32 protein-coding genes (1 of these 32 running past the window's edge) are annotated in these 57,671 nt (G+C 74.7%); 26 read left to right on the top strand and 6 right to left on the bottom strand.

What is annotated here, in order from left to right; translation table 11 throughout:
• Nucleotides 1–313, bottom strand: the 5' portion of a protein-coding gene (locus GT755_RS35635) for an SRPBCC family protein (RefSeq protein ID WP_161483978.1). It extends 116 nt beyond the left edge of the window; the window shows 313 of its 429 coding nt (coding positions 1–313); it begins with the start codon at nucleotides 311–313; the stop codon falls past the left edge of the window.
• Between the two features lie 245 nt (nucleotides 314–558).
• Between GT755_RS35635 and GT755_RS35630 the strand changes: the two genes are divergently transcribed.
• The gene (locus tag GT755_RS35630; RefSeq protein WP_161483977.1) at nucleotides 559–963 is read left to right on the top strand and encodes a hypothetical protein; all 405 of its coding nucleotides are present in this window, start codon (nucleotides 559–561) and stop codon (nucleotides 961–963) included.
• Here the strand turns inward: GT755_RS35630 and GT755_RS35625 are convergent, their stop codons facing one another.
• Complete coding sequence (locus GT755_RS35625) at nucleotides 964–5,007, bottom strand: nSTAND1 domain-containing NTPase (protein WP_161483976.1); 4,044 nt, start codon at nucleotides 5,005–5,007, stop codon at nucleotides 964–966. It abuts the gene before it with no gap.
• A gap of 138 nt (nucleotides 5,008–5,145) precedes the next feature.
• Here GT755_RS35625 and GT755_RS35620 point away from each other — a divergent pair, with 138 nt between their 5' ends.
• Complete coding sequence (locus GT755_RS35620; protein WP_161483975.1) at nucleotides 5,146–5,565, top strand: SRPBCC family protein; 420 nt, start codon at nucleotides 5,146–5,148, stop codon at nucleotides 5,563–5,565.
• Nucleotides 5,566–5,610: 45 nt separating this feature from the next.
• On the opposite strand, the gene GT755_RS35615 is transcribed toward GT755_RS35620, so the two are convergent.
• Nucleotides 5,611–5,967, bottom strand: coding sequence for a YciI family protein (locus tag GT755_RS35615; RefSeq protein WP_161483974.1), 357 nt, complete (start codon nucleotides 5,965–5,967; stop codon nucleotides 5,611–5,613).
• Between the two features lie 55 nt (nucleotides 5,968–6,022).
• Nucleotides 6,023–8,800, bottom strand: a complete 2,778-nt coding sequence (locus tag GT755_RS35610) for an AbfB domain-containing protein (RefSeq protein WP_161483973.1) — start codon at nucleotides 8,798–8,800, stop codon at nucleotides 6,023–6,025.
• A 108-nt stretch (nucleotides 8,801–8,908) separates the two neighbouring features.
• On the opposite strand from GT755_RS35610, the gene GT755_RS35605 reads away from it, so the two are divergent.
• The 5 genes from GT755_RS35605 to GT755_RS35585 all read left to right on the top strand — a co-directional run bounded on the left by GT755_RS35605 (nucleotide 8,909) and on the right by GT755_RS35585 (nucleotide 12,764).
• A complete protein-coding gene (locus GT755_RS35605) occupies nucleotides 8,909–9,736 on the top strand; it encodes a universal stress protein (protein WP_202610927.1) in 828 nt (275 codons plus the stop codon).
• Nucleotides 9,669–10,220 carry a TrmH family RNA methyltransferase gene (locus tag GT755_RS35600; RefSeq protein ID WP_161483972.1) on the top strand — a complete coding sequence of 184 codons (552 nt, stop codon included), beginning with the start codon at nucleotides 9,669–9,671 and terminating at the stop codon, nucleotides 10,218–10,220. Before GT755_RS35605 ends, GT755_RS35600 begins: the two co-directional genes overlap by 68 nt.
• 48 nt (nucleotides 10,221–10,268) lie before the next feature.
• Entirely contained in the window at nucleotides 10,269–11,126 is an 858-nt protein-coding gene (locus GT755_RS35595) for an LLM class F420-dependent oxidoreductase (protein ID WP_161483971.1), read from the top strand.
• A gap of 112 nt (nucleotides 11,127–11,238) precedes the next feature.
• Nucleotides 11,239–12,012, top strand: a complete 774-nt coding sequence (locus GT755_RS35590) for an AfsR/SARP family transcriptional regulator (protein ID WP_161483970.1) — start codon at nucleotides 11,239–11,241, stop codon at nucleotides 12,010–12,012.
• Nucleotides 12,009–12,764: a thioesterase II family protein gene (locus tag GT755_RS35585; protein WP_161483969.1), complete on the top strand. Its 756-nt coding sequence runs from the start codon at nucleotides 12,009–12,011 to the stop codon at nucleotides 12,762–12,764. Before GT755_RS35590 ends, GT755_RS35585 begins: the two co-directional genes overlap by 4 nt.
• Here the strand turns inward: GT755_RS35585 and GT755_RS35580 are convergent.
• Complete coding sequence (locus GT755_RS35580) at nucleotides 12,727–15,429, bottom strand: ATP-binding protein (RefSeq protein ID WP_161483968.1); 2,703 nt, start codon at nucleotides 15,427–15,429, stop codon at nucleotides 12,727–12,729. The genes GT755_RS35585 and GT755_RS35580 overlap by 38 nt on opposite strands.
• A 276-nt stretch (nucleotides 15,430–15,705) precedes the next feature.
• Between GT755_RS35580 and GT755_RS40840 the strand changes: the two genes are divergently transcribed.
• Genes GT755_RS40840 through GT755_RS35545 form a run of 7 tightly spaced genes read left to right on the top strand, consistent with a single transcriptional unit; the run spans nucleotide 15,706 to nucleotide 23,507 of the window.
• Nucleotides 15,706–18,216 carry an RHS repeat protein gene (locus GT755_RS40840; RefSeq protein WP_161483967.1) on the top strand — a complete coding sequence of 837 codons (2,511 nt, stop codon included), beginning with the start codon at nucleotides 15,706–15,708 and terminating at the stop codon, nucleotides 18,214–18,216.
• Nucleotides 18,217–18,233: 17 nt separating this feature from the next.
• Entirely contained in the window at nucleotides 18,234–18,638 is a 405-nt protein-coding gene (locus GT755_RS35570) for an allene oxide cyclase barrel-like domain-containing protein (RefSeq protein WP_030454064.1), read from the top strand.
• Nucleotides 18,639–18,642: 4 nt separating this feature from the next.
• A complete protein-coding gene (locus GT755_RS35565; protein WP_161483966.1) occupies nucleotides 18,643–19,665 on the top strand; it encodes a 3-oxoacyl-ACP synthase III family protein in 1,023 nt (340 codons plus the stop codon).
• Entirely contained in the window at nucleotides 19,662–21,515 is a 1,854-nt protein-coding gene (locus GT755_RS35560) for an HAD-IIIC family phosphatase (RefSeq protein ID WP_161483965.1), read from the top strand. Before GT755_RS35565 ends, GT755_RS35560 begins: the two co-directional genes overlap by 4 nt.
• Complete coding sequence (locus GT755_RS35555; protein ID WP_161483964.1) at nucleotides 21,512–21,739, top strand: acyl carrier protein; 228 nt, start codon at nucleotides 21,512–21,514, stop codon at nucleotides 21,737–21,739. Before GT755_RS35560 ends, GT755_RS35555 begins: the two co-directional genes overlap by 4 nt.
• On the top strand, nucleotides 21,736–22,470 hold the full coding sequence (locus GT755_RS35550; protein ID WP_202610926.1) for a 2-oxo acid dehydrogenase subunit E2: 735 nt from the start codon (nucleotides 21,736–21,738) through the stop codon (nucleotides 22,468–22,470). The genes GT755_RS35555 and GT755_RS35550 overlap by 4 nt, the downstream gene beginning before the upstream one ends.
• On the top strand, nucleotides 22,467–23,507 hold the full coding sequence (locus tag GT755_RS35545) for an alpha/beta fold hydrolase (protein WP_161483963.1): 1,041 nt from the start codon (nucleotides 22,467–22,469) through the stop codon (nucleotides 23,505–23,507). Before GT755_RS35550 ends, GT755_RS35545 begins: the two co-directional genes overlap by 4 nt.
• Here the strand turns inward: GT755_RS35545 and GT755_RS35540 are convergent.
• On the bottom strand, nucleotides 23,502–24,155 hold the full coding sequence (locus GT755_RS35540; protein ID WP_161483962.1) for a TetR/AcrR family transcriptional regulator: 654 nt from the start codon (nucleotides 24,153–24,155) through the stop codon (nucleotides 23,502–23,504). The genes GT755_RS35545 and GT755_RS35540 overlap by 6 nt on opposite strands.
• Nucleotides 24,156–24,234: 79 nt before the next feature.
• Between GT755_RS35540 and GT755_RS35535 the strand changes: the two genes are divergently transcribed.
• The 12 genes from GT755_RS35535 to GT755_RS35480 form a co-directional block, all read left to right on the top strand.
• Complete coding sequence (locus tag GT755_RS35535) at nucleotides 24,235–25,668, top strand: DHA2 family efflux MFS transporter permease subunit (RefSeq protein WP_161483961.1); 1,434 nt, start codon at nucleotides 24,235–24,237, stop codon at nucleotides 25,666–25,668.
• Nucleotides 25,665–26,672, top strand: coding sequence for an LLM class flavin-dependent oxidoreductase (locus GT755_RS35530; RefSeq protein ID WP_161483960.1), 1,008 nt, complete (start codon nucleotides 25,665–25,667; stop codon nucleotides 26,670–26,672). Before GT755_RS35535 ends, GT755_RS35530 begins: the two co-directional genes overlap by 4 nt.
• Before the next feature lie 52 nt (nucleotides 26,673–26,724).
• Nucleotides 26,725–28,353 carry an ABC transporter substrate-binding protein gene (locus GT755_RS35525; RefSeq protein ID WP_161483959.1) on the top strand — a complete coding sequence of 543 codons (1,629 nt, stop codon included), beginning with the start codon at nucleotides 26,725–26,727 and terminating at the stop codon, nucleotides 28,351–28,353.
• A complete protein-coding gene (locus tag GT755_RS35520) occupies nucleotides 28,350–29,288 on the top strand; it encodes an ABC transporter permease (RefSeq protein WP_328794732.1) in 939 nt (312 codons plus the stop codon). The genes GT755_RS35525 and GT755_RS35520 overlap by 4 nt, the downstream gene beginning before the upstream one ends.
• Nucleotides 29,285–30,091 carry an ABC transporter permease gene (locus GT755_RS35515; protein WP_161483958.1) on the top strand — a complete coding sequence of 269 codons (807 nt, stop codon included), beginning with the start codon at nucleotides 29,285–29,287 and terminating at the stop codon, nucleotides 30,089–30,091. The genes GT755_RS35520 and GT755_RS35515 overlap by 4 nt, the downstream gene beginning before the upstream one ends.
• Nucleotides 30,088–31,677: a dipeptide ABC transporter ATP-binding protein gene (locus tag GT755_RS35510; protein WP_161483957.1), complete on the top strand. Its 1,590-nt coding sequence runs from the start codon at nucleotides 30,088–30,090 to the stop codon at nucleotides 31,675–31,677. The genes GT755_RS35515 and GT755_RS35510 overlap by 4 nt, the downstream gene beginning before the upstream one ends.
• A 34-nt stretch (nucleotides 31,678–31,711) precedes the next feature.
• The gene (locus GT755_RS35505) at nucleotides 31,712–32,860 is read left to right on the top strand and encodes an acyltransferase family protein (protein WP_161483956.1); all 1,149 of its coding nucleotides are present in this window, start codon (nucleotides 31,712–31,714) and stop codon (nucleotides 32,858–32,860) included.
• The gene (locus tag GT755_RS35500) at nucleotides 32,857–34,038 is read left to right on the top strand and encodes a cytochrome P450 (RefSeq protein ID WP_161483955.1); all 1,182 of its coding nucleotides are present in this window, start codon (nucleotides 32,857–32,859) and stop codon (nucleotides 34,036–34,038) included. Before GT755_RS35505 ends, GT755_RS35500 begins: the two co-directional genes overlap by 4 nt.
• Before the next feature lie 26 nt (nucleotides 34,039–34,064).
• A complete protein-coding gene (locus GT755_RS35495; RefSeq protein ID WP_062343000.1) occupies nucleotides 34,065–34,256 on the top strand; it encodes a ferredoxin in 192 nt (63 codons plus the stop codon).
• Nucleotides 34,257–34,258: 2 nt separating this feature from the next.
• Nucleotides 34,259–35,119, top strand: coding sequence for an alpha/beta hydrolase fold domain-containing protein (locus GT755_RS35490; protein WP_161483954.1), 861 nt, complete (start codon nucleotides 34,259–34,261; stop codon nucleotides 35,117–35,119).
• Between the two features lie 152 nt (nucleotides 35,120–35,271).
• A complete protein-coding gene (locus GT755_RS40260) occupies nucleotides 35,272–53,019 on the top strand; it encodes a type I polyketide synthase (RefSeq protein WP_161483953.1) in 17,748 nt (5,915 codons plus the stop codon).
• Nucleotides 53,020–53,026: 7 nt separating this feature from the next.
• Nucleotides 53,027–57,671: type I polyketide synthase (locus GT755_RS35480; RefSeq protein ID WP_161483952.1), on the top strand; the 4,645-nt coding region annotated here is incomplete at its 3' end.

The raw sequence follows: 57,671 nt of genomic DNA, 5'->3' as shown, positions 1-57,671 counted from the left end.
ACCACAACGCCTCGGCGGCGTCCTCGCGGCCGGGGATCGGGTAGACCCGCAGGGTGGCGACGTAGCCGATGGCGGGGAAGGGCGATTCGAGGATGGCGTAGCTGTAGTGGCGTTCGGCGTCGCTGAAGCTCAGCAGGCGCTCCACGATCACCCCGCCGTCCGGGGTCACCAGGCGGCGGACGAGGCCACCGTGGAGCATGGTGCTCTCGGGGATGTACGGGAGCCAGTCGGGCAGGGCGTGGAACCCGCCGATGAGGTCCCAGACCTGCTGCGGGGAGGCGGGCAGGACGCGGCTGACCGAGGTCGATGCCATGGTCGTTCTCCTGAGGTCGTCGGGGCGGTGCGGGTGGATCGGGTGCCGTCAGACGCCGCCGGGGAGCGGCGCGGCGGGGCTGACCAGGGCGAGAGCGCGTAGTTCATGCCCCGCCGGTGCGGGATCGGCACTCCGCTCCGGGCAAAGACCGGGGGCTCCACCCATCGACACCAGCCGATATAGCTCGCGTATAAGCCGATGGCCCAGCGTTCCGCCCGTCAGCTCAACCGACCTGAAGGAGCGGAATGCGCAAGATCCACAAGCTGGCCGTCGTCTCCGGGGCGATCTCGGCGCTTCTCCTCGGAGCGGCGCCTCCCGCGATGGCCGCCAGTTCGAGTTGTTCCATCCCGCTGTTCTGGACCACGTGCACGACGGGGACCGTGGCCGCCAACTCGGGCAGCCACGACCTCATGGTCATCGCCACGAACTGCCCGGGGCCGCTCGGCGGCACGACCCTGGGCATCAAGCTCCAGGACGTCGGCACCGGACAGTACTTCTGGCACTCCACCGTCCCCTACGGCTACGCGCGGTATGTCAGGGTGTCCGGCCTCTACGGCAGTTACAAGCTGCGCCTGGACGGGGAGCCGACGCGCTACGGCCAGCTCACCACCAACGTGGGCGGCTGGACGCCGGGGCTGCGCGCCTGCTGATCAACCGCAGGTCACCTGACGGGGGAGCCCGGCGGCGTAGGTGTCCCACTCGGCGGCGGTGAGGTCGCGTCCGGACTCCCGGCACAACCGGGCCGCCGCCTCGGCGGGGTCGAGGGACCAGCGGATGATGCGGCCGGAGTCGTCGCCGCTGATCAGTTCGCCCGACGGGGTGAAGGCGAGCGCCTTGACGGGCAGGGTGGGGCCGGTCAGCCGGGCGAAGGGGCGTCGGCCGGCCAGGTCCCACACGATGATCGTGCGGTCCTCCCCGGCCGAGGCGAGCAGCCGTCCGTCGGCGCTGAAGGCGACGGCGTGCACGGGGGCGGTGTGTCCGGTCAGGGTGTCGACGGTCCGGCCGGCCGGGTCGTGCAGTTTGACGGTCCGGTCGGCGCCCGACGTGGCGATCATCGTTCCGTCGGGGCTGAAGGCGACGTCCAGGATCGACCCGTGGCCGGGTCGTACCCGGGAGATCTCCTTGTCCGTGGCGGTGTTCCAGAGCAGCAGCATGTCCGACGGGCCGACGGAGACCAGGAGCGGGTCGCGGGGGCTGTAGGCGACCACGGTCGACAGGTAGGGCGGGGCGTCGAACGGCGCCTGCTTGGGTTCGGCGGGGTCGGTGACGTCCCAGCGGAACCGGCTGATCGCGGTCGTCACCAGTGTGCGGCCCGAGGGGTCGAAGGCCACGCTGGTGGTGGCGCCCGTGCCCGCGTAGTGCGTCTCGCTCAGCCGCCGCAGGGTGGGGACGTCCCACAGGGTGAGGCTGTGGTCGCGGCCGACGGCCGCCAGCACGCGGCCGTCGGGGCTGTAGGCGATCGACCTGACCTGGTCGGGATGTCCGTCGAGGAGGGCGAGGGGGCGCCCGGTCAGGTCCCAGAGGCGGACGGTCCGGTCGCTGCCGGCCGAGGCGACGGTCGTGCCGTCGGGGCTGATCTGGAGGTCGTTGACGGCCTGGTCGTGGCCGCCGAAGAGCGGGACCGCGTGCTCGCGGATCACGATCGACGGGCCCATGCCGCCCGAGGCGAGCCGGGAGCCGTCGGCGCTGAGGGCCAGGGCCCTGGTCTCGGCGCGGCTGCGGTCGAGGTAGGTCTCCACGGGTCGCCTGCGGGTCAGGTCCCAGACGGTGATCATCCCGTCCTCGTCGGCCACCGCCACCCGGTCGCCGGCCGGCGCGGACACCTCCCACGCGTAGGGGCCGCTCGTCGGCAGCGCGAACAGGGAGGTGACCTCGTCGCGGGTCAGCCGCCAGAACCTGGCCCCGCCGCTGTCGGAGGCGGTGACCAGCGTCTCGCCCGAGACGATCACCCGGTGCACCCGCCGGGTGGGCACCTCGGCGTGGCGGTGGCCGGTGCGGACGTCCAGCACGACCGGTTGCTCCGGTCCGGTGGCGACCAGCAGCGAGTTGCCCGCGCCGAAGGCCAGTGAGCCGATCGACGGCCCGCCCGTGTCGATCGAACGGCGGGTGCGGGCGGGCAGCGTCCACATCTCGACGGTGCCGTCGTCGTGGCCGACCGCGACCGTGCGGCCGTCGGTGGCGAAGGCCATGGCGGGGGTGAGTTCGGTGAGCCGTTCGGTGAAGACGGCCTTCATCGTGGTGGTGTCCCAGACGACGACCGAGCCGCGGGCCCCCTTCGCGACCGGTTCGCGGGCGGTCGAGGCGAGGTAGCGCCCGTCGCCGCTGAAGGCGGCGCTCCTGACGTAGAGCGGCACGTCGGTCAGATGGTCTTTGAGGGTGGCGATCCTGCGGTGGTTCCGGTCCCACACGGCGACGGTGCCGTCGACCCCGGCGGCGGCCATCATGCCGCCGTCGGGGCTGAACGCCAGCGCGTAGACGCCGGGGCCGTCAGGCTTGACCTCGACCCGCCGCCGGGCCGCCGCCGCGACGCTCAGCACCCCGCCGACCGTCTCGGCGTCGGACGTGAGGCGGTGGGCGGCGACGGCGAGCAGGCCCGCCAGGCCCGGGTCGGTGTCGAGCAGGAACCGGGCCGTCAGCGACAACCGGCCGGAGGCCGCGATGTGCTGCTGGCGCTCGGCTTCGCGGCCCTGGCCGACCGCGACGCCGCCGCTGACGAAGGCCAGCAGGAGCAGCGCCGCGATCCCGGCGACCAGCCGCTTGAGCAGCCGGTTACGACGGCGCACCGCGACGATCTCGTCCTGCTCGGCGGACCGGGACGCGGCCAGGAAGGCGGCCTCCAGTGTGTTCGGCTCGCCCGGGTGCTCCTCGGCCCACGTCAGGGCCGAGGACAACCGCGACCCCCGGTAGAGCATGCCGGGGTCGCGGCGATGGTCGTCCCAGAGCCGGGCGGCCTCGGTGACGCCCCGGTGCACCAGCAGCGCCGCGCGGTCGTCGGTGAGCCAGCCGCGCAGCCGGGGCCAGTTCCGGATCAGCGCCTCGTGCGCGACCTCGGCCGAGCCCTCGCCGAGGGTGACCAGCCGGGCGGCGGCCAGCCGCAGCAGCACGCCGGTGACGACCGGTTCGGCGGCGATGCCGACCAGTTCGGTGGAGGCGACCGGGCGGCGGGTGTCCTCGGTGCCCTCCCCCAGGGCCGACAACCGCAGGAAGATCTGCCGGGCGACCTGGCGTTCCTCGGGGCCGAGGTCGGCGTACACCTGCTCGGCGGTCTGGGCGATGGCCCCGGCGACGCCGCCGGTGCCGTGGTAGGCCTCCAGGCTGAGCAGGGTGCCCTCGCGGGCCCGCCAGGTCTCCAGGAGGGCGTGCGAGACGAGCGGCAGCCCGCCCGGTTCGGCGACGGCGGCCGCCACGATCTCGGCCAGCATCTCGGGCTGCACCCGCAGCCCCGCCCGCGCGGCCGGGCCGACGACGATGTCCCGCAACTCGGCCGTCGACGGCGGCCCCACCAGTACCTGGGCCTCGCCGGCGAGCGCCTCGACCAGGTCGGGATAGCGGGTCAGCCACCCCAGGAAGTCGGCCCGGACGCCCAGCACCACCCGCCGCCCGGGCTCCAGCAGCCGGGCCACGAACGCGCGCCGCTCCGCCTCGTCGGCGCAGAGGGTGAAGACCTCCTCGAACTGGTCGACGACCAGCAGCACGCCGGTCTCCTCCGGCACCTCGGCGAGCGGGTGCTCCCCCGGCGTGACCAGCACGCCGTCCGGCCGGGCCCCGAGCAGTCCGGCCCGCAGCAGCGACGACTTGCCGCTGCCCGAGGCGCCGTACACCGCCACGAGCGGCAGCCGGTCCGACAGGCCGACCAGCCGGTCGCGCAGCGCCTCCCGCCCGAAGAACCAGGCGGCGTCCGCCGCCTGGAAGGCCGCCAGTCCTCTGTACGGGCACTCACCGCTGTCGGACGGCAGGGGGATCAGCTCCTCGTCCCCACGCAACATCGCCTCGTGCAGCCGCCGCAGATCGAGGCCGGGTTCGACGCCGAGCTCCCGGTCGAGCACCTCCCTGGCCTCGTGGAAGCCCTCCAGCGCCTCGGCCTGCCGCCCGGACCGGTAGAGCGCCAGCATCAGGTGGCCGCGCAGCCCCTCGCGGAAGGGATGCCGCCGGACCAGCTCGGTCAGCTCGGCGACGCTCTCACCGGGACGACCGGCCCGCAGCATGGCGGCCGCCCAGGACTCCGCCGCGGCGAGCCGGGCCTCTTCGAGGGCACCGGCGGCCTCGGCGACCGGCGGGCAGTCGGCGAACCCCTCGAACGCCTCGCCCCGCCACATCCGCAGGGCCTCGCCCAGCCTCTTGGCGGCCAGTTCCGCCTCTCCGGCCTCCAGCGCCGCCTCACCCTGGGCCGTCAGGTCGCGGAAGCGGCGGGCGTCGAGCCCGGGGGCGTGGAGGGTGTAGCCGCCGGGCCCGCGTGTCACCACGTCGTCGCCCAGGGTCCGGCGCAGCCGGTGGACGTACAGGTAGAGGTTGTGCCGCGCCGAGGCGGGCGGCCGGTCGCCCCAGACCGCCTCGACCAGCGCCTCGGCCGAGTGGGGCCGCCCGGCCCCGGCCAGCAGGACGGCGAGCGTCAGCCGCAGCTTGCGGGCGTCGCCGAGGGAGACCTCACCGCCGTCCCGGATGACCTGCAACGTCCCCAGTACGTTGAATTCCATCCGGCGTCACGACTCCATGGGCAGGGCTTATTGATCAAGGTGGTCCAGGTTCGCCATGACCCTTTTCTCCTGTCAAGGAGGAATCGATACTCACGGGAGCGCACCCACCGCAGCACCCACGGCTTCCAGGAGACCACCATGGCCAGCACCACCGCGTCCGCCGACCTCGCCGCCTCCCCCGACCGTGTCTGGGGGCTCATGGGCGGCTTCGGTTCGTTACCCGACTGGCTGCCCTCCATCACGGGCAGCGAGCTGCTGGAAGGTGGCCGCGTCCGCAGGCTCACCACCAGGGACGGCGTCGTCATCGTCGAGCGCCTGCAACACTTCGACGAGCGGGCCCGCACCTACGGCTACTCCGCGGGCGAGCTGCGGCTGCCCGTGCGGGACTACCGGGCCACCATCGCGGTCCACGAGGTGCCCGGCGAACCGGAGAGGTCGCGCGTCGAGTGGACGGGCACGTTCACCCCGGAGGGCGTCAGCGAAGAGGAGGCGGTCGAGGTCGTCCACCGGGTGCTGAGCGGGGGCCTCGACGCCCTGCGCCGGACGCTCGACGCCTGACGGCGAGGGGCCTCCCGGGGTCATCCGGGAGGCCCCTCGCGGACGTCACTGCGCGAAGACCACCGGCCGTACCTCCACGCCCATTCCCTCGACGCCGGCGTCGGGGATGAGGGCCGCCAGTTCCAGCGCCCGCTCCCGGTTCTCGACCTCGACCATGTAGTAGCCGCCGAAGAACTCCTTCGTCTCCAGGAACGGGCCGTCGGTCACCACCGGGATGCCGCCCCGGACCGTGACCACGGCGCTCTGCGCCGGGTCGGCCAGTGCGGCGGTGCCGACCATCTCGCCGGACTTGGTGATCGCCTCCATGAACTCTCCGTGGCCGGCCATCACCTCCTCACGCTGCTGCTCCGTGAGGCCGTCCCAGAGGCGTGGGTTCATGTGCATGATCAAGAGGAACTTCATGTCGTCTCTCCTTCGGTGTGCTTTCGAGGGTGAGTCGGAGCCACCGCCGGGTTCTCTACATCGGTGCCCAGGGATTCGCCAGATTCCACGTGCTGTCGGCCGTCAGGGTCTGCGGGCGGTTCCACGACCCGCCGGTCCCGTTGGCCGACCAGGTCTGCGCGTCGAAATGCCGCAGGTAGGAGCCGGGGTAGTTGATCGACTCCAGGGTCACTCCCCCGCCCTGCAGTCCGGGCCGCGCGCACCACGTCGCGTCCTGGGCGAAGAGGGCGCTGCCGTCGTGGGCGTCCATCCGCACGCGGGAGGCCGCGTGGCGCAGGTATCTCCCCGGGAAGTTGACCGACTCCAGCGAGTAGCAGCTGGTGTCGGCGAGGCCGCGGCGGATCGTCCACGTCGCGTCGTTCTTCAGCAGGGCGCTGCTGCCCGCGTCCACGACCTCGGTGAAGCCGAGGCTGTCGGCGTGGCGGAGGTAGCGGTTGGTGAAGCCCCAGGTCTGGACCTGGAGGGAGCGGCGTACGTCCACCGGGAGCAGGGTGCTGCTGCGCCACAACGCCGGAGCCGAGACGTCCCAGGTCGCGTCGGCGGCGAAGGATCCGCCGGTGTCGGGGTCGATGCGGACCTGCGCGTTCGCGTGGCGCAGGTAGCGGCCGGGCTGGTTGGCCGACTCGAACGACGTGCCGCCGCCCGCCAGGCCGGGGCGGGAGCACCAGGTGGCGTCGGCGGCGAAGGGGCCGCCGGTGTCGGCGTCCAGGCGGACGATCGAGGCGGCGTGCCGCAGGTAGCGGCCGGGCTGGTTGACCGACTCGAAGGAGTAGCAGCGCGGGTCGGACAGGCCGGGGACGGTGCGGAAGGAGGCGTCCTGGCGCGGGCCGTCTCCGCTCCCGGTGGTCAGGACGTCGGTGCGGGCCAGCGAGTTCGCGTGGCGGAGGTAGCGGTCGGTGTAACCCGTCGTGGTGACGCGGAACGACCTCACGTGGCCGATCTTCAGGTTGGGGGTCGCGTTCTGGTTCCCGGCCACGGCCAGCAGGGACTGGTGGGCGGCGCGGACCTGGGCGGTGTCGACCTTCTGGACGCGGCGGTCGTAGGTCAGCAGGCCGTTGTACTCGCCCTCCAGGTCGGTGATCTCGGTGTAGACCGAGCCGCTCAGGCCCTTCTTCACGACGAGTTCACGCAGGTCGCGGACCATGCCCGTGTAGCGGTCGTTCAGCTGGGCGGCGCTGGACTGCTGTTCGTAGGCGAAGAAGCCGCCGTGCGGGCTGTACTCGTGGCCGGAGGTGCGCAGGCCCAGGCCGCCGAACTCGCCGAGGATCGAGACGCGGGTCGCGGACGGGTCGGGTGCGTCCGGGCCCGTGTAGGCGTGCCAGTCGATCATGTCGCCGTTACCGGGGTCGCCCAGGCTGGCGCAGCAGTTGAAGCCGCTGTGGCCGTTGACCAGGCGGGTGGGGTCCTGGTTCTTGAGGTTCTGGATGACGCGCCGGGTGTCGGTCAGGTTCCACTCGCCCCAGCCCTCGTTGAACGGCACGTACGTGACGACGGCCGGCGAGCTGCGGTGTTCGTCGACGATCTCGCGGACCTCGGTCTCGAACTGGGCGGCGGCCGCGGGCGAGACGTCCTTGTTGGCGGCCGTCATCGACGGGATGTCCTGCCAGACCAGGAGGCCGAGGCGGTCGGCGTGGTAGAACCAGCGCTGGGGTTCGACCTTGATGTGCTTGCGGACCATGTTGAAGCCGAGGTCCTTGTGCTTCTGCAGGTCGAAGGCGAGCGCGGCGTCGGTGGGTGCGGTGTAGAGGCCGTCGGGCCAGTAGCCCTGGTCGAGGGTGCCGAGGTGGTAGACGAACTCGCCGTTCAGGGTCGGGCGCAGCACGCCGTTGACCACGCGGGTGCCGACCTCGCGCATGCCGAAGTAGTGCGTCGTCCGGTCTATGGTCTGGCCCGAGGCGTTCCGGAGGGTCAGGCGCAGGTTGTAGAGGAAGGGGTCGTCGGGGGTCCAGCGGCGGGCGTTCGGGACCGGGACGCTGAACTCGGTGAAGCCGCCGGTGGCGGTGCCGACCACGGTCGTGCCGTTCATCGCCTCGGCCAGCACCGTGTGGCCGCTGACGTTCCCCCGGGTGAGGACGCGGACCCGGAGCGAGTTCGTGGCGAGGTTCGCGTACAGGTCGGCGCCGGAGATCGAGGCCGCGGGGGTGGGTTCGAGCCAGACGGTCTGCCAGATGCCCGAGACCGGGGTGTAGAAGATGTTCGACGGGGTGCGGGTCTGCTTGCCGATCAGGGGGTGGCTGCCGTTGTGGGCCGAGTCGGTGGGGTCGTACACCTTGACGACGAGTTCGTTGACGCCGCCGTTGAGCGCGTCGGTGACGTCGAACTCGAAGCGGTCGTAGCCGCCCCGGTGGGTGCCCATCGCGCGGCCGTTGACCCAGACGCTCGCCTCCCAGTCGACCGCGCCGAAGTGCAGCTGCACCCGGCGGCCGGTCCAGGCCGGCGGGACGGTGAAGGTGCGCCGGTAGAAGAGGTAGTAGCGGTTGTCGTTCGCCGGGCGCATGACCCCCGAGAGGGCCGACTCGACGGCGAACGGGACGTTGACGCGTTCGGGCAGCGTGACGCCGAACTGCGGGGCGTCATCGGTGGCCGACTGGCGCAGTTGCCACTCCCCGTTGAGGTTCTGCCAGTCGGGGCGGGTCATCTGCGGGCGGGGGTAGTCGGGCAGGGGCGTGCCGGTGAGGGCCTGGCTCGTCCACGGCGTCGACAGCGGCGGGGTCTTCGCCGGGATCGCGTGGGCGGGCTGGGCGGTGAACAGGACCGCGAGCAGAACGGCTGAGAGCACTCCTCGTGTACGCATGACGCCTCTCCGAAGGTGGCGGGTCGCGAATCGATCACATTGCACCACGGCACGGCGTGCGCGACGACGACTCGCAGGTCCCCGACGTCCGCCAATCCGTGTGATCACATGGACACCGTGATCGTCGTGGGGGTCGACGGGCTGCGGCCCGGTGTGCTGGCGGTGGAGTGGGCGGCCCGGGAGGCGGTCGTCCGCGCGGTGCCGCTGCGGCTCGTGAACGTCGTCCCGGCGTGGTGCCTGCACGACGGCCCGACCGGCGCGGTCGCCGACATCGGCGCGTGGATGCGCAACGGCGGCAAGAGCGCCCTCGCGGAGGCGGCGGCCGCCGCCCGGCGGGTGGTCGGGACGGTCGCCGTCGAGACCTCCCTGCTGGGCGGCGATCCCCGGCGGGAGCTCATCGAGGTCTCCGAGGACGCCGACCTGCTCGTCGTCGGCGACTCGGGCATGGGGGCGCTGCGCGGCCTCCTGGTGGGGTCGGTCGCCCTGGGCGTGGCCGGGCACGCGCATTGTGACGTGGTCGTGGTGCGGGCCTCGGCGGCCGGTCCCCGTCCCGAGGTCGTCGTCGGGGTCGACGGGTCGGCGGCGCAGACCGCGGTGCTCGACTTCGCCTTCCGCGAGGCCGCCGTCCGCGACGCCGAGCTGCGCGCCGTCACCGCGTGGAACTGGCGCGACCCCCTCGGCGGGCCGGAGGCGAGCGAACGGGCCCTGGCCGAGGCCCTGGCGGGCCGCCGGGAGATCTTCCCGGACGTCCGGGTGCGGACGGAGGTGGTGGAGGGCAGCCCGGTGGACGTGCTGCGTCACGCCGCCGCCCAGGCCGGGCTCCTGGTCGTCGGGTCGCGGGGACGCGGGGTGCTGGCCGGGATGGTGCTTGGGTCGGTCAGCCAGGCCCTGCTGCACGTCGCGCCCTGCCCCCTCGTGGTCGTGCGCGGGAGATGACGGTTCGGTACGACAGCGGCGCCGTCGTCCGCCGGGATGTCTCGGGCATCTGTACGCCGCCCCGCTCTGGCCCCTGCACAGCGCCAACCTGGGCACCCTTCTCCGCACGTGTGACGCCGTGGGCGCCTGCCTGGCGGTGCCCCGGTTGCCGTGGGTGCCCGAGGCGCTGGGCCGGGGGAACACGCTGCGGCGGCCGGCCTGCGTCCACTGGGTGCGGCCCCTTTCGTGGCTCGCGGAGCGGCGGGCGGCCGGGGCGAACGTGCTCGGGGTCGAGCTGGCCGAGAACGCGATCAGGCTGGCCGACCTGCCGATGGCGCGGCGGCCGACCGTCGCCGTCCTCGGGCACGAACAGGACGGCATCCCGCCGGAGGCCCTCGACCTGCTCGACGACGTGGTGGAGATCCCGATGATCGGGATCGGCGCCAGCCTCAACGTCGCGGTCGCGGGGTCGCTGGTCCTCTACAAGCTGGCGGGTATGGCCTGACCCGAACGCGGAATGATGATCGACATCAGGCCATACGAAGGAGCGGACATGCGGATCGGCGTCGTCTTCCCCCAGACCGAGATCGGCCCGGACGTCGGCGCGGTGCGCGCCTACGGGCAGCGGGTGGAGGAACTCGGGTTCCGGCACGTGATGGCGTACGACCACGTGCTGGGGGCCGATCCGGACGTCCACGAAGGATGGGAGGGCCCCTACGACGTGGACACCGCCTTCCACGAGCCGATGGTGCTGTTCGGCTACCTGGCGGCGCTGACCTCGCTGGAGATGGTGAGCGCGATCATCATCGCGCCGCAGCGGCAGACCGCGCTGCTGGCCAAGCAGGCGGCCGAGGTCGACCTGCTGACCGGCGGGCGGCTGCGGCTCGGGGTGGGGCTGGGCTGGAACCGGGTCGAGTACGAGGCCCTCGGCCAGGACTTCACCACCCGGGGCCGGCGGATCGAGGAGCAGGTCGCGCTGATGCGGCGGCTCTGGACCGAGCGGTCGCTCAGCTTCGGCGGGGAGTTCGACCGGGTGACGGGGGCCGGGCTGGCCCCGCTGCCGGCACAGAGGCCGATCCCGATCTGGTTCGGGGCGCAGTCCGCTCCGGCGTACCGGCGGGCGGGCCGCCTGGCCGACGGCTGGTTCCCGCAGATGGAGCCGGGCCCCGGCCTGGAGGAGGCGAAGGCGGCCGTCGAGCGGGCCGCCGCCGAGGCGGGCCGCGACCCGGCCGCCATCGGGATGGACGGCCGCCTCCGCTGGACCCCCGACCAGGACGCGCTCGCCGAGGCGGCCGGGCAGTGGCGGGCGCACGGCGCGACCCACGTCAGCGTCAACACGATGAAGGCGGGCCTGCGCACCGTCGACGAGCACCTGGCGGCGCTGGAGAGCGCGGCCGCCGCCCTGCTCTGATTTCCCTACAAAATACGTAGGTTTTTAGGGGATATACGTAGTTTCGCTGATGTGCGGAGCGGCCCGGCCGAACAGGGTGGAGGACATCAGTCCACTGCCGCCAGAGGTGCCGATGCGTTACGAACTGCTTGGGCCGCTCCGTGTGTCCGACGGCCGGGAGTCCCATTTCCTCAGCGCTCCGAAGATGGAGACGACCCTGGCCATCCTGCTCGTCAGGGCGGAGTGGGTCACGACCAAGGAGCAGCTCATCACCGAGTTGTGGGGGGAGTCGCCGCCCCAGCGGGCCTCGGCGGCGCTGCACGTCTACATCTCCCAGCTCCGCAAGTTCCTGGCCGCCGCCGGGCACGGCGAGGGGGACGCGATCGTCACCCGGTCGTCCGGCTACGTGCTGCGGCTGCGGGACGCCGAGTACGACGTGGCCGACTTCCAGCGGGCGGTCGGCCACGGCCGGCTCTTCCTCCAGGCCGGGCGGTACGAGGAGGCGCTCGCCCAGTTCGAGGAGGCGCTGCGGCTGGTGCGCGGGCCGGTGCTCGACCAGTTGCCCGAGGGGCCGGTGCTGGCCGCGTTCGCCGCGTGGGCCGAGGAGGAGCGGCTCGACTGCCTGGAGCTCTCGATCGAGGCGCGCACCGCGCTCGGACGGCACCGCGAGGTGATCGGCCCGCTGAACGGCCTGATCACGCAGCACCCGCTCCGGGAGTCGTTCTACCGGCAGCTCATGCTGGCCCTCTACCGGTCGGAGCGGCAGGCCGACGCGCTCCAGGTCTACCGCACGGCGCAGCAGGTGCTGCAGGCCGAGCTCGGGGTGCAGCCGTGCCCGGCGCTGCGGCGGCTGCACCACGCGATCCTGACCTCCGACGCCCTGCTCGACCTGCGGGCGGCCAGTTGACCACCCCGTCCGCCGCCGGCATTTGGCTGCGGCGCTACCACGCGAGCCCCTCGGCCTCGGCGGAGCTGGTCTGCTTCCCGCACGCGGGCGGCGCGGCGGCGTACTGGTATCCGCTGTCGGCGCTGCTGGCCCCCGGGATCGAGACGCTGGCGGTGCAGTATCCCGGCCGCCAGGACCGCCACCGCGAACCGCCGGTGACCGACCTGCACACGCTCGCCGACCGGCTGGCCGAGGTGCTCGCCGGGCCGCCGGCCCGGCCGCGCGTGTTCCTCGGCCACAGCATGGGGGCCTCCCTCGCCTACGAGGTCGCGGCCCGTCTGGAGGGCCGGCCCGGCGCGCCCGCCCGTCTCATCCTCTCGGGCCGCCGCGCGCCGTCGCGGTGGCGGCCCTCCCCCGAGCCGTCGGGCGACGCCGCCCTCGTGGCGCGGGTGCGGGCGCTGGGCGGCACGGACGCCCACCGCCTCACCGACCCCGACGTGCTGGAGCTGGTGCTGCCCGCGCTGCGCGCCGACCACCTGGCCCTGGCGGGCTACCGCGACACGCCGGGCGTGGCGGTCTCCTGCCCGGTCACCGCCTTCGCGGGCGAACGGGACGAGGAGGCGCCGGTCGACGACGTCGCGGCCTGGCGGCACCACACGACCGGCGGATTCGACCTGCGGGTGTTCCCCGGCGGCCACTTCTTCATCGCCGACGACGCCCCCGGCACGGCGCGCCTCATCGCGGACCTGGTCCGGGCGGTTCCGACACGCTGAGCAGGCGCACCAGCGCGGCGCGGGAGCCGACGCCCAGCTTGGCGTAGATGCGGTTGAGGTGGACGTCGACCGTGCGGGGGCTGATGCGCAGGCGCTCGGCGATGTCCTTGGTCTTCAGGCCTTCTCCCGCGAGGTCGGCGACCTCGCGTTCGCGGCTGGTCAGCTCGCCCAGGCCCGCCTGCGGGCCGAGGGCCAGGTGGTGGACGGCCGCGCGGGCGAGGTCACGGGCCCGCGCGCCCCCCGGAGGGCCGTCGCCGAGCAGGGCCAGCGCCTCCTCGTAGCAGCGGGCGGCCGGTTCCCACCGGCGGGCCCGCGCGAACACGTGGCCCTTGGCCAGCCGGGCGTATCCGGCGGCCTCCGGCAGCCCGACGGCGACCGCGGCGTCGGCGGCGGCCTCGGCCCAGCGGGCGACGCGGGCGTGCTGGCCGTCGTCGGCGCGCAGGGTCGCCGCGGCCAGCAGCTCATAGCACCAGGCCGCGTAGACCTGGACCGGCTCGGGCACCTGCTCGGGCAGGTCGCCCGGCTCCGGCTCGTAGGGGAGCAGCAGCGCCAGCGCGCGGCCGGGTTCGCCGCCCGTCAGCGCCGCCTCGGCGAACAGCAGGGCGTTGATCGGGGTCCTGGCCGCGACGGGGTCGTCGTCGCGGCCGTTCGGCAGGGTGGGGCGGCCGAGCCGGGCCCAGGAGGCGGCGATCAGCGCGTCGGCCAGGCCGACGTGGTCGTCGCGGCCGATGCGGTGGGCGACCGAGCGCGCCTCCAGCGACACGGTGTGCGCGTCGGCGGGCCGGCCCATGTGGAACAGGACGTAGCCGAGGGTGCCCAGCAGCGGGGCCATCAGGTGCGCCTCGCCGCGTTCGCGGGCCCCCGACAGGGCCCGTTCGGCGTGGACGCGGGCCTGGTCGTACCACCCCATGAGCGCCTCGGCCCACGCCAGCACGAGCAGGTGGCCGCCCTCCCGGGAGCCCGCCGGCGTCTCCGCCCCGTCGAGCAGCCGGGCGGCGGCCCGCAGCGGCTCGGCGGCCCGTGCGGTGTGGCCTCCGATGACCATGCACATGCCGAGCAGGGCCAGCCGGCCCGCCCTCGTGACGCGGTCCTCGTGGGCGGCGTCGCGGGCCAGCGCCTCGACGTCGGCGCGGGCCGGGGTCTGCCCGGCCAGCACCTTGGAGAACTGGGCCTGCACGTTCAGCAGGGCGCGGGCGGCCGGATCGGCGTCGCCCCGCGCGGTCAGCTCGGCCAGGACGAGCGCCTGCGCCTCCCCCGCGTCGCCGAGCGCGGCGGTCACCGACGACAGGAAGGCGACGGAGCGGGCGCCGGCCGGGCCGCCGAGCACCTGCCTGGCCAGCTCGCGCACCCCGGCGGCGTCGCCCGTGGCGGCCAGCGCGCGCACGACCGGCCGCCACAACGCGGGGCCGGGTTCGGCGCCGTGGGCGCGGTGCACCCGCAGCGCGGAACTCACCCAGTGGGCGGCCTCGGCCGGGCGGCCGTGGCGCAGCGCGTCGTGGACGGCGGCCACCAGGAGCGCGGGGTCGGCGGAGAGGATGCCGGAGCGTTCGGCGTGCCGGGCCACCTCGGCGGGCGGCGCTCCGGTGGCCGACAGGTGCCGGGCGGCCCTGCCGTGCGCCGCCGACCGCCAGCAGGGGTCGACGGCGCCGTACAGGGCGAGCCGGACGAGCGGGTGGCGGAAGGTGAGCGTGCCGGGACTGCCCGGGACGGGCCTGATCAGGTCGCGCCGCCGGAGTTCGGTCAGCACCCGGCAGGCGACGTCGAGGTCGACCCCGGCCACGGCGGCCACCGCGCCGACGTCGAGGACGTCGCCGAGCACGGCCGCAGCGTCGAGCACCAGCCGGGCGCCCTCCGGCAGCGGCTCGGTCTCGGCCAGGAGCCGGGCGCCGAGGCTGCCGCGGGTCCAGGTGCCGCCGTCGTCGGCCGGGCGTTGCTGACCGGCCAGGGCCGTGAGGTAGAGCGGGTTGCCCATGGCGTCGTCGTGCAGGTTCTGGAGCGTCTCGGGCGCCAGGCCGTCGAGCAGCCGGGCCGACTGGCCGTAGCTCAGCGGGCCCAGCGCGACGGAGGCGACGCCCCCGAGGTCGAGCACCGAGCGCAACCGGACCGGCGACTGGCGGGGCCGGTGGGCGACGACGGTGCTCAGCGGGCCGTCGACGGGACGCCGGATGAGCATCTCCAGCAGCGCGACGGAGAGCGGATCGGCCCAGTGGACGTCGTCGAGGAGCAGCAGCACGTCGCCGGGCGCGGCGGCCAGGCAGTCGGCCAGCCCCCGGCGCACCGTGACGAAGAGCTGGTGGCGGCCGTCGAACGAGGTGGTCCCGGCGTCCCCGGCCGCGCCGAGCACGTCGATCAGCGTCGCGGCGGCGGGCACGATGCGGCCCCCGGGCCCGCGCCAGGCGGCCAGGGCCTGGAGGAAGGGGTGGAAGGGCTGGTCGGCCCCGGCTTCGGAGCAGCGGCCGGACCACACCGTGACGCCGTCCCGGCGGGCCCCCGCCGCGAGGCCGTCGAGCAGCCACGACTTGCCCGCGCCGGGGTCGCCGGTCAGTTCGGCGACCCGGCCGTGGCGGTCGCGCGCGGCCCGGACCAGATGGGTCAGGCGGTCGAACTCCACGTGTCTGACGAGGGCGGGACGCCGGATCTCCTGAGCGCGAACGGTGACCGTCATCTTCGCGGAAGCCTCCCCAAGGTTTCTATACAAAACCTACTGGAATTAGGGAATAGCATAACCAACCATCGCGGCCCGTCCGATTAGCGCGCCATCGGAATACCGGGATAGTCCCTGTCCGGAACGGCCGCGCCGGAGGCCCTTCGCCCGCTGACCGGGCACGAAACATCCCGGCAAATTGCCGCGAACCGGATTCTGGGGGCGTTAAGTCGCGCTTTAGAAACGGGGCCAAAGATGAGGCTCGCCATGCCGGCCGATTCGAGGGGTGAACAGCCTGTGTCCACACTCCGGGACGTCCACGCCCGCCACGCGGTCCGCCGCGTCCCCCTCGGCGACGCCGCCGAGGTGCTGGTCGACCTGCGCGACGGCACGCCGGTCGTGCGCCTGCTGGACCTGGTGGTGGCGGGGACCCGCGCCCATCTGCGGCTGGTGAGCGAGTACCGGGGCGACTCCCGGCACGAGGCCGGGCTCGGGCCCGGCTGGCGGCTCGACCCCGCGCCGGTCCGGGGGCGGACGGGCGAACCCGTCGTCGTCGACGACCAGGGCCGCGTCGTCACCCTGCACCGCGACACCGGAGGCCTGATCACGAAGATCGTCGACCCGCTGGGCGCGCAGGCCGCCGTGTTCCTGTACGACCTGGCCGGACGGCCCGTCCGGCACACCGACGCCGCCGGCGCGGCGACCCTCTTCCGCTGGGACGACGACGACCGCCTGACCACCCTGGAGGACCCCACCGGCGGCACGCTGACCTTCGGGTACGAGGGGCGGGCGGTGACCACGCTCGACTGGGGCGGCGGCCGGCTCGCCCTCGCCTACTCCCCCGGCCGCACGACGGTGACCGACGCCGCCGGGCGGGTGACCGTCCACGACTTCGACGAGAAAGGCCGCCTGGTCGCGCTCGGCGACGGACGCCGCTGGGCCTGGACCGACGACGACCTCCTCCACGAGGAGACCGACCCCCTCGGCGGCGTCGTCACCCGCGCGTACGACCACGAGGGCCGGCTGACCACGCTGCGGCTGCCCACCGGGGAGGAGAGCGGCGCGGAGTACGGCCCGCGCACCGTCCTGCGCGACCCGGCGGGCCGCGAACTGCGGCTGGACACCGACGAGGAGGGCCGCCCGGTGCGCGCCCTGACGCCCGGCCGGGACGAACCCCTCGACATCCGCACCTACCACCCGGTGCACGGCCGCCCGCTGACGTTCACCGACGGCAACGGCCACACCACCTCCTTCGGCTACGACGCCGCCGGGAACCTGACCACCGTCACCCCGCCCGCGCCGCTCGGCCCGGTCCGCTACGCCTACGACGGCCTGTCGCGGGTCACCGCCGTCACCGGCGGCGACGGGCGCACGGTCGGCTACCGGCACGACGCGGCCGGACGCCTGGCCGAGGTCGTCGACGAGGCGACCGGCACGGTCCTGGCCGCGTACTCCCACGACGCCCTCGGGCGGGTCACCCGCCGCTCCGGCCCCGGCTGGTCGTACGCCCACACCTGGGCCCGGACCGGCCGCGGCCCCCGGATCAGCCGGTCGGTCCGCACCGCCGACGGCGAACCGGCCGAGGAGGTGCGCTACGACCACTCCCCCGACGGCGACCTGCTCGCCGTCACCACCCCCGGCGGCACCACGTCCTACGCCTACGACGACCTCGGGCGGCTCGCGACGGTGACCACCCCGGCCGGGCACGTCGCCCGCCTCACCCATGACGCCGCCGGGCGGCGGGTCCGGGTGGACCTGGGGACGGCCGTACAGGAGATCGAGCACGACGCGTCGGGCCGCCGGACCGCGCTCACCGTGCGCGGCCCCGACGGCGAACCGCTCCTGACCACCCGCTACGCCTACGAGGGCGGCCTGCTGCGCACCGCCGAGATCGACGGCGCGGCCGTCGACTTCGCCTACGAGGAGCTGGGCCGCCTGGTGCGCGCGGGCGCGACGGAGTACGCCTACGACCACGCGCACAACCTGGTCAGACTGGGCCAGGTCGCCTTCACGCTCAACGCGGCCGGGCAGGTGACCCGCTTCGGCGACACCGAGTTCACCTACGACGGCGCGGGCGACTTCGTCGAGGAGGTCAACCCGACCGGCTCGTTCGCCTACAGCCCCACCCACCAGACCCTCACCGGCGTCTTCGGCGGGGTCCGGGTCGTGGACGTCTCCTACGACGGCCTCGACCAGCGCGCCCCGCGCCGGATCACCGAGACCACCGTCGACGGCCGGACCGTCACCCACGTGCTGACCTGGTCGGAGCTGGGACTGCTGCGCGTCGTCGACGACGGCGCGCCCACCGACCTGGTGCGCCTTCCCGACGGGACGCCGATCGCCCTGACGGCCCCCGGCGGAGCGCACCACTGGATCGTGACCGACCACCAGGGCTCGGTGGCGGCCCTGGTCGGCGCCGAAGGCGAGATCACCGCCCGCTACCGCTACACCCCCCACGGCGCCGTCACCGCCGAGGGCCCGGCCGCCGCCCTGAACCCGCTGCGGTTCCTGGGCGCCTACCAGCTGCTGCGCAGCGCGCACGTGCTCGACGACCACCTCTACAACGGCCACTGGGGCCGCTTCACCCAGCCCGACCCGCGCCGCCTGGCGTACGCCCCCTACACCTTCCGCGACAACGACCCCGTCAACACCGCGACAACGACCCGGCACGACTTCTGGGCCGTGCTGAGCGGTCACCCGGTGGAGCGCTTCTTCCCCGGCCCGCCGCCGCCTCACCTGCCGGAGTGCGCGGGCGACCGCATCCCCCTGATCGCGGGCGAACCCCCGGCCCGCTTCCCCCTGGACTGACGAGAGAGGACCTCATCATGGCCGACCAGATCGTGATCCGCGCGCCCAAGGAGATCGTGGTGAAGGTGGTCGACGACGTCACGGTCGCCGACCCGCAGATCGGGCAGACCGGCACGTTCGACGACGAGATCTACGACGAGGACGGCAACCTCCTCGGCACCTCCCACGGCTCGTTCCGGATCGAGTACGTGCGCCCCGGCGACGGCGGCCTGATGACCTACTACACCGAGGACATCACGCTGACCGACGGCACCATCCACGCCGAGGGCTGGGCCGACTTCAACGACGTGCGGACCAGCGAGTGGGTCTACTACCCGGCCACCGGCACCGGCGGCAGGTACGAGGGCCTCACCGGGTTCCGCACCTGGCGCATGACCGGCGTGCGGGCCTCGGCAGAGGCGCGCATCCTGCTCGCCGGCTGAGCCGATGCACATCCTCTCGGCCGCCTCGGCGCTGCCCGGCCCGCCCGTGGACAACGCGGCGCTGGCCCGGCGCTTCGGCATGGACGCGCTGTGGGAGCAGTGGGTGGAGGCCTTCATCGGCACCCACGCCCGCCACCTCGCGCTCGACCTGGAGTCGGGCAAGGTCGTCACGACACTCGCCGACCTGGCCGCCGACGCCGGGGCCCGCGCCCTGGCGGCGGCGGGCGTGACGGCGGGCGAGGTGGACGCCGTCGTCCTGGGCACCGCGACCCCCGACCGGCTGATGCCGGCCACCGTGAACATCGTGGCCGACCGGCTCGGCATCGACCAGGTGCGCACCTTCCAGCTGCAGTCGGGCTGCTCGGGGGCCGTCCAGGCGCTCGACGTGGCCCGGCAGCTGCTGCTGGCCGGGGAGACCGGGACGGTGCTGGTGCTCGGCGGCGACGTGATCGCCCGCTTCTACGACGTGGCCCGCGACCTGACCAGGGCGGCCCCGGCCGAGCTGGTCAACTACGTGCTGTTCGGCGACGCGGCGGGCGCGGCCGTGGTGTCGGCCCGGCCCGCGCCCGGCTCGGCGGAGGTGCGGGCCCTGTTCACCCGCCTGGTCGGCCTGGGCCGGGAGCCCGGCGCGGTGCTGGAGTGGTTCGGCCCCGCCGACCGCGACGACGACCGCCCGGCGGCGACCGAGGACTACAAGGCGATCGAGAAGCACGTGCCCGAGATGACCGAGGAGGTGCTGCTGGAGCTGCTGCGCGCCGTCGGCTGGACCGACCGCGACGTCGACCTGGTGCTGCCGCCGCAGCTCTCGGGCCGGATGACCCGGCTGATCACCGACCGGCTGGCGCTGCCGGCCGCCCGGGAGGTCTCCGTGGTCGACCACGCGGGCAACTGCGGCAACGCCATCGTCTTCCTGCAGCTGGAGCGGGCGCTGGCCGGGCTCGCCCCCGGGGAGCGGGCGATCGGGGTGTCGATCGAGTCGAGCAAGTGGATCAAGGCCGGGTTCGCGCTGGAAGGAGGCGCGTCGTGAGCGGCCTCCCGCCTCCCGAGGAGTGGCCGTCGGTGCGCGGGCTGCTGGCCGAGCTGCCCGACGAGGCGCTGCCGCGCGCCGGCCGGTTCCTGGCCCGGCTCGACCCCGCCGAGGTGCTCGCCGCCCATCCGGCCACGCCTCTCGTCTCCCTGTACGTCACCGGGCACGGCACCCTGGCCGCGCTGCGCCCGGCGCTGGCCGTGGAACTGGCCCGGCACGGCCTGCTGGCCGGAATCACGCTCGCCGACTTCGACGCCTGGGTGCGCGACCTGGCCGACCCGGCGAGCGATCTCTACACGACCCTCGGCGAGGCCGGCGGCCCGGCGTTCGCGCTGGCGGTGCTCGGCCCCGAGATCGTCGCCGCCGAGTTGCCCCTGCCCTGGCGGGCCGACGACGCCGCCCGGGTGCTCGACACGAAGATCGCGCTGATCGAGAAGCTGGCCGAGACGTTCGCGTCGACCGCGAACGGGGCCACGCTGGTGCTCAACACCCTCCCGCTGCCCCGCGAGCTGACCGCCCAGCTTCTCGACCGGCGCGAACGGGCCGCCCTCGGCGCGGCCTGGCGGGAGGCCAACACGCGGCTGCTGCGGCTCGACCGCCCCGAGGTGGCCGTCGTCGACCTCGACCCGCTGCTCGCCGAAGGGGTGCGGGCCCGCGACCCCCGGCAGAGCGTCTACGCCAAGGCCCACCTGACCGACGACCTGCTCGCCGCGTACGCCAGAGAGGTCGGCCACCTGGCCCGGCAGGCCGCCGGACAGGGCAAGAAGGTGCTGGTGCTCGACCTCGACGAGACGGTCTGGGGCGGCGTGCTCGGGGAGGTGGGGCCGGAGGGCGTCGAGGTGGCCGAGGGCTACCGGGGCGAGGCGTTCACCCGGTTCCAGCGGGTGGTCCGGCAACTCGGCTCGCAGGGCGTGCTGGTGGCGGCGGTCAGCAAGAACGACCCCGAGCCGGTGGCCGGCGTGCTGCGCGACCACCCGGGGATGACGCTGCGGGAGGGCGACTTCGTCCAGGTGCGGGCCAACTGGCGGCCCAAGCACGACAACCTGGCCGAGCTCGCGGGCGACCTCAACCTGGGCGCCGACAGTTTCGTGTTCGCCGACGACAGCCCCTTCGAACGCGGGCTGGTGCGCCGCGAGCTGCCCGGCGTCGCCGTCGTCGACCTCAGCGACGAACCTGCGCTGCACGTCACGGCGCTGCTGCGGGACGGCTGGTTCGACGTGCCCCGGCTCACCTCCGACGACCTGGCCCGCCCGGCCCGCTACCGCGAGGAGGGCGCCCGGCGCGGCTTCCTGGAGAGCTTCGACTCCCTGGAGGGCTACCTGGCCGAGCTCGGCACGGAGGTGCGGCTCGCCCCCGCCGCGCCCGCCCAGCTCGACCGGGTCTCCCAGCTCACCCTGCGCACCAACCAGTTCAACCTGACCACCTGCCGGTTGTCCCCCGCCGAGGTGCGCGACCTGGCCGGCGACCCGGATGCGCGGGTGCTCGCCATCGCCTCGGCCGACCGCTTCGGCGAGCACGGCCTCGTCGGCGCGGTGCTGCTGCGCCGCGACGGCGCGGTGCTGCGGGTGGAGAACTTCCTGCTGAGCTGCCGGGTGTTCGCGCGCGGCATCGAGCAGGCGGTGCTGGGCGCGGTGCTGGAGCACGCCCGCGGCTCGGCCGCCCGCGAGGTGCGGGCCGCCTACCGGCGCACCGCCAAGAACGGCAGGGTGGCCGGCTTCTATCCGGAGGCCGGGTTCACGACCGTGCACGCCGACGAGGCGGGGGCCGAGTTCCGGCACGACCTGACCCGGCCGCCGGAACCGGTGCCGCACATCCGCCTCAGCGCCGATTTCGGAGGACACCAACCATGATTTCCGTCGAGGAGTACGTCACGCTGCTGCGCGACGAACTGGCCCTCCCGGTCACCGAGGACGACCTCGGCCGGTCGCTCGACACGGTCGACGCGTGGGACTCGGTGCACCTGCTCACGCTCTGCACCCTGTTGGAGCGCCAGACGGGCCGCCCGCTGCCGTTCGCCCGGGTGCTGGAGGCGCCCAGCCTGGCGGCGGTCTACGAACTGGCGACCGCGTCGTGACCGGCGTCCCGCCCCACCGCGAGAGGCGGCACACGCTGTTCTTCCTGGAGGTCATCAGGGACTTCTCCCCCGTCTTCCTCGACACCGAGGTCGACATGACCGCCGTGCTGGCGCACCGCGCCGTCCACCACCACGCGATCACCGCCTACGTCCTGCACGCCGCCGGGCGGGTGCTGGCCAAGCACCCGGAGGCCAACGCGGCGATCCAGGGACGGCTCCGCCCCCGGGTGGCCCGCTATCCGTTCGTCAGCGGCAAGGTCACCCTCGACCGCACGCTCAACGGGCGGCGGGTCGTGCTCGGCACGGTCGTGCCGAACCTCCACGAGGCCGCCGTCGCCGACATCCACGCGCACCTGACGCGGGTGCGCCACGGCGACCCCGAGAAGCTGAAGGACTTCGAGGGGGTACGCCGGCTGCACGCCGCGCCCTGGGCCCTCGGCCGCCGGAGGTTCCGCAAGGCCGCCCGGTCGCTGCGCCTGCGCCCCCACCTGACCGGCACGTTCGCGGTGACCTCGCTCGGCCACCGGGCGGTCGACTCCTTCCACTCGGTCGGCGGCACCACCACCACGTTCGGCGTCGGCCGGATCACCGACCGGGTCGTGGTGCGGGACGGCGCGCCCGCCGTCGCGCCCGTGATGCGGCTCAGCCTCGCGTTCGACCACCGGGTGATCGACGGCGCCGAGGCCGCCGACGTGCTGACCGAGGTGAAAGAGGCCCTGGAGACCCTATGACCCACCTGGACGAGCTGAAGAACTACGTGATCGCGCACGCCCGCTCGCAGGGCATGCCGCCCGAGCATTCGGCCGCGATCCTGGCCCGGATCCACGACGACGACTCGTGGGTGCGTGAGTGGAGCGCCGAAGGCGACCGGCTGGCCGCCGACCGCCCGCTGGAGGCCAACGCCCACTACATCATGGCCCGCTTCCCCTACGCCGACGGCCCGGCCCGGCAGGAGGCCGCCGCGCGCAGCCGGGCCGTCTTCGACCGGTGGCGGGCCGGCTTCCCGGCGATCAGGCCGCTGGAGGGCCCGGCCCCCGGCTGGACGGTCGGCCTGGACGACCCCGTCCCCCGGCCGCTGCTGGTGCTGACCGGCGGCATCATCTCCGTCAAGGAGCAGTGGGCGGCGGTGCTGCCGCAGCTCGACGCGCTGGGCTTCGCCGGGATCGTCACCGAGATGCCCCGCGTCGGCGAGAACCCGGTGCCCTACGACGCCGACGCCTGGCGCTTCTTCCCCGCCCTGCTCGACGCGGTCGAGGGCCGCGCCGACACCCGCAGGACTTACCTGCTGGCGCTCAGCTTCAGCGGCCATCTGGCGCTGCGGGCCGCCCTCCACGACGACCGGATCAGGGGCGTCGTGGGCGCGGGCGCGCCGCTGCGCCACTTCTTCACCGACGAGGCCTGGCAGGCGCGGGTGCCGGATGTCACCACCGAGACGCTGGCCCACCTCGCCGGGACCGACCCGGACAAGGTCTACACGCTGATCCGCGACTGGGCGCTCACCCCGGAGGAGCTGTCGGCGCTGCGCATCCCGGTCGCGCACGTGACGAGCCTGCGTGACGAGATCATCCCGCCCGCCGACGCCGCCCTGCTGCGCGAGCGGGTCGGCGGGGTGCGGGTGCTGGAGCACGACGACGTGCACGGCGCGCCGTCGGCGTTCGCGCAGACCCGGTTGTGGACGCTGCTGTCGGTGCTGCGCATCCACGGCGGCTTCGCGCCCCAGCGGGTGGCCCTCACGAAGGAGTTCTCCAAGCTCCGGTACGCCTCATGACCCGCCCGAGGATCCGAACGCGCGCAGGAACGTGTCGACCCCGGCGACGGCGACCTTCTCGGCGTCCCGCGAGTCGAGCGGGCGGGAGCCGAAGGTGCTCAGCGTGGGGAGCTCCTCGTAGACCAGGGCGATGAACTGGTTGGCCGCCCTGACCGGGTCTTCGATGCGCAGGTGGCCGGCGTTGGCCAGCCGGGCCAGCCGCCCGGCCAGGGCCTCGATGAACTGGTCGGGGCCGCTCGCCCTGACCTGGTCGAACAGGTCGGGGAAGCGGACCGCCTCGGCGTAGAGGAGGCGGCGGACGGCCTGGGACTGCTCGTCGGTGTAGCAGGCCACGAGCTTGCCCGCGACGTCTTCGAGGCCGGGGCGCAGCCCGTCGGCCTCGACGGGGAAGGACTCCAGGACCTCCATCGTCTTGCCGTTGGCCCGCGCCGCGGTCTCGGTCATGACGTGGCGGAACAGGTTCTCCTTGGAACCGAGGTGGTTGTAGATGGTCGGCTTCGCCACCCCCGCCTCGGCGGCGATCATGTCGAGGCTCGCCTGCGCGTAGCCGACGCGGGCGAACACCCGTAGCGCGGCCTCCACGATGGCCCGGCGTTTGTCCAGCCGCCCTCGGTCGGAGGTCGATTTCTCGGTGTCGCCAACGCTCATTTGGCCATGCTACCGTCCCAGGCAGGCAATTGAACTCCTCAGTTCATTTTCACTGTCTCCCCGGTTCAAAGGAGTGGTCATGTCAGGCACGGCCCGGCTCGACCGCGCGCTGCTCACGCTGATAGGCGTGATGGTGCTCGGCGGGATGATGTCCTACCTCGACGCGACGATCGTCAACGTCGGGATCAGCACGCTGACCGCCGAGTTCGAGGCGACCCTGGCCACCATCGAATGGGTGACCACCGGCTACCTGCTCGCGGTCGCGCTGGCCATCCCGCTGGCGGGATGGGCGACCGTGCGCTTCGGCGCCAAGCGCATGTGGCTGCTCGGCCTGACCGTGTTCCTGGCCGGGTCGACGCTGTCGGCCTTCGCCTGGAACGCCGAGAGCCTCATCGCGTTCCGGATCCTCCAGGGCCTCGGCGGCGGCATGGTCGACCCGATCATGATGACCGTCGTCGCGGGCGCGGCCGGTCCGGCCCGCATCGCCCGCGTGATGGGGCTCATCTCCATCCCGATCACGCTCGGCCCGGTCGTCGGCCCCATCGTCGGCGGCCTGATCCTCGACAACCTCACCTGGCAGTGGATGTTCCTGGTCAACATCCCCTTCGCGCTGGCCGCGATCGTCCTGGCCGTGGTCGTGCTGCCGGCCGACCCGCCCGGCGGCGCCGCGCCGCTCGACTGGATCGGCGTGTTCACCCTGTCGCCCGGGTTCGCCGCGCTCGTCTTCGCCCTGTCGCGGGCCGGGGCCGAGGGCTTCGGCAGCACGTCGGTGGTGATCGGCCTGGTCGTCGGCCTGGGACTGTTCGCCGTCTACATCGTCCACGCGCTGCGCACCACCGGCACGCCGCTGCTGGACCTGCGGCTGTTCCGCAGCAAGGGCTTCAGCGCCAGCGTGACCACCATGTTCCTCATCGGCGGCGGCCTGTTCTCGCTGCTGTTCCTGCTGCCGCTCTACTACCAGGAGGTGCGCGGCGAGTCGGTGCTGGCCTCGGGCCTGCTGCTGGCCCCGCTCGGGCTGGGCACGCTCGTCGGCATGCCGGTCGCGGGCAACCTGGCCGACAAGCTCGGCGCGCGGCGGCTGGTGCCGGTCGGCGCGCTGCTCATCGGCCTGGGCGCGCTGGTGTTCACCAGCTCCGACGCGGGCACCTCGCAGCTGCTGCTGACCGGCGCGCAGCTCGCCGCCGGGTTCGGCCTCGGCCTGGTCGGCGCGCCGACGATGGGCTCGGTCTACCGCACGGTGCCCGGCGACGCGGTGGCCGGGGCGACCGGCGCGGTCTTCATCCTCAACCAGATCGGCGCCTCGCTCGGCATCGCCGTCGTCGCGCTCATCCTCCAGGGCGGCGGCGCGCACACCGCGCCCACCCCCGCCACGTTCGGCGACGCCTTCTGGTGGCCCGTGGCCGCCGCGGCCGTGGTCTTCGCCGCCGGGCTGCTGCTGCCGGGCAAGCCCGAGGCGGCACCCGCCGAGCCCGTCTCCGAGCCGGCGCCCTCCTCCGAAGGAGCCCTGTCATGACCCTGCCCTTATCCGTTCTCGACGTCGTCCCGGTCTTCGAGGGCGGCTCGGCCACCCAGGCGTTGTCCGACACCGTCGCCTTCGCCCCGAAGGCCGAGGAGCTGGGCTACCTGCGCTACTGGGTGGCCGAGCACCACAACACCACCAGCCTGGCCACCTCCGCCCCGGCCGTGCTGGCCGGGCGGCTGGCGGCGGCGACCACGACGCTGCGGGTGGGGTCGGGCGGGGTGCTGCTGCCCAACCACGCGCCGCTCGTGGTGGCCGAGCAGTTCGGCACGCTGGAGGCGCTCTACCCGGGCCGCGTCGACCTGGGGCTCGGACGGGCCCCGGGCACCGACCCGCGCACCGCCAGGGCGCTGCGCCGCTCCCCCGAGGGCGCGGCCGACTTCGCCGGGGAGATCGGCGAGCTGCGCGGCTACTTCGCGCCGGCCGACCGGTCGACCGGCATCGTCGCGGTCCCGGCCGCCGACGCGCGGCCCGATCTGTGGGTGCTCGGGTCGAGCCCCGGCAGCGGCGCGCTCGCCGGGTCGCTGGGGCTGCCGTACGCGTACGCGCACCAGATCAACCCGCGCGACACGGCGGCGGCGCTGGCCGCCTACCGGAACGCGTTCCGGCCCTCGGCCGACCTCGACCGGCCGCGCACCCTGATCGCGGCGCTGGTCAGCGTGGCCCCCACCGACGACGAGGCGCTCACCACGGCCTCCTCCTACCTGCTCGGCAAGGTCCTGATGCGCACCTCGCCGCACTTCGACGTGTTCCCGGCCGCGGCGCGAGCGGCGGCGCACCGCTGGTCGCCGGCCGAGCGGGAGTTCGTGCGGGGCATCGTCGAACCGCAGCTCATCGGCGGCGTGGAGACGGTGGCGAGCAAGCTGGAGCGGCTGATCGGGGAGACCGGGGCCGACGAGCTGATGGCGCTGACCGTGGTGCCGTCGCAGGACGATCGGCTGCGGTCGTTCCGGCTCCTGGCCGAGGCCGCGCGGATCGTGGTTTCAGCCCCGCTTTAGCGGCACTCCCGATAGTTCGAACGATCGCACTTCGAACGTCTCTGGAGTTCCCATGCCTCCATCACGTGCCGTACTGGCGGCCGTCGTCCTTATCGCCCTCGCCGCGTGCGGCACGCAGAACACCGGCGGGGGCGGCGGCCAGGCGGCCAAGCCCGCCACCTCCGGCACCCTCACCCACGCCGTGAACGAGGAGCCCGACTGCTGGGACCCGCACGTCAGCGCGCAGGACGTCACCTCGTTCCTGCAGCGCCCGGTCTACGACTCGCTGGTCTACCAGACGCCCGACGGCGCGCTGGAGCCGTGGCTGGCCACCAAGTGGGAGATCAGCCCCGACAGCAAGTCCTACACGTTCACGCTGCGCGAGGACGTCGTCTTCCACGACGGCGCCAAGCTCGACGCCGAGGCGGTCAAGGCCAACTTCGACCACATCACCGCCAAGGAGACCAACTCGCAGTACGCGGCCGGGCTGCTCGGGCCGTACAAGGGCGTGTCGGTCGTCGCCCCCAACCAGGTGAAGGTCGAGTTCACCCGGCCCTACGTGCCGTTCCTCCAGGCCGCCAGCACCACGGCGCTGGGCATCGCCTCCCCCGCCACGCTCAAGGCCGGGTCGGACAAGCTGTGCGCGGCCGGTGACGGCTCGGTCGGCTCCGGGCCGTTCAGGTCGGGCGCCTACGTGCGCGGCCAGGAGCGGACGTACACCAAGAACCCCGACTACGACTGGGCGCCCAAGAGCGCCGGGCACAGCGGACCGGCCCGCCTCGACACCCTCAAGGTCCGGTTCATCGGCGAGGCGGCCACCCGGGTCGGGGCGCTGACCTCCGGCCAGGTCGACACCGCGAGCGCGATCCCGGCCAACCAGCTCGGGCTGCTCAAGGCCGACCCGAACCTGCAGGTGCTCGACAAGCAGGTGCCGGGGGCGGTCAACGCCTTCTACCTGAACACGAAGGGCGCGCTGTTCTCCGACGTGCGGGTGCGGCGGGCCTTCCAGCGGGCCATCGACATCGACACGCTCGTGAAGTCGGTGTTCCAGGGCCTCTACCAGCGCGCCTGGAGCCCGCTGTCGCCGACCACCCCGGCCAGTTACGACGCCTCGCTGGAGAACACCTGGCCGCCGGACCCGGCGCTGTCGGCCAAGCTGCTCGACGAGGCCGGCTGGACCGGCCGCGACGCCGAGGGCTACCGCACCAAGGACGGCAAGCGGCTCACCGTGGTCGCCCCGATCTACGGCGAGGCCGGCACGTTCTCGCAGGCGGTGCAGGGCGACCTGAAGAAGTCGGGCATCTACCTGGAGCTGCTCGCCTCGACCGACGCGATCGAGATCGGCGGCCGCCTCGACGAGGGCCGTTACGACGTGGTCGAGTTGTCGTGGGCCCGCGGCGACGGCGACATCCTGAGCCACTTCTTCTTCTCCGACCAGACGTCCAAGAACAGCGGCCACAACTTCGCCCAGGTCACCGACCCCGAGGTCGACACGTGGCTGACGGCGGCGCAGACCGCCCAGGAGCCGGCCCAGCGCGCCGCCGAGTACGCCAAGGCGCAGAAGTGGGCGATCGACAACGCGGTGGTGGTGCCGACCTACGTCGACACGCAGAACCTCGGGGCCAGCAAGAAGGTGCGTGACCTGCGCCTGGGCATCTCGGCGCACCCCGAGTTCTACGGCGCCTGGGTCGAGGCCCCGTGAGGGGTGTGCTGACCCGGCTGGTGAGCGCGGCCCTCGTCGTGTGGGCCGCGGCCACCTGCGCCTTTCTGGTGCTGCAGCTCATCCCGGGTGACCCGGTCTACGCCATCGTCGGCTCCGACGCGCTGGTCTCCGAGGAGCAGCACGAGCGGATCCGCGCGGAGTACGGCCTCGACCAGCCGCTCGTGGTGCAGTACCTCCGCTACGTCGCGCGGCTGGCGACGTTCCGGTTCGGCGACTCCTACCAGCTCCAGCAGCCGGTGGCGACGGTGCTGGCCGACCAGCTCTGGCCGACGGTGCAGCTCGCGCTGGCGGCCACCGCGCTGGCCCCGCTCCTGGCGGTGCTCGTGACGGTGGCGACGTCGGGGCGGCGGAACTGGCCGCGCCGGGTGTCGGCGGCGGTGGAGCTCGTGGTGGTGTCCACGCCGTCGTTCTGGCTCGGCATCATGCTGCTGACGATCTTCTCGTTCCGGCTCGGCTGGTTGCCGGTGTCGGAGACCGGCGGCGTGGCGTCGCTGGTGCTGCCCACGATCACGCTGGCGCTGCCGATCGCGGCCGTGCTGAGCCAGGTGATGCGCGAGGGCCTGCTCGCCGCCCTCGACCAGCCGTTCGCGGTGACCGCGCGGGCGCGCGGCGTGCCCGAGACGGCGGTGCGCTACCGGCACGCGCTGCGCCATTCGGCGCTGCCGGCGCTGACCATGGCGGGCTGGTTCACCGGCACGCTGCTGGGCGGCGCGGTGATCGTGGAGAACGTGTTCGCCCGGCCCGGCATCGGCCGCGTCACCCTCCAGGCGGTCGGCGACCGCGACCTGCCGGTCGTGCAGGGGGTGGTGGCGCTGTCTGCGGTGGTGTTCGTCGCGGTGAGCGTGCTGGTCGACCTCCTGTACGCCGTCGTCGACCCCCGCCTGCGCAGGAGGACGGGGGTGCAGGCGATATGAGACACGTGGGCGTCGTGACCGCGGCGGCGTTCCTGGTGCTGCTCGTCGTGGCGGCCCTCTTCCCCGGGCTGCTGGCGGGGGGCGACCCGACCGCGACCGATCCGCTCGCCACCTTCCTGCCGCCCGACTCCGCGCACCTGTTCGGCACCGACCAGCTCGGCCGCGACGTCTTCACCCGGGTCGTGCACGGCGCCCGCCACTCGCTGGCCATCGGCGCGGCGGCGACCGTGGGCGGGCTGCTCATCGCCGTGGTGTGGGGCCTGCTGGCGGCGTTGTCGGGCCGGTTCGGCGACGCGGTGCTGATGCGGGTCGCCGACGCGCTGCTGGCGCTGCCGGGCCTGCTGCTGGCCCTGCTCGTCGTGCTGATCACCGGCAAGGGCGTGGTCGGCGCGACGCTCGCGGTGGCCGTGGGCATCGCGCCCGGCTTCGCCCGGGTCGTGCGCGCCCAGGCGCTCGTGGTGCGCCGGTCGGGCTACGTCGAGGCGGCGATCGGGCTGGGGGTGCCCCGGCCGCTGGTCGTGCTGCGGCACGTGCTGCCCAACACGTTCGGGCCGCTGCTGGTGCTGGCCACCGTCACGCTCGGCGTGTCGATCTCGACGGGCGCGGCGCTGAGCTACCTCGGTCTCGGCGCGCAGCCGCCGACGCCCGAGTGGGGGGCGATGCTCACCGAGAGCCAGGGCTTCCTCCACCTGGCGTGGTGGGCGGCGCTGTTCCCCGGTCTGATGCTCGTCCTGACCGTCATCGCGGTGACCGTCGCCGGTCGCCACGCCCAGAACCGATCCGAGGGACGGTACGCCTCATGAGTCTCGTCGAGGCCACAGACCTCAACGTCCGGTTCGCCTCAGGCCGCGTGCACGCCGTGCGCGACGCGTCGGTGCGGCTGGAGCCGGGCCGCTGCCTGGCCCTGGTCGGCGAGTCGGGCTCGGGCAAGTCGGCACTGGCCCGCTCGCTCCTCGGGCTGGCCGGGCCGACCGCCACGGTCACCGCCGGGGAGCTGCGCGTCGCCGGGCAGGACGCCCAGGGCTTCGGCCCGCGCGAATGGCGCAGAGTGCGCGGCCGGCACATCGGGCTGGTCTCCCAGGACGCGCTGGTCGCCCTCGACCCGCTGCGCCCGATCGGCGCCGAGATCACCGAATCGCTGCTGGCGCACCGCACCGTGCCCCGGAACCGGGCGCGCGAACGGGTGGTCGGCCTGCTCACCCGGGTCGGCGTGCCCGATCCGGAGGAGCGCGCCCGCCAGTACGTCCACCAGCTCTCCGGCGGGCTGCGCCAGCGTGCGCTCATCGCCTCGGCCATCGCGGCCGAACCGGGCATCCTGATCGCCGACGAGCCGACCACCGCGCTCGACGCCGCCGTGCAGGCGCGGGTGCTGGCCCTGCTGAACGAGCTGAAGGAGCAGGGCACCGGGCTGCTGCTGATCTCCCACGACCTCGCGGTGGTGGAGGCGCTGGCCGACGAGGTGGCGGTGATGCGGCACGGCGTGATCGTCGAGACCGGCCCGGCCGACCGGGTGCTCGACGACCCTCGGCACGCGTACACCAAGGAACTGCTCGCCGCCGTGCCGGGCGGCCGGCCCCGCACGAACCCCGCCCGCCCCTCGGAGGGCGCGCCGCTGCTCGACGTCACCGGCGTGGTCAAGCGCTTCGCCGGCCGCACGGCGGTCGCGGGCGTCGGCTTCACGCTGCGGCCGGGTGAGACGCTCGGCCTGGTCGGCGAGTCGGGGTCGGGCAAGACCACGCTGGCCCGCGTCGTTCTGGGCCTGGCCAGGCCCGACGAGGGGACCGTGCTGCTCGACGGCGAACCGTGGAGCGGCGTGCCCGAACGGGCCCGCCGGGCGCGGCGGCACACGATCCAGCTCGTGCCGCAGGACCCGCTCAGCGCCGTCGACCCGCGCTGGCCGGTGGCGCGGATCGTCGGCGAGGCGTTGGCCGCGACCGGGGTGCCGCGCGCCGAACGGGCCGATCGCACGGTGGTCCTGCTGGAGCGGGTCGGGCTGAGCGCCGACCTGCTCGACCGGCGGCCCGCCGCGTTGTCGGGCGGCCAGCGCCAGCGGGTGGCCATCGCCCGCGCCCTGGCGCCCGAGCCCCGGCTGCTGGTGTGCGACGAGCCGGTGTCGGCGCTCGACGTGTCGGTGCAGGCCCAGGTGCTCGACCTGCTGCGCCGACTGCAGGAGGAGCTGGGCCTGGCCACTCTGTTCATCTCCCACGACCTGGCCGTGGTCCGCGAGGTCTGCGACCGGGTGATGGTGATGAAGGACGGCGTCGTCGTCGAGTCGGGGCCGGTCGAGGACGTGTTCGCGGGGCCCGCCCACCCGTACACGAAGTCGCTTCTGGACGCGGTGCCGCGACGGGCCCGCACCACCCGCGAACCCGCACAAGAACGGCTTTAGATACGCCCAATAATGCGCTGCCAGCCTCACTCCCATGACCAGCTCACCTGAACAGACCCGTGGCGCGCGGCTCCCGTCGCTGACCGGGCTGCGCTTCCTCGCGGCGCTGCTCGTGTTCGCCTTCCACACCACCTGGCAGACCAGGTTCGTCGACACCCCGGTCTTCGAGAGCGCCGGCTTCTACGGCGTCACCTTCTTCTTCGTGCTCAGCGGGTTCGTGCTGACCTGGTCGGCCCGGCCCGGCGACACTGCGCCGAAGGTGTGGCGGCGGCGCGTGGTGAAGATCTTCCCCAACCACCTCGTCACCTTCGCCGTGGCCGGGGTGCTGATGCTGGCGACCGCGCAGGCGTTCACCACCACCGGCACGCTCGCGAACCTGTTCCTGCTCCAGGCGTGGATCCCCGACCTCACCGTGCCGAACACGATGAACTCGGTGAGCTGGTCGTTGTCGTGCGAGTTGTTCTTCTACCTCACCTTCCCGTGGATCCTGCGGCTGCTGAACCGCTTCTCGGCCCGCGCGTTGTGGATCACGGCGGGCGCGCTGGTGGCGGTGACGCTGCTCGTGCCGCTGGTGTCGGTGTACCTGATCGGCGGGCAGCCGCTGCCGTTCATCTCCGACGGGACGTTGTCGTTCGAGCAGATCTGGTTCGTGTACTTCTTCCCGCCGGTCCGGGCGGCCGAGTTCGTGCTCGGCGTGGTCGCGGCGCGGCTCGTGCTCGAGGGGGCCTGGCCCCGGCTCGGGCTGGCGCCCGCGCTGCTCGTCGCGGTCGGCGGATACGTCGTGCAGGCCAACGTGCCCTACCTGTGGGGCATCGCGGGCACCGCGGCCATCTGGCTGACGCCGCTGGTGGTGGCCGCCGCGCAGGCCGACCTCCAGCTGACCCGGTCGCCGTTCCGGGGACGCGCGCTGGTGCGGCTCGGGGAGTGGTCGTTCGCGTTCTACATGGTGCACGGGCTGACCGTCACCTACCTGCACCGGTACCTGGTCGACGGGCGCGACCTGACGCCGCTCGCGGGGGCGGGGCTGCTGGTGCTGGCGCTCGCGGTCGCGCTGGTGCTGGCGTGGGCGCTGTTCACGTTCGTGGAGACCCCGGCGGTCCGGCGGTTCGGCGTGTCCCGGCGGGACCGGGCCCCACGGCCGCCCGCGCCCGCTTCCCAGCCCCTTCAGGAGGCGGCCGAATGAGCGTTCTGCCGGAGTACCCGCAGGCCCGCAGTTGCCCCTTCCACCCCGCGTCCGGATACGCCGACTACGCCCCCGTGTCGAAGGTGCGCCTTTACAACGGGCGTGAGGTGTGGGCGGTGACCGGGCACGCCGAGGCGCGGCAGGTGCTGCTCGACCCGGCCACCTACTCCTCCGACCGGGTGCATCCGCACTACCCGGCGCTGGCGCCCCGGTTCGAGTCGGCCCGCAAGGTGCGCAACTTCATCGGGATGGACCCGCCGGAGCACACCGCGCAGCGGCGCATGTTGTTGTCGAGCTTCACCGTGAAGAGGACGAACGCCCTGCGGCCCCGCATCCAGACCCTCGTCGACGGGCTCCTCGACGAGATCGAGGCCAAGGGCCCGGTCGCCGACCTGGTGCCCGACTTCGCGCTGCCGGTGCCGTCGATCGTCATCTGCGAACTGCTCGGGGTCCCGTACGCCGACCACGCCTTCTTCGAGCACCAGTCGCGGCGGGTGGTCACCGGCAGCACCACCCTGGAGGAGAGCGCCGACGCGTTCGCGCAGCTCAAGGCCTATCTGGACGAGCTGATCCAGCGCAAGCAGCGTGAGCCCGGCGACGGGCTGCTCGACACGCTGATCGCCGAGCAGGTCGCGACCGGCGGGCTGACCCGCGCCGAGCTGGTCGACATCGCGCTGCTGCTGCTCGTGGCCGGCCACGAGACCACCGCGAGCGCCATCGCGCTGGGCGTCGTCACCCTGCTGGAGCACCCCCACCAGCTCGCCGCGCTGCGGTCGGACCCCCGGCTGCTGCCGACGGCGGTCGAGGAGCTGCTGCGCTTCATGGCCATCGCCGACGGCATCGCCCGGTTCGCCACCGCCGACGCCGACCTGGCCGGACATCGGGTGCGGGCCGGCGACGGGGTCGTGGTCGTCATCGCCACCGCCAACCGCGACGGGGAGGCGTTCCCCTCCCCCGCCGCGTTCGCGGTCGACCGGGGCGCGCGGCACCACGTGTCGTTCGGGCACGGCGTGCACCAGTGCATCGGCCAGAACCTGGCGCGCGCCGAGATGGAGATCGCGCTGGGCACGCTCTTCCGCAGGCTGCCCGGCCTGCGGCTGGCCAGGGACCTCGCCGACCTGCCGATCAAGGAGGCGGGCGGCGTCCAGGGTGTCTGGGAACTGCCCGTCACCTGGTGAACAGGAACGGTGAACAGGAGTCACACATGCGTATCAGCGCCGACCAAGGACGCTGCCTGGGCGCGGGACAGTGCGTGCTGTCCGCGCCCGACCGCTTCGACCAGTCCGAGCTCGGGCTGGTCGAAGTGCTCGATCCGGAGGTGCCGGAAGGGGACGAGCAGCGCTTCCGGGACATCCTCGACCTCTGCCCGTCACAGGCCCTGTCACTGGAGGCGTGACCATGCCGATCAGTGGAACCCTCACCGACGCCGTCGCCGACCGCGCCGGAACCCGTCCCCGACCGCTGGCCGCGCTGCCGCGGTTCGACTCCGTGGACGTGACCGAGCCCGCCGCGCCGGTGCACGTGCGGGTCTACCGCCCGCGCGGCGTGGCCGGGCCGCTGCCCGCGACGTTGTGGCTGCACGGCGGCGGGTTCGTGCTCGGGAACGTCGACCACGTGCACCAGGCGGCGGCGCAGGCGGCGGCCTACGCCTCCGCGGTCGTGGTGGCGGTCGGCTACCGGCTCGCGCCGGAGCACCCCTACCCGGCCGGGCTGGAGGACTCCTACGCGGCGCTCGAATGGCTCGCGGCCGAGGCCGGCGCTCTGGGGGTGGACGCCGGGCGGCTCGGCGTGGCCGGGGCGAGCTCCGGCGCGGCGCTGGCGACGGGGGTGGCGCTGCTGGCCCGCGACCGGGGTGGGCCGCCGCTGGTGTTCCAGCACCTGGCGACCCCGGCCCTCGACGACCGGCTCGACACCTCCTCCATGCTCACCCTGACCGACGCGCCGATCTGGAACCGGGGGCTGGCGCTGGAGAGCTGGCGTCTCTACCTGGGGGGTGCGGCGGCGTCGGGGTATTCCGCGCCCGCTCGGGCGACGGACCTGTCGGGGCTGCCCCCCGCCTACATCTCCACGGCGGGGCTCGACCCGCTGCGTGACGAAGGGATCCTCTACGGGCTGCGGCTGGCGCAGGCCGGGGTGCCCGTCGAGCTGCACAACTACCCGGGCTTCTACCACGCCTTCGGCGGGCCCGACCTTCCGTCGGAGCAACAGCGGATCGCGGTCGAGCACCTGGCGGCGCTCAAGCGCGGGTTGTGGCCGTGACGGTGCGGCCCGTGCGCGACCGGTCGGCGCCGGTCACCGGCCCGGCCGGGGACGGCGGGCGGGGCCGGCCAGGCGGGAGCCGTAACGGAAGGACTGTGGGCCTTTAGATCGCCTCAAGGGCTTCCTTAGCGGTTCCGGCCAAGCTGCGTTGTATGTCCGACTCCCACACCAGCACCCCCATCGCCGTCATCGGCCTGGCCTGCCGGCTGCCGGGCGCGGCGGACCCCGACTCCTTCTGGCGGCTGCTGACCGAAGGGCGCGACGCGGTCGGCGCCGCCCCCGCCGGGCGCGGCCTGGGCGAGGCGCGCGGGGCCTACCTCGACGAGGTCGACCGCTTCGACGCCGCCTTCTTCGGCATCTCGCCGAAGGAGGCGGCGGCGATGGACCCACAGCAGCGGCTCCTGCTCGAACTGGGCTGGGAGGCCCTGGAGGAGGCCGGCATCGTGCCCGCCTCGCTGGCGGGCAGCCGGACCGCCGTCTTCGCCGCCGCCCTCTGGGACGACTACGCCACCCTCCACCACCTGCGCGGCGCCCGGCCCGGCCGGCACGCGATGACCGGCCTGAACCGGGGCGTGCTCGCCAACCGGCTCTCCTACGTGCTCGGCCTGACCGGGCCCAGCCTGACCGTCGACGCGGCGCAGTCGTCGTCGCTGGTGGCGGTGCACCTGGCGAGCGAGAGCCTGCGCCGGGGCGAGTCGGATCTGGCCCTGGTCGGCGGGGTGAACCTGATCCTGTCCCCCGACAGCGGGGCACGCAGCGCCGGATTCGGCGCCCTGTCCCCCGACGGCCGCTGCTTCACCTTCGACGCCCGCGCCAACGGATACGTGCGCGGCGAGGGCGGCGTGGCCGTCCTGCTCAAGCCGCTCGACCGCGCGCTGGCCGACGGCGACCGCGTGCACGCGGTGCTGCTCGGCGGCGCGGTCAACAACGACGGCGCCTCGGCCGGGCTGACCGTGCCCGACCGGGCCGCCCAGGAGGCGGTGATCCGCGCCGCGCACGCCCGCGCCGGGACCACGCCGGACGACGTCGGCTACGTGGAGCTGCACGGCACCGGCACGCCCGTGGGCGACCCGGTCGAGGCGGCGGCGCTGGGCGCCGCCCTCGGCTCGGCCCGCCCGCTGCTGGTCGGGTCGGTGAAGACGAACGTGGGCCACCTGGAGGGCGCGGCCGGGCTGACCGGGCTGCTCAAGACGGTGCTGGCCGTCCGGCACCGGCGGGTGCCCGCGAGCCTGAACTTCCGCGACCCGAACCCCGCCATCGCCCTCGACGACCTGGGGTTGCGGGTGGCGACCGAGCCGGTGGCGTGGCCGGTGGAGGGGCGTGCGGTGGCGGGGGTGAGCTCGTTCGGCATGGGCGGCACCAACGCCCACGTCGTGGTGGCCGAGCCGCCGTCACGAACGCCCGCCCTGCCGGAGAACGACGCGCCGTCGTCTTCGACCGCTGCCGCTCTCCAGAGCCTGACGCCGGTTCCGGATGCTCCCGCAGGCGAGCCGGTGCTGCCCTTCGTTGTTTCGGGGCGGGACGCGGCGGCCCTGCGGGCGCAGGCCGGGCGGCTGGCCGGCGAGGCGCGTGGCCGGGCGGCCGACGTGGCGTACTCGCTGGCGGTGACGCGGACCCGGTTCGCGAGCCGGGCCGTGGTGCTGGCCGAGGACCTCGACGGGTTCGCCGACGGGCTGCGGGCGGTGGCGGAGGGGCGCGGCCATCCGTCGGTCGTGCGCGGGGAGGCGGGGCCGTCGCGGACGGCGTTCCTGTTCACCGGGCAGGGCAGCCAGTACGCGGGCATGGGCGCCGAGCTCCACCGGGCCGAGCCGGTGTTCGCCGCCGCCTTCGACGAGGTGGCCGCCGCGTTCGCGCCCCATCTCGACCTGCCGCTGGCCGGGATCGTCGAAAGCGGGCCCCTGGACGAGACCCGCTACACCCAGCCCGCGCTGTTCGCCCTGGAGACGGCGCTGTTCCGGCTGCTGGAGCACCGTGGGGTGCGGGCCGACGTCGTCACCGGCCACTCGATCGGCGAGGTGACGGCCGCGCACGTCGCCGGGGTGTTGTCCCTGGCCGACGCGGCGGCGCTGGTCGCGGCGCGGGCCCGGCTCATGTGGTCGGCGCCCTCGGGCGGGGCGATGGCGGCGGTCGAGGCGACCGAGGAGGAGATCACGCCGCACCTCGGCGACGGGGTGGACCTCGGCGCGGTCAACGGGCCGAGCGCGGTGGTGGTGTCGGGTGACGCCGACGCGGTCGCGCGGGTGGCCGGGCTGTTCGCCGCGCGGGGGCGGCGGACCCGTGCGCTGACGGTGAGCCACGCGTTCCACTCGGCGCACATGGATCCCGTCCTGGACGAGTTCCACGCCGTCGCCGCCACCCTGACCTACCGGCCGCCGGTCATCCCGGTCGTGAGCAACGTGACCGGGCGGGTCGCGACGGCGGAGGAGCTGACCGATCCGGCCTACTGGACCCGGCACATCCGGCGGGCCGTGCGGTTCCACGACGCCGTGACGACCCTGCGCGGCGACGGCGTGACCACGTTCCTCGAACTGGGCCCCGACGCGGTGTTGTCGGCCCTGGTGCCGGGGGGTCACGCGGTGCTGCGGCGCGGGCGTCCGGAGCGGGCCACCCTCCTGCGTGCCCTGGCGGCGGCGCACGTGCGCGGGGTCGACGTCGATTGGGGCGGGTTCGCGGCCGGGCGGGCGGTGCCGCTGCCGACCTACGCCTTCCAGCGGGAACGCCATTGGTTCGAGGAGACGACCTCCTCCGCGCCCGAAGCCTCCGTTTCGCGGACCGCGATCGACAGCGGCGATCTGCTCGATCTCGTCCGCACCCAGACCGCGATCGTGCTGGGGCATGTCACCGGGGACGCGGTCGACGGCGACCGTACCTTCAAGAATCTGGGCTTCGACTCGATGGCCGCCGTCGAGCTGCGCGAGCGGCTCGCCGAGGCGACCGGGCTGGACCTGCCGGCGGGGCTGGTCTACAACCACCCGACGCCGCACGCGGTCGTCGCGTCGTTGCGGGCGGAACTGGCCGGAGACGCCGGCCACGTCGTCACGGCGCGGGCGGCGCGCGCCGACGATCCCGTCGTCATCGTCGGCATGGCCTGCCGCTATCCGGGCGGCGCCGGATCACCCGAGGAGTTGTGGCGGCTGGTCGCCGACGGCGTCGACGCCGTCGGGCCGTTCCCCGCCGACCGGGGCTGGGACTTGGAGTCGCTGTACGACCCCGACCCGGCCACCCCCGGCACCAGCTATACGAAACAGGGCGGCTTCCTGTACGACGCCGCCGACTTCGACGCGGACTTCTTCGGCATCAGCCCCCGCGAGGCGGCGGCCATCGACCCTCAGCAGCGGTTGTTGCTGGAGACGGCGTGGGAGGCCTTCGAGCGGGCCGGCATCGACCCGGGCTCCCTGCGCGGCTCCCGGACCGCCGTGTTCGTCGGCGGCACGTCCCAGGACTACGGCCCCCGCCTGCACGAACCCGCCGAGGGCTTCGACGGCTACCTGCTCACCGGCAGCACGGTCAGCATCGCGTCGGGCCGGGTGGCGTACACGTTCGGGCTGGAGGGCCCGGCCGTCACCGTCGACACGGCCTGCTCCTCCTCGCTGGTGGCGCTGCACCTGGCCGTCCAGGCGTTACGGCAGGGCGAGTGCGACCTGGCCCTGGCGGGCGGCGTGACGGTGATGGCGACACCCGGCATGTTCCTGGAGTTCAGCCGCCAGCGGGGACTGTCGGCCGACGGCCGCTGCAAGGCCTTCGCGGCGGCGGCCGACGGCACCGGCTGGTCGGAGGGCGCGGGCCTGCTGCTCGTCGAACGGCTCTCCGACGCCCGCCGCAACGGGCACCCCGTGCTCGCGGTCGTTCGTGGGACGGCCGTCAACCAGGACGGCGCTTCCAACGGCCTGACCGCGCCCAACGGCCCGGCCCAGGAGAGGGTCATCCGCCAGGCGCTCGCGGACGCGGGGCTGGCCCCCTCCGACGTGGACGCCGTCGAGGCCCACGGAACGGGCACCCGGCTCGGCGACCCCATCGAGGCCGAGGCGCTGATCGCCACCTACGGGCAGGACCGCGACGAACCGGCCTGGCTGGGGTCGTTGAAGTCGAACATCGGCCACACCCAGGCGGCGGCCGGGGTCGGCGGGGTCATCAAGATGGTGCAGGCGATGCGGCACGGCCTCCTGCCCAAGACGCTGCACGTGGACGCCCCCACCCCGCACGTGCGCTGGAACGACGGCCTCAGGCTCCTCACCGAGCCCGTCGCCTGGCCCCACGACGACGACCGGCCGCGCCGGGCCGCCGTCTCGTCGTTCGGCATCAGCGGCACCAACGCCCACGTGGTCCTGGAGGAACCCGAACCGGCGGCCGCGCCGCCGGCCACGCCCGGCCTGGTGCCGGTGCTCCTGTCGGGCCACACCCCCGAGGCCCTCCGGGCGCAGGCCCGCCGTCTGCGGGACCACTTCACCACCAACGATCTCCAGGCCACCGGTCGCGCCGCGCTCACCCACCGGGCCGCCGTCGTCACCGGCGACCGGGACGAGCTGCTGGCCGCGCTCACGGCGCTCGCCGACGACGGACAACACCCGGCGCTGGTCCGTGGCGTGGCGGGGCGGCGTCCGCGCACCGCCTTCCTGTTCACCGGGCAGGGCAGCCAGCGCCCCGGCATGGGCCGCGAGCTCTACCAGGCCGAACCCGTCTTCGCCGCCGCCCTCGACGACGTCCTCGCCCACCTCGAACCCGGACTGAAAGAGATCATCTTCGGCGAGAGCACCCAGCTCGACCAGACCCGCCACACCCAGCCCGCCCTCTTCGCCCTCCAAACCGCCCTCTACCGGCTCCTGGAACACCACGGCCTCCGCCCCGACGCGGTCGCCGGACACTCCGTCGGCTCCATCGCCGCCGCCCACGCCGCCGGGGTGCTGGACCTGCCCAGCGCCGCCAAACTCGTCACCGCCCGCGCCCGCCTCATGCAGCAACTCCCACCCGGCGGAGCCATGGCGGCGTTGTCCCTCGGTGAGGCCGACACGCTACAGCTCCTCGACGGGCTCACCGACCAGGCATCCCTGGCCGCGATCAACGGCCCCCACGCCACCGTCGTCTCCGGCACCGAAAACGCCGTCCAGCAGGTCATCGAACGCGCCCACGGCGCGAAGACCAAACGCCTGACCGTCAGCCACGCCTTCCACTCACCCCTGATGGAACCCATGCTCGACGAGTTCCGCCAGGTCCTCGACACCCTGGAGTTCGCCGAGCCGACGATCCCCATCGTCTCCGACCGCACCGGACACCTCGGCGGGCTCGACGACCCCGACCACTGGGTCAAGCACGTCCGCGAACCCATCCGCTTCACGGGCGTCATCGACACCCTGACCGGCACCGGCATCCACACGTTCGTGGAGATCGGCCCCGACGCCGTCCTGACCGCCCTGCTCCCCGACCACGACGCCCACCCCACCCTCCGCCGCGACCACCCCGAACCGCACGCCATCACCCGGACCCTCGCCGCCCTCCACACCACCGGCCATCCCGTCGACTGGCACCTCCCGGCCACCGCCGCCACCGACCTGCCCACCTACCCCTTCCAGCGCGAGCGCTACTGGCTGACGAGCAGGCCGCAGGCCGGGCCGGAGCTGCTGGGCCTGTCGCCCACCGGCCACCCGTTCCTGGGCGCGTCGGTCGTGCGCGCCGACGACGACGGGCTGCTGCTCACCGGGCGCGTCTCCCTGGAGAGCCACCCGTGGCTGGCGGGTCACCGGATCGCCGGTTCGGTCCTGCTGCCCGGCACGGCGCTCGTGGAGCTCGCCCTGACGGCGGGCGACCGCGCCGGCGTCCCCCGGGTCGAGGAGCTGACCATCGAAAGCCCGCTGGTGCTGCCGGAGAAGGGCGGGGTGGCGCTGCAACTCTCCGTCGGTCCGGCAGGCCCCGACGGCGGCCGCCCGCTGGGCGTGCACGCCCGCCCCGACCGGGCGGACGAACCCTGGCGCCGCCACGCGACCGGCGTGCTCGCACCCGCCGAGGACGACACCGTGCCGACGGCCGGGGTGTGGCCGCCGGAAGGCGCGCAGCCGGTCGACCCCGACCTGCTCTACGCCGACCTCGCCGACGCCGGTTACGCCTACGGCCCGGACTTCCAGGGTGTGCGGGCGGCCTGGCGGCAGGACGGCCGCCTCCACGCGGAACTGGACCTCCCCGGCGAGCCGGGCGCGTTCGGGCTGCACCCCGCCCTGCTCGACGCCGCGCTGCACCCGCTCGTGCACGGGGAACTCGCGGACGGCCTGCCCGTCCCCTTTGCGTGGACCGGCGTGCAGCTCTCGGCCACGGGAGCCACGACGTTGCGGGTCACCTGGTCGCCCGCGCCCGGCGGTCACCGGCTGCACGCCACCGACGACACCGGCGCCCCCGTCCTCACGGCAGAGACAGTGACCCTCCGCCCGCTCCCGGCCGCCCGTCCCGCGTTCACCGACCTGCACCGCCTCACCTGGACCCCGGTCCCGGCCACCCCCACGGGCGAGGGCGACGCCGTCACGGTCAGGGTCCCGGCCGGGCGCGGCGCGGCCGCGTTCGTGTTGCGGGCCGTCCGGGAGGCGGCGGAGACGCGGCTGCTGTTCCTCACGGACGGGGCCGTGGCCGCCGCCGACGGCGACCGGGTCGACGACCCGTGGCAGGCCGCCGCGTGGGGCCTGATCCGGGCCGCGCAGAGCGAGCGGCCGGGCCGGTTCGCCGTCGCCGACGTCCCGCCCGACGTCCCGGCCGACGCCCTCGGGCCGCTGTCGGCGGAGGAGCCGCAACTCGCCGTCCGGGACGGGGTGATCCTGGTCCCCCGGCTCGTTCGCGCCGAGCCCACCGGCACGGCCACGGTGTTCGACGACCGGGCCGTCCTGGTGACCGGCGGCACGGGCGGGCTGGCGCGGCCCGTCGTCCGGCATCTGGTGGAACGGCACGGGGTGCGGCGGCTGGTGCTGCTCAGCCAGCGCGGGCCGGACGCCGACGGGGCCGCCGAGTTCGCCGGCGAGCTGGCCGGGCTGGGCGCGCACGCCGAGTTCGTCGCCGTGGACGTCGCCGACCGGGAGGCGCTGGCGACCGTGCTTGCCACCGTGTCGGCCACCGTGGAGATCGGCGCGGTGGTGCACCTGGCGGGCGTGCTCGACGACGGCACGATCGAGTCGCTGACCGGAGAACGGCTCGACGCGGTCCTGCGGCCGAAGGCGGACGCCGCCGCGCACCTGCACGAACTGACCCGCGACCTGCCGCTCGCCGCGTTCGTCCTGTTCTCGTCGGTCACCGGCGTCGTCGGCACGGCGGGGCAGGCCAACTACGCCGCCGCCAACGCCTACCTCGACGCGCTCGCCCTGCACCGCCGCGCGGCCGGGCTGCCCGCCTTGTCGCTGGCCTGGGGCCTCTGGGAGGGCGGCATGGGCGGCGGGCTCGACGCGGCGGCGCGGTCGCGCTGGTCGCGGTCGGGGTTGTCGCCGCTGACGGAGGCGCGCGGGCTGGAGCTGCTCGACGCCGCGCTCGCGGCCGGGGGCGACGCGGTGCTCGTGCCGGCGAGGGTGGACACCCCGGCACTGCGGCGGCGCGCGGCCGAAGGGCCGCTGCCCGCGCCGTTGCGCGGGCTCGTCCCGCCGGTCCGGCGCACGAAGGCCGGGTCGTGGCCGGAGCGGGTCGCCGCCCTCCCGGCGCACGAGCGGCCCCGGGCCGTCGCCGAGACGGTGCTGACGGCCGTCGCCGAGGTGCTGGGCCACTCCGGCTCGTCGGGCATCGACCCCGCCCGCGCGTTCCGGGACCTGGGCTTCGACTCGCTCACCGGGGTCGAGCTGCGCAACCGGCTCGGCGCGGTGACCGGGCTGCGGCTGCCCGCCACGGTCACCTTCGACCACCCGTCGGCGGACGCGCTCACCGCCCACCTGACCGGCCTGCTCACCGGTCCGGCGACTCGCGAGAAGGAGACGGTGACGGCGGCGGTCCGGGACGACGACCCGGTGGTCATCGTCGGCATGGCCTGCCGCTACCCGGGCGGGGTGGCCTCGCCCGAGGACCTGTGGCGGCTGGTCGCCGACGGCGTCGACGCCGTCGGCCCCTTCCCCGCCGACCGGGGCTGGGACCTGGAGTCGCTGTACGACCCGGACCCCGACCGGGTCGGCACGTCGTACACCAGGCAGGGCGGTTTCCTGTACGACGCCGCCGACTTCGACCCCGCCTTCTTCGGCATCAGCCCCCGGGAGGCCGCGGCCATCGACCCGCAACAACGGCTGCTGCTGGAGACGGCCTGGGAGACCTTCGAACGGGCCGGCATCGCGCCCGACTCGGTGCGCGGCTCCCGCACCGCCGTGTTCGCCGGGGTCATGTACAACGACTACGCGGCCCGGCTGACGCGGGCGCCGAAGGACCTGGAGGGCTACCTGCTGACGGGCAACACGGGGAGCGTGTTGTCGGGGCGGCTGGCGTACACGTTCGGGCTGGAGGGCCCGGCCGTCACCGTCGACACGGCCTGCTCCTCCTCGCTGGTGGCGCTGCACCTGGCCGTCGAGGCGCTGCGCCGGGGCGAGTGCGACCTGGCGCTGGCGGGCGGCGTGACGGTGATGGCGGGGCCGGGCACGTTCGTGGAGTTCAGCCGCCAGCGGGGACTGTCGGCCGACGGCCGCTGCAAGGCCTTCGCGGCGGCGGCCGACGGCACCGGCTGGTCCGAAGGCGCGGGCCTGCTCCTGGTCGAACGCCTCTCCGACGCCCGCCGCCACGGCCACCCCGTGCTCGCCGTCGTCAGAGGCACCGCGGTCAACCAGGACGGCGCCTCCAACGGCCTGACCGCGCCCAACGGCCCGGCCCAGGAGAGGGTCATCCGGCAGGCGCTCGCCAACGCCGGTCTCACCCCCACCGACGTGGACGCCGTCGAAGCCCACGGCACCGGCACCCGCCTCGGCGACCCCATCGAGGCCCAGGCCCTCCTCGCCACCTACGGGCAGGACCGCGAACGGCCCGTCTGGCTGGGGTCGCTGAAGTCGAACATCGGCCACACCCAGGCGGCGGCCGGGGTCGGCGGCATCATCAAGGTCGTCCACGCCATGCGGCACGGCGTGCTTCCCAGGACCCTGCACGTCGACGAGCCGAGTCCGCACGTCGACTGGGACAGCGGCGCGGTCCGCCTCCTCACCGAGGCCCGGCCGTGGGAACGCCCGGACGACCGGCCCCGCCGCGCGGCGGTGTCGTCGTTCGGCATCAGCGGCACCAACGCCCACGTCATCCTCGAAGAACCCGAGCCCGCGCCCAGCCCCGCCGCGACGGAGACCGGGCCGGTGCCGGTGCTCCTGTCGGCGCACACCCCCGACGCCCTGCGGGCGCGGGCCGGGCACCTGCGCGACCGTCTCGCCGCCCGCCCGGAGCTCGGCCTGCGGGCCGTCGCACGCACGCTCGCCACCGGGCGCGCGCACCTCGCGCACCGGGCCGCCGTCGTCGCGGCCGACCGTGCCGGGCTGCTCGCCGCGCTCGGCGCGCTGGCCGAAGGCGGGGACCACCCGTCGGCCACGCGGGCCGAGGCGGTCGCCCAGCCGCACACCGCGTTCCTGTTCACCGGGCAGGGCAGCCAGCGCCCCGGCATGGGCCGCGAGCTCTACCAGGCCGAACCCGTCTTCGCCGCCGCCCTCGACGAGGTCCTCGCCCACCTCGAACCCGGGCTGAAGGAGATCGTCTTCGGCGAGACCTCCGGGCTCGACGAGACCCGCCACACCCAGCCCGCCCTCTTCGCCCTGGAGACCGCCCTCTTCCGGTTCCTCGACCACGTGGGCGTCCGGCCCGACCTGCTCGCCGGTCACTCCATCGGCGAGGTCACCGCCGCCCACGTCGCCGGGGTCCTGGACCTGCCCGACGCCGCCTCGCTGGTCACCGCCCGCGCCCGGCTCATGCACGCCGCCCCGGCGGGCGGGGCGATGATCGCCGTCGAGGCGACCGAGGAGGAGATCCGGCCCCACCTCACCGAGGGCGTCGACCTGGCCGCCGTCAACGGCGCGGACGCGGTCGTCATCGCGGGCGACCCCGCCGAGGCCCACGCGGTCGCCGCGCGGTTCGCCGAGCGGGGCCGCCGCGTCAGGCCGCTGAAGGTCAGCCACGCCTTCCACTCGCCGCACATGGACCCCGTCCTGGACGAGTTCCACGCCGTGGCGGCCACCCTCGTCTACCACGCCCCGGTCGTCCCGATCGTGAGCACGGTCACCGGCCGGATCGCCACGGCGGAAGAGCTGGCCGACCCGGCGTACTGGGCCGGGCAGATCCGCCGCACCGTCCGGTTCCACGACGCGGTCGCCGTGCTGCGGGAGCACGGCGTCGGCACGATGCTCGAACTCGGGCCCGACGCCGTGTTGAGCGCCCTCGTCGGAGACGGCGTCCCGCTGCTCCGCCGCGACCACGCCGAACCTCTCACCGTCTCGGCGGCGATCGGGGCGGCGTACACGAAGGGGACCCCCCTCGACCTCTCCCGGCTCATCGGCGCCGACGACTCCCCACCCGCCGACCTGCCCACCTACCCCTTCCAGCGGGCGCGTTACTGGCTCGACGCCACGCCGCAGGAGAGCCTGTTCGAGCAGGTCACCGAGCTGGCCGACGGCGGCGTGCTCTTCGCGGGCCACCTGACGGACGGCGCGCACCCGTGGCTGGCCGACCACCGGATCGCGGGCGGCGTCCCGCTCCCGGGCGCGTTCCTCGCCGACGCGGTGCTCCAGGCGGGCGCCCGCGCGGGGGTCCCGGTCGTGGACGAACTGACCCTCGAAGCGCCGCTGCCGCTCCCGGCCCGGTTCCAGGTGCTGGTGGAACCGGCGGGCGACGACGGGCGGCGCGCGTTCGCCGTGCACGCCAGGAACGGCGACGAGCCGTGGACCCGGCACGCCTCCGGCCACCTCACCACCACCGCCCCCGCCCCGGCCGCCGCGCCCGAGGCCTGGCCGCCTCCGGGGGCCGAGCCGGTGGACGTCGACGCCTGGTACACCACCCTCGCCGACGTCGGCTACGAGTACGGGCCGGCGTTCCGGAACGTCCGGGCGGCCTGGCGGTCCGGAGACACGATCTTCACCGAGGTGGCGCTCCCGCTGCCCCCCGACGGCCGGTTCGCGCTGCATCCCGCGCTGCTGGACGCGGCGCTGCACCCGCTGCCCGTCACCGGCGACGGCACCGGGCTGCGGCTGCCGTTCTCCTGGTCGGGGCTGCGGCTGCACGCCACGGGCGCGTCGGCGCTGCGGGTCCGGATCGACCCGGCCGGCCGCGACGGCGCGGCGCTGACCCTCTGGGACGAGACCGGCCGTCCGGTCGCCTCGATCGCGTCGGTCACCCTGCGCGCCGGCGCCCGGACGGCGCCCGCCTACGAGCTGACCTGGCGGCCCGTCCCGCTCCCGGCGACGCCCGCCGACGACACCGACCTCGTGCACGTGCCGCCCGGGTCGGCGGGCGAGACGGCCGAACGGGCGCTCGCGCTGGTGCAGGCCCGGTTGTCCGGCGACACGCCCCGGCTGGCCTTCGTGACCACCCGGGCGGTCGCCACCCAGGCCGGCGAGCCGGTGGAGCGGCCGGGCCAGGCGGCGGTCTGGGGGCTGGTGCGCAGCGCCCAGAGCGAGCACCCGGGCCGGTTCGTGCTGGTCGACACCGACGGCACGACCGCCTCCGACCGGGCCCTGCCCGCCGCGCTGGCCCTGGACGAACCCCAGTTCGCCCTCCGCGAGGGACACGTCGTGGTGCCGCGCCTGACCCGGGTGGGGGTGGGCACCGGCCCGAGCCGGTTGCGGCCGGACGGAACCGTGCTGATCACCGGCGCGACCGGGTCGCTGGGCGGGCTCGTGGCCGAACACCTCGTCGTCCACCACGGGGTGCGGAACCTGCTGCTCGTCAGCAGGCGCGGGCCCGACGCCCCCGGCGCGGGCGACCTCCTCGACCGGCTGGCCGCGCTCGGCGGCGTGCCCGAGCTGGTCGCCTGCGACCTCGCCGACGGCGACGCGCTGGCCCGCCTGCTCGCCGACCGGCCGGTCACCGCCGTCGTCCACACGGCGGCCGTGCTCGACGACACCACGGTCGCCGACCTGACGCCGGAGCGGCTGCGCGCCGTCCTGGCCGCCAAAGCCGACGGGGCCGACAATCTGAGCCGCCTCACCGGCGACCTCGACGCGTTCGTGTTGTTCTCCTCGATCACCGGCACCGTCGGCACCGCCGGTCAGGCCAACTACGCCGCCGCCAACGCCTACCTCGACGCGCTGGCCGCCCACCGCCACGCGCTGGGCCGGCCCGCCACCTCGCTCGCCTGGGGCCTGTGGGAGCAGGACGACGGCATGGCCGCCCGCCTGTCGGCCGCCGACCTGGCGCGGCTGGCCAGGACCGGCATCGCGCCGCTCTCCCGCGACGACGCGCTGACCCTGTTCGACGCGGCCCTGCGGACCGGGTGGGCCGACCGTCCCCTGCTGGTGACGGCCCGCCTGGACACCAAGGCGCTGGCCGCGCCGGGTGCGGTCGTGCCGCCGCCGTTGCGGTCGCTCGTGCCGCGGAAGGACCCGGCCCCCGCGCCGCAACGCGCCGCGACGGACCTGCTGGAGCTGGTCAGGGAGACGGCGGCGACCGTGCTCGGGCACACGTCGGCCGATCCGGTCGCGGCCGGGCGGGCCTTCACCGACCTGGGCTTCGACTCGCTGGCCGCCGTCGACCTGCGCAACCGGCTGAGCGCCGCCCTCGGCGTCCCGCTCCCCACCACCCTGGTCTTCGACCACCCGACCCCGGCCGCCCTCGCCACGTGGTTGCGGTCGCGGCTCGCGGACGAGACGCCCCGGCCGCAGGCGCCCGCCCCGGCGGCCCGCGCCGACGACGACCCGATCGCGATCGTCGCGATGGCCTGCCGCTACCCGGGCGGGGTGGCCTCGCCCGAGGACCTGTGGCGGCTGGTCGCCGACGGCGTCGACGCCGTCGGGCCCTTCCCCGCCGACCGGGGCTGGGACCTGGAGTCGCTGTACGACCCCGACCCGGCCACCCCCGGCACCAGCTACGCCCGTGACGGCGGCTTCCTGTACGACGCCGCCGGGTTCGACGCCGGGTTCTTCGGCATCAGCCCCCGGGAGGCGGCGGCGATCGACCCGCAGCAGCGGTTGTTGCTGGAGACGGCGTGGGAGACGTTCGAGCGGGCCGGCATCGACCCCGGCACGCTGCGCGGCTCGCGCACGGGGGTGTTCGCCGGGGTCATGTACAACGACTACGGCGCGCGCCTGCACCAGGCCGGCCGGCCGCCCGAGGGCTTCGAGGGTTACCTGGTCAGCGGCAGCGCGGGCAGTGTGGCGTCGGGGCGGGTGGCGTACACGTTCGGGCTGGAGGGCCCGGCCGTCACCGTCGACACGGCCTGCTCCTCCTCGCTGGTGGCGCTGCACCTGGCCGTCCAGGCGCTGCGGCAGGGCGAGTGCGAACTCGCCCTGGCGGGCGGGGTGACGGTGATGGCCAGCCCCGCGACGTTCGTGGAGTTCAGCCGCCAGCGCGGGTTGTCGCCCGACGGCCGCTGCAAGGCCTTCGCCGCCGCCGCCGACGGCACCGGCTGGTCCGAAGGCGCGGGCCTGCTGCTCGTCGAGCGCCTGTCCGACGCCCGCCGCAACGGCCACCCCGTGCTCGCCGTCGTCAGAGGCACGGCCGTCAACCAGGACGGCGCCTCCAACGGCCTGACCGCCCCCAACGGCCCCTCGCAGGAACGCGTGATCCGCCAGGCGCTCGCCAACGCCGGCCTCGACCCGTCGGACGTGGACGCCGTCGAGGCCCACGGCACCGGCACCCGCCTCGGCGACCCCATCGAGGCCCACGCCCTCCTCGCCACCTACGGCCAGGACCGCGAACGGCCCGCCTGGCTGGGCTCGCTGAAGTCGAACATCGGCCACACCCAGGCGGCGGCCGGGGTCGGCGGCATCATCAAGATGGTCCAGGCCCTCCAGCACGGGGTGCTGCCCAAGACGCTGCACGTCGACGAGCCGACCCCCCACGTCGACTGGGAGAGCGGGTCGGTCCGTCTCCTCACCGAACCCACCGCCTGGCCGCACGACGAGAACCGGCCACGCCGGGCCGCCGTCTCGTCGTTCGGCATCAGCGGCACCAACGCCCACGTGGTGCTGGAGGAACCGGAACCCGCGACCGCACCCGTCGTGACACCAGGCCTGGTGCCGGTGCTCCTGTCGGGCCACACTCCCGAGGCCCTCCAGGCCCAGGCGCGACGTCTGCGGGACCACTTCACCCTCAACGATCCGCTGGCCGCCGTCCCGGTGCTGGCGACCGGCCGGGCCGCGCTGACCCATCGGGCCGCCGTCGTCACCGGCGACCGGGACGAGCTGCTGGCCGCGCTCACGGCCCTGGCCGACGGGGATCGGCACCCCGCCCTCGTGCAAGGGGAGGCCGCCGAGCCGAAGACGGCGTTCCTGTTCACCGGCCAGGGCAGCCAGCGCCCCGGCATGGGCCGCGAGCTCTACCACGCCGAACCCGTCTTCGCCGCCGCCCTCGACGAGGTCCTCGCCCACCTCGAACCCGGACTGAAAGAGATCATCTTCGGCGAAGGCACCCAGCTCGACCAGACCCGCCACACCCAGCCCGCCCTCTTCGCCCTCCAGACCGCCCTCTACCGGCTGCTGGAACACCACGGCCTGCGCCCCGACGCAGTGGCCGGACACTCGGTCGGCTCGATCGCCGCCGCCCATGTCGCCGGGGTGCTGGACCTGCCCAGCGCCGCCAGACTCGTCACCACCCGCGCCCGCCTCATGCAGCAACTACCGGCAGGCGGAGCCATGGCGGCACTGTCCCTCAGTGAAACCGCCGCGCTGCAACTCCTCGACGGGCTCACCGACCAGGCATCCCTGGCCGCCGTCAACGGCCCCCACGCCACCGTCGTCTCCGGCACCGAGGAGGCGATCCAGCAGGTCATCGAACGCGCCCACGGCGCGAAGACCAAACGCCTGACCGTCAGCCACGCCTTCCACTCACCCCTGATGGAACCCATGCTCGACGAGTTCCGCCACGTCCTCGACACCCTGGAGTACGCCGAGCCGACGATCCCCATCGTCTCCGACCGCACCGGACACCTCGGCGGACTCGACGACCCCGACCACTGGGTCAGACACGTCCGCGAACCCATCCGCTTCACGGGCGTCATCGACACCCTGCTCACCAACGGCATCCGGTCCTTCCTGGAGATCGGCCCCGACGCGGTCCTGACCGCCCTGCTCCCCGACCACGACGCCCACCCCACACTCCGCCGCGACCAGCCGGAACCCCAGGCCATCACCCGCGCCCTCGCCGCCCTCCACACCACCGGCCATCCCGTCGACTGGCACCTCCCGGCCACCGCCGCCACCGACCTGCCCACCTACCCCTTCCAGCGCGAGCGCTACTGGCTCAACCCGCCGCCCACGCGGAAGGGCCACGACGAGACCGGCCACCCGCTGCTCACCTCGGCCGTCGACCTGGCGGGGGACGACGGCGTCGTCCTCACCGGGCGGTTGTCCGCCCGCACCCACCCCTGGCTGGCCGACCACGTCATCGCGGGCACGCCCCTGCTCCCGGCCACGGCGCTGCTCGACCTGGCCCTGCACGCGGGCGAGCACGTCGGCGCCCCCGTCGTGGACGAGCTCACCCTGACCGCCCCCCTCCCGATCCCCGCCGAAGGGGCGGTCGTCGTGCAGGTCGCGGTCGCCGCTCCGGGCGCGGACGGACGGCGGGCCCTGACCGTGCACTCCCGCGCCGACGCCCCCGGCGCCGAGTGGACGCCGCACGCCTCCGGCCACCTCACCGACGACCTCCCCGAAGAGGCGGGGACCCCGGAGGCCTGGCCGCCCGGCGAGCCCCTCGACCTCGACGACGCCTACGAGCGGCTGGCCGCCCTCGGCTACGCCTACGGCCCGGCCTTCCGGAACCTCCGCGCCGCCTGGCGGCACGGCGACGACCTCCTCGCCGAGGTCACCCTGGACGACGAGGGCTTCGCCCTGCACCCCGCCCTCCTCGACGCCGCCCTGCACCCCCTCGCCCTGGACGGCGACACCGTCCGGCTGCCGTTCTCGTGGACGGGTGTGCGGCGCGGCGTGCCCGCCGTCGGCACCGTCCGGGCGCGGCTGACGCCCAAGGGCGGCGACCGGTTCGTGTTGTCCGTGCGGACCGCCGACGGCGAGGCCGTCCTCGACGGCGAACTGGCCGTCCAGGTGAGCAGGTCCGGCGGGCTGCACCGGGTCGCGTGGACGTCGGCACCCCGGCAGGCCGCCGCGCCCTACACGCTGCTGCGGTCGGCGGGTGAGGCGCTCGACCACCTCCGCGCCCCCGGGACCGGCGACGTGGTGCTCGACGTGCGCGGCACCGGCTACGGGCCGGTCACCTCGGCCGTGCTGGAGGTCGTCCAGGCCTGGCTGGAGCAGGACGCGCCGGGCCGGCTGGCGGTGCTGACCAACCACGCCGTGGGCGTGCTCGACGACGACCCGGTCACCGGCCTGGCGCAGTCGGCCCTCTGGGGGCTGGTGCGCACGGCGCAGACCGAGCATCCCGGCCGGTTCGTCCTCGTCGACACCGACGGCTCGGCCGACCCCGGGGAGGCGCTGGCCCTGGGCGAACCGCAGGTCGCCCTGCGGAACGGCGGGGCCCTGCTGCCCGCGCTGAAGCCCATCCCGGCGGGCGCGCACACCGGTCGCCTCCGGCCCGAGGGCACCGTCCTGCTGACCGGGGCCACCGGGGCGCTGGGCGCGCTGCTGGCCGAGCATCTCGTCACCCGGTACGGCGTGCGGCACCTGCTGCTCGTCAGCAGGCGCGGCCCAGCCGCCCCCGGCGCGGCGGAGCTGGCGCGGCGGCTGACCGAGCTGGGTGCGCTTCCCGTGGTGGCGGCCTGCGACACCGGCGACCCGGTCCGGTTGCGGCGGCTGCTCGACGACATCCCGGCCGACCGGCCGCTCACCGCCGTCGTCCACGCCGCGGCCGTGCTCGACGACGGCACCGTCGCCGACCTCACGCCCGGACGGCTGCACGCCGTGCTGACCGCCAAGGCCGACGCCGCCCACTTCCTGCACCACTTCACCCGGCACCTCGACCTGGACGCCTTCGTGTTGTTCTCCTCGGTCGCCGGCGTCATCGGCAACGCGGGGCAGGCCAACTACGCCGCCGCCAACACCTACCTCGACGCCCTCGCCGGGCATCGGCGCGCCCTGGGGCTGTCCGCGACGTCCATCGCCTGGGGGTTGTGGGCCCAGGACACCGGGCTGGGGGGCGGGCTCGGCGCGGCCGAGCTGGCCCGCATCGCCCGCACCGGCGTCGCCCCGCTCGATCCCGCCGACGGGCTGGCCCTGTTCGACGCCGCGCTCTCGGGTGACGTGCCGGCCGTGGTCGCGGCCCGGTTCGACCGGCTGCCCGATCTGCGGCCAGGCCGGCCCCCCAGAAAACGGGACGACGGCGTTCCGCCGCTGGTCAGGACGTTGACCGGCGCGCCGGTCGCCGACCGGCCGGGGCTCGCGCTCAAGCGGGTGCGGGACGTGGTCGCCGACGTGCTGCGGTTGCCGTCGGGGCGGACCGTGCCGTCGGAGCGCGGCCTGCTCGACCTCGGGTTCGACTCGCTGACGGCGGTCGAGCTGCGCAACCGGCTGGCCGTGGAGACCGGGCTGCGGCTGCCCGCCACGCTCCTGTTCGACCATCCGACCCCCACCGCGCTCGCCGCCCACCTGCACGACGAGCTCGCCGTCCGGCTGCCCGGCGGCGCGGGCCCGGCCCTGACGGCGCTGGACGCGCTGGCCGAGTCGGCCGCCGCGCTCGGCGACCGCGACCGGGAGCTCGTCGCGGCCCGGTTGTCGGCGCTGCTCGCGCTGGTGTCCCCCACCGGCCCGGCGGACGTCGTCCGGGACGCCACCGACGACGAACTCTTCCAGCTCATCGACACGCAACTCGGCTCCGACCACGACGAAAGGTGATGGCGCGATGACCACCGAGGCCAGGCTCCGCGACTACCTCAAACGGGTCACCGGCGACCTGCTGCAGACCAGGCAGCGCCTGTCGGAGCTCGAGTCGGCCCGCCACGAGCCGATCGCGATCGTCGGGATGGCCTGCCGCTATCCGGGCGGCGTGCGGTCGCCCGAGGACCTGTGGCGGGTCGTCTCCGAGGGCGTGGACGCCATCTCGCCGTTCCCCGCCGACCGGGGCTGGGACGTCCCGGCGTTGTACGACCCCGACCCGGCGCGGGTCGGGAGGACGTACACGAAGGAGGGCGGTTTCCTGCACGACGCCGCCGACTTCGACCCGGCGTTCTTCGGCATCAGCCCGCGCGAGGCGGTCAGCATGGACCCGCAGCAGCGGCTGCTGCTGGAGACCGCCTGGGAGGCGTTCGAGCGGGCCGGCATCGACCCGGAGTCGGCGCGCGGCTCCCGGACGGGCGTGTTCGCCGGGGTCATGTACGCCGACTACGGCGGCCGGATCCGGCAGGCCCCCGAGGAGCTGGAGGGCTACATCGGCACCGGCAGCGCGGGCTCGGTCGCCTCGGGCCGCCTGTCGTACGTGCTGGGCCTGGTCGGCCCGGCCATCACGATCGACACGGCCTGTTCGTCGTCGCTGGTGGCGCTGCACCTGGCGGTCCGCGCGCTGCGGGCCGGCGAGTGCGACCTCGCGCTGGCGGGCGGCGCGACCGTGATCGCCACGCCGGGCCTGTTCGTCGAGTTCAGCCGCCAGCGGGGGTTGTCGCCCGACGGCCGCTGCAAGGCCTTCGCGGCGGCGGCCGACGGCACCGGCTGGGGTGAGGGCGTCGGCCTGCTGCTGGTCGAACGCCTGTCGGACGCCGTCCGCAACGGCCACCCCGTCCTGGCGGTCGTGCGCGGCACCGCGGTCAACCAGGACGGCACGAGCGGCCAGCTCTCCGCCCCCAACGGCCCCGCCCAGCAGCGGGTCATCCGCGCGGCCCTCGCCGACGCCGGTCTGTCCCCCGCCGACGTGGACGCGATCGAGGCGCACGGCACCGGGACCCGCCTCGGCGACCCGATCGAGGCCCACGCCATCCTCGCGACCTACGGCCAGGACCGCGACGAACCGGCCTGGCTGGGCTCACTGAAGTCGAACATCGGCCACACCCAGGCGGCGGCCGGGGTCGGCGGCGTCATCAAGATGGTCCACGCCATGCGCCACGGCCTCCTGCCGGGCACCCTGCACGTGGACGAACCCAGCCCGCACGTCGACTGGGACAGCGGCGCGGTCCGCCTCCTCACCGAGGCCCGCCCGTGGGAACCCGGCGACGACCGCCCGCGCCGCGCGGCGGTGTCGTCCTTCGGCATCAGCGGCACCAACGCCCACGTCATCCTCGAAGAGCAGCCGCCGAACCCCGCAGAGACGCATGACGTGGTCTCGGGCCCGGTCCCGGTCCTGCTGTCGGCCCACAGTGCCGAGGCTCTGGGGGCACAGGCGCGGCACCTGCGCGACCACCTCGCCGCGCGCCCCGAGCTGGGACCGTCGCACATCGCGCACACCCTCGCCACCGGACGGGCCGCGCTCCCCCACCGCGCCGTGGCCGTCGCGGCCGACCGGGCCTCGTTGCTGGCCACGCTCGACGCCCTGGCCGCCGACCGGCCGCACCCGAGCCTCGTGCAGGGCGTGGCGGCTCCGCGCGGGAAGGTGGTGTTCGTCTTCCCGGGCCAGGGCTCCCAGTGGGACGGGATGGCCCGCGACCTGCTCGCCACCTCCCCCGTCTTCGCCGACCACCTGCACGCCGCCGCCGACGCGATCGAGAAGTACGCGGGCTGGAACCTGATCGACGTGCTCGACGGCCCGTCACCGGATCGGGTCGACGTCATCCAGCCCGCCCTGTTCGCCGTCATGACCAGCCTGGCCCGCCTGTGGGAACACCACGGCGTGCGCCCCGACGCCGTCATCGGCCACTCCCAAGGGGAGATCGCCGCCGCCCACATCGCCGGAGCCCTCACCCTCGACGACGCCGCCAAGATCGTCACCCTGAGGTCCAAGGCGCTGCTCGCGCTGGCCGGAACCGGCGGGATGGCGTCGGTCCAGAAGGGTGCCGAGGAGGTCGGCACCTACCTGACCGCCTACGACGATCTGCACATCGCCGCCACCAACAGCCCCAACGCGACCGTCATCGCGGGCGACCCCGCCCAGCTCGACGACCTGCTCGCCACGCTCGACGCCCGGAGGATCCCGGTCGACTACGCCTCCCACAGCCCCCACGTCCACCGGCTCCGCGACGAACTCCGCACCCTCCTCGACGGCATCCGCCCCCAACCCGCCGCCATCCCCCTCTACTCCACGGTCACCACCGACACCGCCGACCTCACCCCCGAATACTGGTTCGACAACCTCGCCAACCCCGTCCGCTTCCACGAGACCCTCGAAAGGCTCGTCGCCGACGGTCACACCACCTTCGTCGAGGCCAGCCCCCACCCGGTGCTCACGACACCCGTCCAGGACACCGTCGACGACCCCGCCCTGCTGGTCACCGGCACCCTGCGCCGTGAAAAGGGCACCCTCCACCAGTTCCACCTGAACCTGGCCGCCCTGCGGGCCGGCGGTCACGACGTCGACTGGCGCCTCCCGCGGACCGCCGTCACCGACCTGCCCACCTACGCCTTCCAGCGCGAGCGCTACTGGCTGGAGGACGCCGCCGCCCCCGGCGACCCCGAGAGCCTCGGCCTGCGCGCCACCCGCCACCCGTTGTTGCCCGCCTCGACCACCCTCGCGACCGACACGCTCCTGCTGACCGGGCGGGCCGCCGCCCGCGTCCACCCGTGGCTGGCCGAGCACACGATCCACGGCACGCCGGTGCTGCCCCCGGCCGCCTACCTCGACCTGGCCCTCCAGGCCGGGCGGGCACTCGGCGGCCTCGCGGTCGCGGAGCTGGTCGCGGGCCCGCCGCTGAGCCCGCCCGCCGAGGGCGGCGTGGACCTCCAGCTCACCGTCGGCCCGCCGGACGAACACGGCGAGCGTCCCTTCACCCTGTTCGCGCGCCCCGGCGACGCGGAGGAGGTCCCGTGGACCGGCCACGCCTCGGGCGTGCTGGCCCCGCCCAGCACGCCGGTCCCGGCCGCTCCGGCCTGGCCGCCGCCGGGCGCGGTGGAGGTCGACGTGGCCGAGGTCCAGGAAGCCCTGGCCGCCGCGGGGCACGACCACGGCCCCGCCTTCCAGGGCCTGACCCGGCTCTGGCGGCGGGACGACGAGGTCTTCGCCGAGGTGGCCGGCCCCGCCGTCCCGGACGCGCCCCGGCACGCCCTGCACCCCGCCCTCCTCACCGCCGCGCTCCAGCCGCTGCTCGCCGAGGCGGGCCCGGCGGCCGTGCCGGCGGAGTGGCGCGGCGTGGTCCTGCACGGCCCCGGAGCGAGCACGCTCCGCCTCCACGCCACCCGGACCGGGGAGCACGACTTCGCCCTCGCCGTCACCGGCCCCGACGGCGCTCCGGTCGCCACAGTCGGGTCGGTCACGCTGCGGCGGCTCGACGGGCTGCGGCCCGCCGACGCCCGCCCCGACCGGTTCCTCACCCTGACCTGGCCCGAGACCCCGCTGCCCGCCGAACCCGCCGCCTCCTGGACGGTGGCCGCCCCGGGCATCCCCGGCCTGGCCCCATCCGATGCGGCCGACGCGGACGACGCGGCGTTCACGCTGCTGCCCGTCACCTCGGCCAGCACCCTGCTGCCCGAGCTGCTCGCCTGGCTGGCCGACGACTCGCCCGCCCGGCTCGTGGTGGTCACCCGGCACGCCGTCACCGTCGCCGCAGGCGACGTCCAGGACCTCGCGCCCGCGCCCGTGTGGGGGCTGGTCCGGGCGGCGCAGTCGGAGCATCCGGGGCGGATTGTCCTGGTCGACCTCGACGGCCACGAGTCGTCGCTGCGCGCCCTGCCCGCCGCGCTGGCGCTGGACGAGCCGCAGGTCGCGCTGCGGCAGGGGGTCGCGCACGTCCCGCGCCTGGTCACCGCCGCCCCGGCCGACTTCCCGTCGGAGCCGGGGAGGGGCTCGGGGACCGTCCTGGTCTCGGGTTCCGGCGACCTCGCCGCGGCGGCGGCCGAGCACCTGGTCACCGTGCTCGGGCGGGACCACCTCCTCCTCGTGGGGGGCGATCCGGGCCTGGCCGAGCGGCTGAGGGGGCTGGGGGCCGACGTCATGGTGGCCGCCGACGGGGCGGCCGACCGGGAGTCGCTGGCCGAGGCGCTGGCGCTGCTCCCGGCGGAGCACCCGCTGACGGGGGTCGTGCACGTCGCCGACGCCGACGTGGAGACGGTGCTCACGTCGTACACGCCCGAGCAGTTCACCACCGGACTGCGCCGCGCCGGTGACGCGGCGTGGAACCTGCACGAACTGACCCTCGGCCTGGACCTCGACCTGTTCACGCTGCTCACCCCGCACGTCTCCGGGGTGCTGGGCGGGACCGGGCAGGGCGCGCGGGCCGCGACCGGCGCCTACCTCGACGCGCTCGCGCACCACCGCGCCACGCTCGGGCTGCCCGGCGTCGCCGTCGGGTGGGGGCCCAGGGAGGAGGAGCCGGGGTCCGGGCGCGCGGGGCTGGTCCCGGCGGGCGCGGGGCAGAGCGCGCCGCTGTTCGGGCTGGCGCTCAGTTCGGCGCGGGCCGCGCTGGTGGCGG

The sequence above is a fragment of the Herbidospora solisilvae genome (genome assembly GCF_009901565.1).
GTDB lineage: Bacteria > Actinomycetota > Actinomycetes > Streptosporangiales > Streptosporangiaceae > Herbidospora > Herbidospora solisilvae.
The sequence above is the reverse complement of the archived record's forward strand: the minus strand, read 5'-3'. Positions and strand labels throughout refer to the sequence as shown.

Excerpts from the sequence above, each read along its gene's own strand:
- GT755_RS35630 (WP_161483977.1), top strand. The coding sequence starts at position 559 with ATGCGCAAGATCCACAAGCTGGCCGTCGTCTCCGGGGCGATCTCGGCG.
- GT755_RS35625 (WP_161483976.1), bottom strand. The coding sequence starts at position 5,007 with ATGGAATTCAACGTACTGGGGACGTTGCAGGTCATCCGGGACGGCGGT.
- GT755_RS35620 (WP_161483975.1), top strand. The coding sequence starts at position 5,146 with ATGGCCAGCACCACCGCGTCCGCCGACCTCGCCGCCTCCCCCGACCGT.
- GT755_RS35615 (WP_161483974.1), bottom strand. The coding sequence starts at position 5,967 with ATGAAGTTCCTCTTGATCATGCACATGAACCCACGCCTCTGGGACGGC.
- GT755_RS35610 (WP_161483973.1), bottom strand. The coding sequence starts at position 8,800 with ATGCGTACACGAGGAGTGCTCTCAGCCGTTCTGCTCGCGGTCCTGTTC.
- GT755_RS35605 (WP_202610927.1), top strand. The coding sequence starts at position 8,909 with ATGGACACCGTGATCGTCGTGGGGGTCGACGGGCTGCGGCCCGGTGTG.
- GT755_RS35595 (WP_161483971.1), top strand. The coding sequence starts at position 10,269 with ATGCGGATCGGCGTCGTCTTCCCCCAGACCGAGATCGGCCCGGACGTC.
- GT755_RS35590 (WP_161483970.1), top strand. The coding sequence starts at position 11,239 with ATGCGTTACGAACTGCTTGGGCCGCTCCGTGTGTCCGACGGCCGGGAG.
- GT755_RS35580 (WP_161483968.1), bottom strand. The coding sequence starts at position 15,429 with ATGACGGTCACCGTTCGCGCTCAGGAGATCCGGCGTCCCGCCCTCGTC.
- GT755_RS35570 (WP_030454064.1), top strand. The coding sequence starts at position 18,234 with ATGGCCGACCAGATCGTGATCCGCGCGCCCAAGGAGATCGTGGTGAAG.
- GT755_RS35565 (WP_161483966.1), top strand. The coding sequence starts at position 18,643 with ATGCACATCCTCTCGGCCGCCTCGGCGCTGCCCGGCCCGCCCGTGGAC.
- GT755_RS35555 (WP_161483964.1), top strand. The coding sequence starts at position 21,512 with ATGATTTCCGTCGAGGAGTACGTCACGCTGCTGCGCGACGAACTGGCC.
- GT755_RS35545 (WP_161483963.1), top strand. The coding sequence starts at position 22,467 with ATGACCCACCTGGACGAGCTGAAGAACTACGTGATCGCGCACGCCCGC.
- GT755_RS35540 (WP_161483962.1), bottom strand. The coding sequence starts at position 24,155 with ATGAGCGTTGGCGACACCGAGAAATCGACCTCCGACCGAGGGCGGCTG.
- GT755_RS35535 (WP_161483961.1), top strand. The coding sequence starts at position 24,235 with ATGTCAGGCACGGCCCGGCTCGACCGCGCGCTGCTCACGCTGATAGGC.
- GT755_RS35530 (WP_161483960.1), top strand. The coding sequence starts at position 25,665 with ATGACCCTGCCCTTATCCGTTCTCGACGTCGTCCCGGTCTTCGAGGGC.
- GT755_RS35525 (WP_161483959.1), top strand. The coding sequence starts at position 26,725 with ATGCCTCCATCACGTGCCGTACTGGCGGCCGTCGTCCTTATCGCCCTC.
- GT755_RS35515 (WP_161483958.1), top strand. The coding sequence starts at position 29,285 with ATGAGACACGTGGGCGTCGTGACCGCGGCGGCGTTCCTGGTGCTGCTC.
- GT755_RS35510 (WP_161483957.1), top strand. The coding sequence starts at position 30,088 with ATGAGTCTCGTCGAGGCCACAGACCTCAACGTCCGGTTCGCCTCAGGC.
- GT755_RS35505 (WP_161483956.1), top strand. The coding sequence starts at position 31,712 with ATGACCAGCTCACCTGAACAGACCCGTGGCGCGCGGCTCCCGTCGCTG.
- GT755_RS35500 (WP_161483955.1), top strand. The coding sequence starts at position 32,857 with ATGAGCGTTCTGCCGGAGTACCCGCAGGCCCGCAGTTGCCCCTTCCAC.
- GT755_RS35495 (WP_062343000.1), top strand. The coding sequence starts at position 34,065 with ATGCGTATCAGCGCCGACCAAGGACGCTGCCTGGGCGCGGGACAGTGC.
- GT755_RS35490 (WP_161483954.1), top strand. The coding sequence starts at position 34,259 with ATGCCGATCAGTGGAACCCTCACCGACGCCGTCGCCGACCGCGCCGGA.
- GT755_RS40260 (WP_161483953.1), top strand. The coding sequence starts at position 35,272 with ATGTCCGACTCCCACACCAGCACCCCCATCGCCGTCATCGGCCTGGCC.